Source organism: Aphanothece hegewaldii CCALA 016, assembly GCF_003007785.1.
Taxonomy (GTDB): Bacteria; Cyanobacteriota; Cyanobacteriia; order Cyanobacteriales; family Microcystaceae; genus Chroococcus; species Chroococcus hegewaldii.
Genome location: NZ_PXOH01000023.1, coordinates 1 through 57,671, shown reverse-complemented (window position 1 = coordinate 57,671; position 57,671 = coordinate 1). Strand labels below are relative to the sequence as shown.

At 39.1% G+C, this 57,671-nt stretch carries 47 protein-coding genes, 2 tRNA genes and 2 pseudogenes (1 of these 51 running past the window's edge); 21 read left to right on the top strand and 30 right to left on the bottom strand.

Annotated features, from left to right (window positions below):
• The 3 genes in view from murJ to C7H19_RS17940 are tightly spaced (at most 38 nt apart) and all read right to left on the bottom strand, a layout consistent with a single transcriptional unit that may run on beyond the window.
• On the bottom strand, positions 1–1,502 hold the 5' portion of the coding sequence (murJ, locus tag C7H19_RS17950) for a murein biosynthesis integral membrane protein MurJ (protein ID WP_106458299.1). Its footprint begins 148 nt before the window's first position; only the first 1,502 of its 1,650 coding nucleotides appear in the window; it begins with the start codon at positions 1,500–1,502; the stop codon falls past the left edge of the window.
• Positions 1,503–1,540: 38 nt separating this feature from the next.
• Entirely contained in the window at positions 1,541–3,235 is a 1,695-nt protein-coding gene (locus tag C7H19_RS17945) for an ABC transporter ATP-binding protein/permease (RefSeq protein ID WP_106458298.1), read from the bottom strand.
• 2 nt (positions 3,236–3,237) lie between these two features.
• Positions 3,238–4,929: an ABC transporter ATP-binding protein/permease gene (locus C7H19_RS17940; RefSeq protein WP_106458297.1), complete on the bottom strand. Its 1,692-nt coding sequence runs from the start codon at positions 4,927–4,929 to the stop codon at positions 3,238–3,240.
• Positions 4,930–5,081: 152 nt separating this feature from the next.
• Between C7H19_RS17940 and C7H19_RS17935 the strand changes: the two genes are divergently transcribed.
• Together C7H19_RS17935 and C7H19_RS17930 are read left to right on the top strand one after the other, a co-directional pair.
• Complete coding sequence (locus tag C7H19_RS17935) at positions 5,082–6,044, top strand: DUF3102 domain-containing protein (protein WP_106458296.1); 963 nt, start codon at positions 5,082–5,084, stop codon at positions 6,042–6,044.
• 13 nt (positions 6,045–6,057) lie between these two features.
• The gene (locus C7H19_RS17930; protein ID WP_106458295.1) at positions 6,058–7,131 is read left to right on the top strand and encodes a ferredoxin family protein; all 1,074 of its coding nucleotides are present in this window, start codon (positions 6,058–6,060) and stop codon (positions 7,129–7,131) included.
• On the opposite strand, the gene C7H19_RS17925 is transcribed toward C7H19_RS17930, so the two are convergent.
• Both C7H19_RS17925 and C7H19_RS17920 read right to left on the bottom strand, forming a co-directional pair.
• On the bottom strand, positions 7,132–7,536 hold the full coding sequence (locus C7H19_RS17925) for an ExbD/TolR family protein (protein WP_106458294.1): 405 nt from the start codon (positions 7,534–7,536) through the stop codon (positions 7,132–7,134).
• Positions 7,523–8,170, bottom strand: a complete 648-nt coding sequence (locus C7H19_RS17920; protein ID WP_106458293.1) for a MotA/TolQ/ExbB proton channel family protein — start codon at positions 8,168–8,170, stop codon at positions 7,523–7,525. The genes C7H19_RS17925 and C7H19_RS17920 overlap by 14 nt, the downstream gene beginning before the upstream one ends.
• A 322-nt stretch (positions 8,171–8,492) precedes the next feature.
• Here C7H19_RS17920 and C7H19_RS17915 point away from each other — a divergent pair, with 322 nt between their 5' ends.
• Positions 8,493–9,734 carry an energy transducer TonB family protein gene (locus C7H19_RS17915; RefSeq protein ID WP_106458292.1) on the top strand — a complete coding sequence of 414 codons (1,242 nt, stop codon included), beginning with the start codon at positions 8,493–8,495 and terminating at the stop codon, positions 9,732–9,734.
• 62 nt (positions 9,735–9,796) lie between these two features.
• Here C7H19_RS17915 and C7H19_RS17910 read toward each other — a convergent pair whose 3' ends face one another.
• From C7H19_RS17910 to C7H19_RS17850, 13 genes are all read right to left on the bottom strand, one after another.
• Positions 9,797–10,543, bottom strand: coding sequence for a thioesterase II family protein (locus C7H19_RS17910; RefSeq protein WP_219907679.1), 747 nt, complete (start codon positions 10,541–10,543; stop codon positions 9,797–9,799).
• Positions 10,544–10,555: 12 nt separating this feature from the next.
• Positions 10,556–11,788: a tyrosinase family protein gene (locus C7H19_RS17905; protein WP_106458290.1), complete on the bottom strand. Its 1,233-nt coding sequence runs from the start codon at positions 11,786–11,788 to the stop codon at positions 10,556–10,558.
• Positions 11,785–12,348 carry a siderophore biosynthesis protein gene (locus C7H19_RS17900; RefSeq protein ID WP_106458289.1) on the bottom strand — a complete coding sequence of 188 codons (564 nt, stop codon included), beginning with the start codon at positions 12,346–12,348 and terminating at the stop codon, positions 11,785–11,787. The genes C7H19_RS17905 and C7H19_RS17900 overlap by 4 nt, the downstream gene beginning before the upstream one ends.
• Entirely contained in the window at positions 12,341–12,820 is a 480-nt protein-coding gene (locus C7H19_RS17895; RefSeq protein ID WP_106458288.1) for a hypothetical protein, read from the bottom strand. The genes C7H19_RS17900 and C7H19_RS17895 overlap by 8 nt, the downstream gene beginning before the upstream one ends.
• A 36-nt stretch (positions 12,821–12,856) precedes the next feature.
• Positions 12,857–13,075: an MbtH family protein gene (locus C7H19_RS17890; RefSeq protein WP_106458287.1), complete on the bottom strand. Its 219-nt coding sequence runs from the start codon at positions 13,073–13,075 to the stop codon at positions 12,857–12,859.
• Positions 13,076–13,142: 67 nt separating this feature from the next.
• Positions 13,143–14,618 carry an aspartate aminotransferase family protein gene (locus C7H19_RS17885; RefSeq protein WP_106458286.1) on the bottom strand — a complete coding sequence of 492 codons (1,476 nt, stop codon included), beginning with the start codon at positions 14,616–14,618 and terminating at the stop codon, positions 13,143–13,145.
• A gap of 5 nt (positions 14,619–14,623) precedes the next feature.
• Entirely contained in the window at positions 14,624–15,505 is an 882-nt protein-coding gene (locus C7H19_RS17880; RefSeq protein WP_181280656.1) for a class I SAM-dependent methyltransferase, read from the bottom strand.
• 3 nt (positions 15,506–15,508) lie between these two features.
• A complete protein-coding gene (locus tag C7H19_RS17875) occupies positions 15,509–18,493 on the bottom strand; it encodes a thioester reductase domain-containing protein (protein ID WP_106458285.1) in 2,985 nt (994 codons plus the stop codon).
• 40 nt (positions 18,494–18,533) lie between these two features.
• Positions 18,534–18,911, bottom strand: a complete 378-nt coding sequence (locus C7H19_RS17870; protein WP_106458284.1) for a clan AA aspartic protease — start codon at positions 18,909–18,911, stop codon at positions 18,534–18,536.
• The gene (locus tag C7H19_RS17865) at positions 18,911–19,183 is read right to left on the bottom strand and encodes a hypothetical protein (RefSeq protein ID WP_106458283.1); all 273 of its coding nucleotides are present in this window, start codon (positions 19,181–19,183) and stop codon (positions 18,911–18,913) included. The genes C7H19_RS17870 and C7H19_RS17865 overlap by 1 nt, the downstream gene beginning before the upstream one ends.
• Positions 19,184–19,266: 83 nt before the next feature.
• On the bottom strand, positions 19,267–20,091 hold the full coding sequence (locus C7H19_RS17860; protein ID WP_106458282.1) for a DUF6745 domain-containing protein: 825 nt from the start codon (positions 20,089–20,091) through the stop codon (positions 19,267–19,269).
• 137 nt (positions 20,092–20,228) lie between these two features.
• Complete coding sequence (locus C7H19_RS17855; RefSeq protein WP_106458281.1) at positions 20,229–20,459, bottom strand: hypothetical protein; 231 nt, start codon at positions 20,457–20,459, stop codon at positions 20,229–20,231.
• An 86-nt stretch (positions 20,460–20,545) separates the two neighbouring features.
• The gene (locus tag C7H19_RS17850; RefSeq protein WP_106458280.1) at positions 20,546–23,932 is read right to left on the bottom strand and encodes a non-ribosomal peptide synthetase; all 3,387 of its coding nucleotides are present in this window, start codon (positions 23,930–23,932) and stop codon (positions 20,546–20,548) included.
• Between the two features lie 318 nt (positions 23,933–24,250).
• Between C7H19_RS17850 and C7H19_RS27235 the strand changes: the two genes are divergently transcribed.
• The 3 genes and pseudogenes from C7H19_RS27235 (at position 24,251) to C7H19_RS17845 (ending at position 26,552) form a co-directional block, all read left to right on the top strand.
• A complete protein-coding gene (locus C7H19_RS27235) occupies positions 24,251–24,340 on the top strand; it encodes an IS1/IS1595 family N-terminal zinc-binding domain-containing protein (protein WP_425428917.1) in 90 nt (29 codons plus the stop codon).
• A 734-nt stretch (positions 24,341–25,074) separates the two neighbouring features.
• Positions 25,075–25,182 (top strand): annotated as a pseudogene (locus C7H19_RS27230) (hypothetical protein); the annotation flags it as partial.
• A 296-nt stretch (positions 25,183–25,478) separates the two neighbouring features.
• Positions 25,479–26,552, top strand: coding sequence for an AI-2E family transporter (locus tag C7H19_RS17845; RefSeq protein WP_106458279.1), 1,074 nt, complete (start codon positions 25,479–25,481; stop codon positions 26,550–26,552).
• Between the two features lie 46 nt (positions 26,553–26,598).
• Here the strand turns inward: C7H19_RS17845 and C7H19_RS17840 are convergent, their stop codons facing one another.
• The 4 genes from C7H19_RS17840 to C7H19_RS17825 all read right to left on the bottom strand — a co-directional run bounded on the left by C7H19_RS17840 (position 26,599) and on the right by C7H19_RS17825 (position 31,253).
• A complete protein-coding gene (locus C7H19_RS17840) occupies positions 26,599–27,573 on the bottom strand; it encodes a DUF6515 family protein (RefSeq protein ID WP_106458278.1) in 975 nt (324 codons plus the stop codon).
• A gap of 52 nt (positions 27,574–27,625) precedes the next feature.
• Positions 27,626–28,399: a DUF2092 domain-containing protein gene (locus tag C7H19_RS17835; protein WP_181280655.1), complete on the bottom strand. Its 774-nt coding sequence runs from the start codon at positions 28,397–28,399 to the stop codon at positions 27,626–27,628.
• Between the two features lie 57 nt (positions 28,400–28,456).
• Positions 28,457–30,154 (bottom strand): alpha/beta hydrolase, encoded by a 1,698-nt coding sequence (locus tag C7H19_RS17830; protein ID WP_425428916.1) that lies wholly within the window; start codon positions 30,152–30,154, stop codon positions 28,457–28,459.
• Between the two features lie 439 nt (positions 30,155–30,593).
• Positions 30,594–31,253 (bottom strand): potassium channel family protein, encoded by a 660-nt coding sequence (locus C7H19_RS17825; RefSeq protein WP_106458277.1) that lies wholly within the window; start codon positions 31,251–31,253, stop codon positions 30,594–30,596.
• 416 nt (positions 31,254–31,669) lie between these two features.
• Here C7H19_RS17825 and C7H19_RS17820 point away from each other — a divergent pair, with 416 nt between their 5' ends.
• Positions 31,670–32,632, top strand: a complete 963-nt coding sequence (locus tag C7H19_RS17820; RefSeq protein ID WP_106458276.1) for a helix-turn-helix domain-containing protein — start codon at positions 31,670–31,672, stop codon at positions 32,630–32,632.
• An 83-nt stretch (positions 32,633–32,715) separates the two neighbouring features.
• Here C7H19_RS17820 and C7H19_RS17815 read toward each other — a convergent pair whose 3' ends face one another.
• Together C7H19_RS17815 and adhE are read right to left on the bottom strand one after the other, a co-directional pair.
• Positions 32,716–33,180 carry a DUF1269 domain-containing protein gene (locus C7H19_RS17815; RefSeq protein ID WP_106458275.1) on the bottom strand — a complete coding sequence of 155 codons (465 nt, stop codon included), beginning with the start codon at positions 33,178–33,180 and terminating at the stop codon, positions 32,716–32,718.
• A 419-nt stretch (positions 33,181–33,599) separates the two neighbouring features.
• Positions 33,600–36,272, bottom strand: coding sequence for a bifunctional acetaldehyde-CoA/alcohol dehydrogenase (gene adhE / locus C7H19_RS17805; protein ID WP_181280660.1), 2,673 nt, complete (start codon positions 36,270–36,272; stop codon positions 33,600–33,602).
• A gap of 336 nt (positions 36,273–36,608) precedes the next feature.
• Between adhE and C7H19_RS17800 the strand changes: the two genes are divergently transcribed.
• From C7H19_RS17800 to C7H19_RS17780, 5 genes are all read left to right on the top strand, one after another.
• The gene (locus tag C7H19_RS17800) at positions 36,609–36,848 is read left to right on the top strand and encodes a tellurite resistance TerB family protein (protein ID WP_106458272.1); all 240 of its coding nucleotides are present in this window, start codon (positions 36,609–36,611) and stop codon (positions 36,846–36,848) included.
• 400 nt (positions 36,849–37,248) lie between these two features.
• Positions 37,249–37,653: a hypothetical protein gene (locus tag C7H19_RS17795; protein WP_245927613.1), complete on the top strand. Its 405-nt coding sequence runs from the start codon at positions 37,249–37,251 to the stop codon at positions 37,651–37,653.
• A 40-nt stretch (positions 37,654–37,693) separates the two neighbouring features.
• Positions 37,694–40,891, top strand: coding sequence for an efflux RND transporter permease subunit (locus C7H19_RS17790; RefSeq protein ID WP_106458270.1), 3,198 nt, complete (start codon positions 37,694–37,696; stop codon positions 40,889–40,891).
• Positions 40,892–40,926: 35 nt separating this feature from the next.
• The gene (locus C7H19_RS17785) at positions 40,927–41,169 is read left to right on the top strand and encodes a hypothetical protein (protein WP_106458269.1); all 243 of its coding nucleotides are present in this window, start codon (positions 40,927–40,929) and stop codon (positions 41,167–41,169) included.
• A gap of 161 nt (positions 41,170–41,330) precedes the next feature.
• On the top strand, positions 41,331–43,037 hold the full coding sequence (locus tag C7H19_RS17780; protein WP_106458268.1) for an SLC26/SulP family anion transporter: 1,707 nt from the start codon (positions 41,331–41,333) through the stop codon (positions 43,035–43,037).
• Between the two features lie 279 nt (positions 43,038–43,316).
• On the opposite strand, the gene C7H19_RS17775 is transcribed toward C7H19_RS17780, so the two are convergent.
• A complete protein-coding gene (locus C7H19_RS17775) occupies positions 43,317–43,781 on the bottom strand; it encodes a Spy/CpxP family protein refolding chaperone (protein ID WP_106458267.1) in 465 nt (154 codons plus the stop codon).
• 233 nt (positions 43,782–44,014) lie between these two features.
• Between C7H19_RS17775 and C7H19_RS17770 the strand changes: the two genes are divergently transcribed.
• Positions 44,015–45,184, top strand: a complete 1,170-nt coding sequence (locus C7H19_RS17770; RefSeq protein ID WP_106458266.1) for an MFS transporter — start codon at positions 44,015–44,017, stop codon at positions 45,182–45,184.
• Positions 45,185–45,436: 252 nt separating this feature from the next.
• Here C7H19_RS17770 and C7H19_RS17765 read toward each other — a convergent pair whose 3' ends face one another.
• Positions 45,437–46,129 (bottom strand): lipid-binding SYLF domain-containing protein, encoded by a 693-nt coding sequence (locus C7H19_RS17765; RefSeq protein ID WP_106458265.1) that lies wholly within the window; start codon positions 46,127–46,129, stop codon positions 45,437–45,439.
• A 1,047-nt stretch (positions 46,130–47,176) separates the two neighbouring features.
• On the opposite strand from C7H19_RS17765, the gene C7H19_RS26535 reads away from it, so the two are divergent.
• The 3 genes and pseudogenes from C7H19_RS26535 to C7H19_RS27225 all read left to right on the top strand — a co-directional run bounded on the left by C7H19_RS26535 (position 47,177) and on the right by C7H19_RS27225 (position 47,979).
• Positions 47,177–47,485, top strand: coding sequence for an IS1-like element transposase (locus C7H19_RS26535; RefSeq protein WP_219907678.1), 309 nt, complete (start codon positions 47,177–47,179; stop codon positions 47,483–47,485).
• Between the two features lie 26 nt (positions 47,486–47,511).
• Entirely contained in the window at positions 47,512–47,646 is a 135-nt protein-coding gene (locus tag C7H19_RS27050; protein ID WP_281261730.1) for a hypothetical protein, read from the top strand.
• A 6-nt stretch (positions 47,647–47,652) separates the two neighbouring features.
• Positions 47,653–47,979, top strand: a pseudogene (locus C7H19_RS27225) (IS1 family transposase).
• Between the two features lie 77 nt (positions 47,980–48,056).
• Here C7H19_RS27225 and C7H19_RS17755 read toward each other — a convergent pair.
• The 3 genes from C7H19_RS17755 to C7H19_RS17745 all read right to left on the bottom strand — a co-directional run bounded on the left by C7H19_RS17755 (position 48,057) and on the right by C7H19_RS17745 (position 49,097).
• Positions 48,057–48,128 (bottom strand) — tRNA-Thr (locus tag C7H19_RS17755).
• 19 nt (positions 48,129–48,147) lie between these two features.
• Positions 48,148–48,232: transfer RNA gene (locus C7H19_RS17750), tRNA-Tyr, on the bottom strand.
• A 73-nt stretch (positions 48,233–48,305) separates the two neighbouring features.
• Positions 48,306–49,097, bottom strand: coding sequence for a cyclic nucleotide-binding domain-containing protein (locus C7H19_RS17745; RefSeq protein ID WP_106458264.1), 792 nt, complete (start codon positions 49,095–49,097; stop codon positions 48,306–48,308).
• Between the two features lie 179 nt (positions 49,098–49,276).
• Here C7H19_RS17745 and C7H19_RS17740 point away from each other — a divergent pair, with 179 nt between their 5' ends.
• From C7H19_RS17740 to C7H19_RS17720, 5 genes are read left to right on the top strand one after another with little or no spacing between them, the layout of a single operon-like run.
• Complete coding sequence (locus C7H19_RS17740; protein WP_106458263.1) at positions 49,277–50,350, top strand: sulfate ABC transporter substrate-binding protein; 1,074 nt, start codon at positions 49,277–49,279, stop codon at positions 50,348–50,350.
• 22 nt (positions 50,351–50,372) lie between these two features.
• Positions 50,373–50,705: an NIL domain-containing protein gene (locus C7H19_RS17735; RefSeq protein ID WP_106458262.1), complete on the top strand. Its 333-nt coding sequence runs from the start codon at positions 50,373–50,375 to the stop codon at positions 50,703–50,705.
• A gap of 18 nt (positions 50,706–50,723) precedes the next feature.
• On the top strand, positions 50,724–51,584 hold the full coding sequence (cysT, locus tag C7H19_RS17730; RefSeq protein WP_106458261.1) for a sulfate ABC transporter permease subunit CysT: 861 nt from the start codon (positions 50,724–50,726) through the stop codon (positions 51,582–51,584).
• Positions 51,574–52,386: a sulfate ABC transporter permease subunit CysW gene (gene cysW / locus C7H19_RS17725; RefSeq protein ID WP_106458260.1), complete on the top strand. Its 813-nt coding sequence runs from the start codon at positions 51,574–51,576 to the stop codon at positions 52,384–52,386. Before cysT ends, cysW begins: the two co-directional genes overlap by 11 nt.
• Positions 52,387–52,415: 29 nt before the next feature.
• Positions 52,416–53,489: a sulfate/molybdate ABC transporter ATP-binding protein gene (locus C7H19_RS17720; protein ID WP_106458259.1), complete on the top strand. Its 1,074-nt coding sequence runs from the start codon at positions 52,416–52,418 to the stop codon at positions 53,487–53,489.
• Between the two features lie 220 nt (positions 53,490–53,709).
• On the opposite strand, the gene C7H19_RS26850 is transcribed toward C7H19_RS17720, so the two are convergent.
• A partial coding sequence (locus C7H19_RS26850) for a beta strand repeat-containing protein (protein WP_146136542.1) occupies positions 53,710–57,671 on the bottom strand: 3,962 nt, incomplete at its 5' end.

The following is a 57,671-nucleotide window of genomic DNA, read 5'->3' as shown; positions in this document are numbered from 1 at the left end:
AGACTTTTTTCCCATAACCAACTAAACCACCAACTTACCGAACCAGAAATAATACCAATTCCAGTTAATGCGAGTAGAATAACACCCCATTCAACTAAAGGTAAACCGCGTAACCGACGATGTAAAATCCACACAAACGCAAGCATCGAAGTAACATTAACAATAATTGTCGCAAAAACTAAACCCGGTGTCCCAAAAGGTTTATAAAATAGAAAATCTAATACCCCATTGAGAAAAATATTGATAATACTCACTTTAAATGGCGTTTCTCCATCACCTAACGCATAAAAAACCCTCACTAAAACATCTCTAGCTAAATAGAAAAACATTCCCAAACCATAAGCCATCATAACTGGAACAACTTCCTTGGATGCGGCTAAATTAAAGGCTCCTCGTTCATAAACGACTTGTACAATGGGAAATGCTAATGCTATAAATATAGCCGTTAGGGGAATCATTGTCAGTGCAGTTAATAATAAACCTTGACGAATTCTAACTTTTAATTCTATCCAGTTTTCGGGTGCTGCTAAACGCGAAAATACAGGAAATAGCGGCACTAAAATCATATTAGAAATAATGCCAAGAGGTGTTAAAACAACAAAATTTGCATAACGCATCGAGGCGGCGGCATTAGGAATAAAAGACGCAAAAAATAAAGCCGTATAAGTATTAATTTGCAACATTCCAGATGAGAGAGTCGCAGGGATCATTACTTTCATTACATCAGAAACCCCAGGAATACGCCAATCAAACCGTAAGCGAAGTTTACCCATTCCCGCACTTGTTTGCGCTCCTAATTGGGCTAACCATTGTAAGATTGCTCCCATCAGGGTTGTTACTGCTAAAATCATGCCCCCAAACTGTAAGTATTGCGGTGCGTTGACTTGTTCTCCGAGTTGCCATGCGATCGCCCCAATGCCGATAATTACAGTAATACTCGAAAATAGTGGACTAATTCCGGGTAGCCAATATTGATCAGATGCGTTTAGTGTACCAAAACCTATACCAATTAGTCCCGATAAAAGGGCTAAAGGTGCCATAATTTGTAGTTGTTGAACGGCGATATCTCTAGAAATTTTGTCTAAACCTGGGGCAAGTAAATCGATACATGGAGCAGCTAGGATTACTAATAAAACGGTGACAACTAATAAAATAATGCTGACGAGTGTGGTAACAGTTTCGACTAACGGCGCGGCTTCGGATTTATCACGTTTGGCGAGTACACTAATTAAAGCACTGTGAAAAGGCCCGTTAATTCCTCCAAGTAGAATAAAGAGAAAACCTGGTATTACATAAGCATAAGCATAAGCGTTAACCACCGGGCCAATACCAAAAGCTGCCGCGACAACCTGTTCACGAATTAAACCAAATACTTTACTAATAAGGGTTGCAAGGGCAACGATACCAGCGATACCGACGAGAGAGCGAGATTTTTTAGAACTGTTAGACACACTAATAACGTCATTAAGGGTAGAAAGACCAAACCTTGATAGGTTAGACATATTTTATGATGATGTATAGTACCATTTCTCAATCGTCTCTAGTTTTTATCTCTGGTATGCTCAACAACTGAACTTAACTTCCATTCTCCATTCCCAGTTAGTTCCAAAACCTGTTGATGATACATGAATAATGAGGAACGATGACCCACACTTATATATGTAATGGAAGTCTCTTGTAAATGTTGGTAGAGTAAAGCTTCATTTTTGGCATCTAAAGCACTGGTCGATTCGTCTAAAATAGCGTATTTTGGTTGATTGATGAACAAACGAGCAAAGGCTAAACGTTGTTGTTCTCCTAAAGATAGTACATTTGTCCAATCGATAACAGCCTCTAAACCTCCAAACCGCGTCACTAAATCTGCTAGATTAACTTGTTGGAGAACCTTTAAAATTTGTTCATCTGACAGCTTTTTTTCGGAGCTAGGATAGAGTAATTGCTGACGTAGTGATCCCAAAATCATGTAGGGACGTTGGGGTAAAAATAGCATTTGTTCTCTTGAAGGTCGTTCAATAATTCCTGTCCCCGAAGTCCATAAACCCGCTAAAGCTCGCAATAGGGAACTTTTTCCCACTCCACTGGCTCCAATAATTAATAATCCTTGACCAGATACAATAGCAACCGATAAATCTTTAACCAAAATCGTTTGATAGTCTGGGGTTTGTAGCGTCAAATCTTTTAAAGCTAAATGAGAATCTTCAATGATTTCAATTCTTGTATTATTGAGATCAGGTTCCGTGATAAAGCGAGACATTGTATCTAAACGTGTGATACCAGCCGCAAAAGCACTTAATTCATCAAATTGAGTGATTAATAAGGCTAAAGCAATTAAAATACTTCTAAAAGCGACTCCGGCTTTAGAAAATTCTCCAATTTCTAATTCACCCGACAAAATACGCGGAGCGAGAATCAATCCTGGTAAAATAAAAGTAATATATTGATAGCCATTCTGAAATAGATTTAGGTTCAATTGCCAGCGTATCAGATGGTTAAAATTCTGAAAAACCCTGAAAAATCGCTGTTGAATTTGCTCTTGTTCTTGCCCTTGACCTTGATAAAAAGCGATCGCTTCAGCATTTTCCCGAATCCGAACTAAACCAAAGCGAAAATCTGCTTCACGTTTAAGTTGTTCTAAATTAATGCTAATAAAAATACGTCCAAAAACAATCATTGTTAAAACTGTACCCACCACTGCATAAATAATTAGAAAAATCATTAAAAGCTTAGAAATTGACCACAGTAACCCAGTAAATCCAATTAACTGTAAAACTGCATCCAATAAAATAATTACAAAATTTAAAGACTGCTGAGTAAAGGTTTTAACATCTTCTGCAATTCTTTGATCAGGATTATCAATTTCTTTCCTAAAACTCATCTGATAAAAAGACTGCCCACTGAGATAACTTGTGATAAAATAATCCGTTAACCAGCGTCGCCAATATAGACCTAAACTCGCTTGTAGATAAATTTTATAAGACAATAAAGGAACCCCAATCACAATCATTCCTAAGAAAACAAACACCGCTTGCATAAACCGTTCAGAGTCTTGAGCGGTTAGTGCTGAAGTCACTTCACCTAAAAAAATACTTAATAATAATAACAAAACTGTACTAATTAATGACAAGAAAATAAGTAGAATAAAAAGCCCGATCGCTTGCCATTTTTCCGAGGAAAACCAGTAGATTTTAGAAATTTTCCAATATTTTTGCCATAATTGAGGCTCAAATTGCTTCATTTTTAATTTTTACGATAATTAGTGGCTGAACTTAAAAACCAACGGTGATCCTCGGTTAGTTCTAACACTTGTTGATGATACTTTAAAAGTGTAGAACGATGACCAACACTAACAAAAGTTACGGTAGTTTCGAGCAGTTGTTGATACAGTAATGATTCATGATGAACATCTAAAGCACTTGTCGCTTCATCTAATATTGCATAGATTGGACTAGAGATCAAAAGTCTGATCATAGCTAATCTTTGTTGTTCTCCAAGTGAAAGAACTTTTGACCAATCTTCAACACAATCTAAGGTATCATAACGACTAACTAAATGAGCTAAATTAACTTGTTCTAGTTTTTGTAATAATTGTTGATCATCGATAACTAACTGATGATTAGGATATAATAATTGTTGACGTAATGAACCTAGAATCATGTAAGGTTTTTGTGGTAAAAATAACATTTTTTCTCTTGAGGGTCGCTCAATGATTCCAGTTCCCGAATTCCACAAACTCGCTATAGCTCTTAGTAAAGAACTTTTTCCAACTCCACTGGGACCAACAATTAAGAGCGATCGATTAACCGAAATAGTTAGAGATAATTCTTTAACTAAACTCCTTTGATGATCTGGGGTTTGTAAGGTGATATTTATTAAGTTTAATTCAGGTTTTTCTTTTAATTCAATAGTCGAATTATTAGAAATTGTAGCTGTTTTCATAGCTTGTGTAAGTATCCCCAAACGTCTAGCACTTGCTGTCATTAAACTGAGTTTATCAAATTGATTGATCACTAAACCAAGAGCAAAACCAATTCGCTCAAATGCTGCTTGAGACTGGGAGACGGCACCAATTTCTAATTCACCAGAAAAAATACGCGGAGCTAAAACAATAAACGGCAAAATAAAGTTAATATACTGATAGCCATTTTGAAATACATTAAGATTAAATTGCCAATTAATTAAGCGTTTAAAATTTCCGAAAACTTTCCTAAATTTATTTTTAACTTGATGAGTTTCTTCTATTTGTCCTTGATAAAATGCTATTGCTTCGGCATTTTCTCGCACTCTAATTAAACCAAAGCGGAAGTTTCCCTCTTTTTTAAACTGCTCATAATTAAGATGAGTTAGAACTTTGCCAAATACCAAAAAAGTCACCATTGAGCCGACTACAGCATAGACAATTAAAAAAAACATTAATGGTTTAGAAATGACCCAGAGAACCGCCATAAAACCAATTAACTGAAGCATTGAATCGAGGAAAATACCGAAAAAATAAAGTAATTGCTGAGTAAAAATCTTAATATCTTCGGCTAGACGTTGATCAGGATTATCAATTTCCGCTTTTTGACTAATTTGATAAAAAGTTTGTTGAGCAAAATATTGATTGAGAAAATAATCGGTTAGCCAACGTCGCCAATTAAGACTAAGCTTTCCTTGTATGTAACTATTAAATGAGAGCAAAGGAATACCCATCACAATTAAGCCAAAAAATAGCCAGATTGCCTCGATAAATCTTTGGGAATCTTTGGCGGCTAAAGATGAGATAATTTCGCCTCGTTGTATACTTTCGATGACTAAAAAGCTACTACTTCCCAAGGACAAAAGTAGTAATAGAAACAGAAGTCCTCTAGCTTGCCATTTTTCCTCTCTAAACCAATAAAGCCTGGCTACTTTCCATAAGTGTAGCCAAGAGCGATCGGAACGATTTAACATAAATGATTCTTGTATAAACGATTGTAATCGGGTTGATGTTCCAGAGTATAATTTATTGGACAATTCTGCCCGCTTTCAGCTATGTTAGAAGAGTGCGGCTCCGGAACGGAAACTCAGCAGCGTATTTTGTCAAACCGTTATTAACTTTCATTATGAATAGTTCCGAAAAAACAGTCAACTTAATAATTAGTTTTGACTACTTTAGCTTGGATGACGAACAAAGATTAATCATCCAACAACGCACAGGAGAAATTAGAGAGCGTTTGCGTCGCTCGGCGCAAGATATTTGGGAAATCGGACAAAAGTTAGCTGATGTACGTTCTCGCCTCAAACATGGTCAGTTTGATATCTGGTTAAAAGCTGAGTTTGGTTGGAGCCGTCGCACTGCCTACAATTTTATCAGTGTTTATGAAACTTTTGGAGAACGAGCAACTTTAGCTCAAGTTGATATTGCTACTTCTGCTCTTTATCTTTTAGCGGCTCCCTCTACTTCTCAAAAAGTCCGCGATGAATTTATAGAAAAAGCTAAAGTCGGTGAAAGTGTGACTCACAAAGAGTTACGCGAGATTATTCAAAAAGAAAAAATTCAGCCTTCTTCTCGGATTGAAGAAACTGCACCAGAGAAAAAAACAGAAATTGTGGCTATTATACCACAAAGCATCGAAAAATTAGCGATTGAGGACAAAATCGAGCCAGTTTATGCCATAGAAACACCAAAAACTGATCAATTACAACTAGGATGGTACCGGTTAGGTCAGCAGCATTTATTATTCTATGGTGATACGGCTTCCTCTCGTTTTGCTGAAAAAATTCCCTATGCTTCTCTGGCGATCGCAATTACAAACGACGACTGGGATCATGACTGGTTAGTCGAACGCGCTAAAACGGTGATTATTTTTCCTGAAGCTGATCTGAGCCTACGAAATATTGGACAATTACTCGATATGTTTTCTCATCCTAAAGACTCGGTTATTTTTCCCTGGTTGCCAAATGCAGAATTACTAATTGTTGCTGATCAGTTACAACGCAAAATTTATGCAGGTGATCCGAATATAGAGCGATGTCACCAAGCAGCGATTCAGTTAGGTCTACCCATAGAGCCACTTAAATTGTAAAGGATATTTAAAGATGAATTTAACCGATTGTCGTTTCTGCTCGGAGGTTTCTAAAAACAATGGTGAAGATCCGATCGGTACAGCAGGAACTTATGAGCATTGGCTGATTCTGGAGTTAAAACAGCCTTGGTCACCGATGATCTGGGTAGATGATCCCAGAGTCAAGTCTTTAGTTGATTTGATGAAAAAGTTGATTCTGTGGCGCGGTTTTAATATTAGAGTTTTGGCGATCGCTCCAGATCCAGAATACTCCATCACAGGTTATGCTCGTCTTTTTTATTATCGTCGTCCCTCTCGTTTTTTTAGTGAGTTTAACAAACAAGAATTTTTAGTCCCAGAGTCAAATTTAATTTCTCTGGCGACTGCCTTACTCAAAAATAATACAAAAGTACTAAATAATTTTGAGCAATATCGGCAAGACACTAATCATATTAGAGACATTCTCGTTTGTACTCACGCTAATGTAGATGTTGCTTGTGGTCGTTTTGGTTATCCGATCTATAAACAATTACGCTCTAAATATGCTGCTCATTCTAACGGACAACTCAGAGTATGGCGATGTAGTCACTTTGGGGGACATCAATTTGCACCCACCTTTATTGATTTACCTCAAGGACATTACTGGGGCCATGTCGAACCAGAAATACTAGATCTGATCATCCATCGTACAGGATCGGTGTCAGATCTCGGTCGATTTTATCGTGGATGGTCAGGTTTAAAACCATTAGAGCAAATTGTAGAACGGGAAATCTGGATTAAAGAAGGTTGGGACTGGCTAAAATATGCTAAATCTGGACGTATTTTAGAAATTAAAGGTAGGGGGATTATTAAACATCTTTATCCAGTTTTACAATCTATTCCGATTCAACCGTTACAAATTCTTTTTGAGCGATGGGCTAAGAACAATATTACTCAAGCTAAAATCCGTATTGAGTGTAAAACTTCAGATCAGCGAATTTTTAAAGCTTATGAAGCAATTGTTGAACGCCAAGAACCCGTAATAAGTGCGGCTCATTCGGCACAGGAAATACACTTAAAACCTGTGCAGCAATATCGAGTCAGCCATTTAACAAAAATCAACGGATGATTATTCTTGGGTTGCTGCGATCGCTAGTCTGGCTCCAGGAACTTGACGCAACAGATCCATTACTTTAACCACTTGACCATGCTCAACACTTTTATCAGCATTAATCACGACTAAGGATTCACTTCCAGGTTGAATTAAACTGCCTAAAGTACTTTTAAGATTGTCTAATTGAGTCGGCTGACGATCGACAAATAGATCTCCATCTGCTTCAACAGTGACACTAATTTGAGTTTCTTGTTTAACTTCTACCGTTTGGGCCGAGGGTAAATTGACAGGTAAACTCGCAGAACGGTTTAGATTTAATGAAGATATGATGAAAAAAGTCAAAATAGCGAAAATTACATCAATCATTGGCACAATATTAATTTCGCCAAGTTGCTCGCTTTCTTCTTCAGGGAGACGCATTAACTTTTACTCCTCTTTCATATAAACGACGATATAGTAGTTCTAACTGTCCACAATATTCTTGAATCAGAGCCAATTGACGAATGTAAAAGCCACGAAAAGCACTAGCAAAAAGTAGAGCCGCCAGAGCAACCACTATTCCCATCGCCGTAGAAACTAAAGCTTCACTGATCCCGGCTGTAACTCCTGTCGTGCTAGTTCCCCCTACATCTCCGATCTTTAATGATGAAAATGAGCGAATCAATCCTAAAACAGTTCCTAATAGACCGAGTAGGGGCGAAGCAGTAATAATCGTTTGGAAAAATGTATTAAAACGCTTTAATCCTGGTAATTCTGCTTGGGTTGCCGTTTCTAGGGCTAAACGAAATTCGGTAGGTGTCGGTTCTTCTAAAGCCAACGCTTCTAAAAAAATTCGAGCTACGGGTAAATCAGCATTTTGTTTAAGTTTTCTAATGGTGGCTATGATGTCTGAACGATACAATCTTAAAACTTCTGTGATTACTTGTTGCTGTCGAGACTGTATCTTAAGCCAAAACCAGATACGCTCAATAACTAAAGCAATTCCAATGACCGAAAAAGCCAATAGAGGCCAGGCGACGATTCCCGCCGTTTCAATTAACTTAGCAAGTGCCATGAATGATTCGCTAAACTTTTTTGCAACTATTCTCGTTCATATTCTACAATACATTGGTTACTTCATTGATATTGATTGTCAATAAAGTTTAAGAAGGGTTGAAAGATTCATTTTAATCTTAAATGTTATAATCACAATGAAAGCAATGTTTGACGATAATTCTAAAATATTTCTAAATATAGATTGTCAAATAAATATGGGCTAATGCTATTTGAAAGTTCAGGAAATTGCATTTAATCATCTGCTATGATTGACGATAACTGAAAGAATTTATCAATAGCTTGGCTTTGGTTGAGGATTTAGCGTGGGAGGGGAGTAAAAAATGTCCAATTCAAACTTTTGTAGCCAACAGCGTCAACAAGAAGAACACAAAAGTCGTAAATTATTGGCGATCGGTTTGTTTAGTTCAATTGTATTGCATGGTGCGATTAGCTCGGCAGCCATGCGGTTTAACGAAGAACCAAAAGAAACAAAAAAACCTATTGAATTAATCATCGTAGACGCGCCAAAGCCAGTACCAGAAGTCATCAAGCCAAAACCAGAACCTCAAAAACAGGTCAAAGTCATCCCACCACCGCCTATACCAGAACCTCAAAAGGTCAAAGTTACCCCACCACCGATCCCAGAACCCCAACCCACAAAAACTCAACCAGCCAAACCTAAAATAGAAAATAGACAAACTCCTGCGAGATCTGCTCAACCTCGTCGTGTCGCTAGAGTAGCTCCCAAACCTCAAGCAATCAAACCCCAAACAATCACACCGCCGAGTCCCGATGTTCAACCCAGTCCAGTACAGCCTTCTCGACCCTCAGTTAATCCTACACCAATCACCAATACACAACCTCAACAGCAGGTCTTAACGGGTTCTAATTCATCGGGTACTAAAGTTTCTGTTCCTGATACGCCGCCATCTGGGACAGGAAATAATGGCTCATTTAGTGGTAGCTCCCAGTCGATATCAGGTTTAGGGAGTTCGCAAGGTAGCAATTCACAAGGTACAGGGGATGGTACAGGAGGTTCTAATTCTGGCTCATCTACTCCTGTCGCGGCTCGTCCCACACCTAAACCCACTCCAAAAGCTAGACAAGCCCTTAAATGTGTACGCGGCTGTAAAGTAGCTTATCCTTCGGTACTCAATGGAGTAGAAGGAAGTGCCTCAGTAAAAGTTACAGTTGATAGTAGTGGTAATGTAGTTAATGCTGATCTAGCCAGAAGTCATAGTAACAGTCAAATTAATGAACAAGCGATTATCGCGGCTCAAAAAATGAAGTTTGCGCCTCGCTCAGGTGAGAGTACTGCATCTGTTAGAGTAACTATTAATTTTACGGTTGCAGGATCAGACTTTGAGCGACAAGCTAGAGAAAGACAACAACAAAACGAACGCCAACGCCAAGCTAGAGAACAACAGCAACAACAAGAACGCCAAGCCAGAGAACAACAAGAACGCCAGCAACAGCTAGAACGCCAAGCTAGAGAACGCCAGCAACAGCAAGCACAACCATCACCAGAACCAACTACAGAGGCAATACCGACACCGAGCGTTCCCGATACACCCGAATTGTAGAAAAACCCACTATATAATGTTGTTACAAAAAATAAATTTACACTTTAGTTAAAGAAATTGATTCAAAAGCTTAAATGAGTTGTTATTGAAGTCAGTAAAAACGATCGCATTGACTCGATAAAAAAGTGATCCCCTTCAAACATTTGTAGGGAAAAAGCTTGTAAGGTTTGTATTTGCCATGCTTGTAAATCCTCTGTTGTTACTTCAGTATCCTGTAAACCGCCGAAAACAGCGATCGGACAATCTAACGAACTAGCATCAGTATATTTGTACGTCTCCAACATCTCAAAATCGGCTCGGAGTGCGGGTAAAACTAATTCCATCAATTCTGCATTTTCTAAAACTGCTTCGGGTGTTCCATTGAGGCGACGTATTTCTGCGATAAATTCAGGTTCAGGTAAGTTATAAATCGGAGGATTTGGATCACGAAGTTGAGGCGCACGACAGCCAGATACTAACAAATGTACTGGTTTTATTTTATATTTTTGGCTTAAGTTACGGGTTAACTCAAAACTAATCATTGCTCCCATACTATGCCCAAAAAAAGCAAAAGGTCGATTCAGATGGGGTACGATCGCAGTTTCTAAAGTTTGAACTAAAGAATCTAAATTAGTAAAAGGCTTTTCTGTCCATCGTTTGCCCCTTCCGGGTAGTTCTAGGGGACAAAGTTCAATAAAACTGGGTAAATGATTTAACCAAGGACGAAAGACCCACGCAGATCCACCCGCATAAGGAAAACAAAATAACCTGAGTTTAGCGTTTGGATTAGGTTTAGGGCAAGTTACCCAAAGCTTTGTGTCTAACATCATTTTTATCTCATTTTAGCGGGTTGTATCAAAGGTATAACCCAACTTCCTAAAATCTAAAACATCTGCGGGAGTGACTACAAGTGCCGATGAGGGTTTAGGGAGTAAAGTAACAATATTATCAATTCCATAATTTCCAGGTTGAGACAGTCCACCATCCCAAGGCCACATCGGATCATGTAAATTGTGTCCCCAAGGCATTCCACTAGAGGGATAAAAAGTTTCTCCTGTATGTCCTTGATCTTGCCATTGCGCCCACAAGCGATCGACATTAGCATGATTTAACCAGAAAATCGGATCATAAGGAGAAGAGGGAATACTATCCATTGTGCCGAGAATCTTGGTTTGATGGGGCTGACCGTGTGAGGGATGAATGTCATCGACTAGACTACCACCTATCACGGAATGAGCATAGGCGTGCAGTGTCCAGCCTTCCTCCCATTGATTTTTCGCGTTCAAGATCATTGCTCCTTCAATTAGGGCGTTGAAAATTTCATAATTGTTATAGCGGAACAATTGTTCTACTTCAGCTTTGGGTAAAAAATAGCGATCGTGTGGTGGCAAACCAATAAATCGAATCAGTTTAGTACCCATTGAAGTCATTGTAATTGGATCAAAATGAATTTTGTCATTCAGTGTCCAATCAGCAAACAGTCCAGATGTGACCGTTCCCCCTGTAAAGCTTCCTGCTTCGAGAATATTGACCGTTTCTCCTTGACCTGATGGCCCTAAAAAGTCATCTTGAAGAATCATTTTAAGAGCGTTAGGCTCTGTCCAATCCCAATAGGGAACCGTTACACTCGGATCGATTTTTTGTAAAGCTTGTTCAAATTCGTATAAATATTGACGGTGCCAAGGTAAAAAAGCGGGTTGACTGTGGGCAGGGTTGCCTTGTGCGGGGCCTGTTGCGCCCAATTTTTTCCGAAAACCCATCGTTAATACGTGTTGTAGGACAAACAGATCATATTGACTAAGTTGACTGCCTTCGGGAATCGTATTTTTAAGGGTTTTTAAGGCGTTGACAAAAGCGGCTTTTTCTGGTGGGGTGAGATCGACAACATTTTTACGAATTTTGAGGTTAGCCTGAGTTACAGGTTGGGGATAGACGGGGCTAGGAACAGGGGCTTCTATTGACGGCAGATGATAGGATGTTGAATTAAATTGATCTTGGACTAAAAAAATGATTAAAATAACGAGTGCCATTAAAGGCAAAAATAAGAATTTTTTGAAGTTTTTAGGGAATTTCATTCGTGTCTAGAAAATGGACAACTTTTTAATTTTTGGTGATTTGGTTCAATTAACTGTAAACGACTGTTAGCAAATTTATCAAGAGTATCGATCGCTTTATTTTTCTCAAAACGTAAGCTTCCTTCATCATCGCCGCCAAATTTCTCACAGACGGAACGGTGAGCGTTCATCAAATCAAAATAAGCTGCGATAAACTGATGATGTTGGGGTTGTATTTCAATGGGTAACGACGCAAAAACAGGGCGTAATCTTTTCCAAAGTTGGATTAATGAAGCGTGTTCCCAACACATCAAACCACTGAAATTTGTTGATTGCACATAGGGTGGGGTCATCGTTTGACGGACATAATTATAGTCTTGTTTAGTAAAACTGCCCGCGAGTTCCATCGCCGCACTTGAAGCCAGCATCATCTCAGTAGCGGTTTTTAATTCGATTTGAGCTTGAGTGATATTATCTAAAGCAATATGAATTTCAAAACGGCGTAAACAAATAATCAGTCCTTGGATATTTATAAAAAATGACCAGTGAAAACCTTTCCAAATTTGTAACGGCTCAATCATTGTCTTCCTCTAAATGCAACTCGAAAACTCTAACCAGCAAATGAACATAACTCACAAAACCCTGTTTTTGTAGTTCGATTTGAGTCGGATCTAACCCATGATATTGAGCATTCAGGATGAGCAAAGTTTGATAGGCAACCAGGATACTTCTGACTAAACAAATAGCCGTATTTTCGGTTTGAATATGGCTAATTTCAAAATATTGATCAAAATCTTTGACTTCCCAAGTTTCGAGGGCTGTTTTAGTCGAAGTTGGCTCGACTGGGTATCCCTCTATTCTACCAAGTCTGTCTAATGTTTCCTCAATAATTTTAAGTGCCGTAGCAGGCGATGATTGTTTGAGGGCTGCCAATAACTGATTTAAGGATTGACTAATTATAATTTGGTCAGTTTCACTCAGTTTTTGCTCAATGGGTAAATCCCAAGGAACCAGCAACTCAAGATGAGGAGGGTTGGGATCATTTTCATTCATGTATAGTTAGTACAGATATATTAGCCAAAACTTCTATTATGAATTAGAAGATTCTGCCATTTTTTGACGTAGACTCAGGGGACGCATATCTGTCCAAACTTCTTTAATATAGTCAAGACAGTCTTGTTTTAAACCACTTTTGCCGACTTCTCGCCATCCTGGGGGAATTTCTCGATAATCTGGCCAGATGGAATATTGTTCTTCGTCATTGACAACAACTCGGTAGATAGTGGTGTCTTCTGTGTCATTGGGCATTTGGATTCGCCTCTTAAATTGCTATAGTTTTTATTTTAAGGGTATCTAGACGATCGCTCAAGTTCTTTTAGCGGATTATTCCTGCTGTTTGTAATTCTTGTGCGCTATCTCTAAAGGATTGGATAATATATTCGATATCTTCCTGACTATGGGCAGTTGATAAGAAACCTCCTTTATCACCGATGCGGAGATGAATACCGCGATTGAGTAGATGATATGATAAGAGCGTGAGAGCCATAGGAGAAACCTCACTTCTAGAGGCAGCAACGGCAAAAAATGAACCAAAATGAGTAAACTGTATGGGAATATTATCCTGTTCCATGTGATGATTTAACGCTTTAACCAGTTGTGCGGTGCGTTGGTTTAATTGTTCATAAAGGGTTACTCCTTGTTCTTTGATGTGTTGTAAAACCGCTTTGGCAGTGGCTAAAGATAAAGGATGTTTACAAAAAGTGCCAGCAAAAAAGGTAGTTTGGACTTGAGGAACAGACTGATCCCCAAAATTCCATAGACCTCCATCAATGCGATCCATATATTGACTTTGGCCAGCGATAATCGACATGGGCAAGCCACCACCCACAATCTTACTATAGGTGACAAGATCGGCTTGAATCTTAAACCATGCTTGCGCCCCACCTGAATGAATCCGAAACCCTGTGACCATTTCATCAAAAATCAGGACAATTCCGCATTTTTGGGTCATTTCTCTGATTTTTTGCAAAAATTCGGTCGGTTGTAATTCAGGGCAACGACTTTGTACGGGTTCCACTAAAACGGCGGCTATTTCGTTTCGATGTTGGTGAATAATGTTTAAAGATTGTGCGTTGTCATACTCTAATACTAAAACGTCTTGGGCCAGATGTGCAGGAATGCCTAATGCCGCAGGAACCGCACGAGGGTTAAGATTTGCGTTTAAGGTTGACTGGAGGGGACGAGTTAGACTTTTTAGCCAATTTTTGCGCTCAATGATTCGATTGACGGCTTTTTTAGCATATTCTGTCAGTGTAGCCCGCATTAAGGTTTGATCACTGTGACCGTGATAGGAATTCGTGAATATAACGATTTTATTACGGTTGGTGGCGGTTCGGGCAATCCGAATAGCGGTCATTATTGCTTCTGTCCCCGTATTACTAAAGGTGACTCGTTCCATTCCCGTTAGTTCGCTGATTAATTGTGCGACTTCTCCTGCTAACTGGTTTTGGGGGCCAATCTGAAATCCTTTTTCGAGTTGTTCTATAATTGCTTGTTGGATAAAGGGTGGATTGTGACCAAATAGATTGATCCCTAATCCCATTAAAATATCAATATATTCGTTGCCGTCAAGATCCCACAACCGAGAACCGTTAGAGCGTTCAATGACAACAGGATAGCAAATTTCTTTGATTTCTTTTGAAAAAGAAAAGCCTATAGAACTTTTATCGGCTAAGATGGGTCGATACTGTTGGGCATACTGTTTAGAACGTTGAGTCCGTTGGAGATAGCGTTCACTTAAAACAGCTAGATGTTCTTGCTGTAAGTCGCTTTTGTCTTGTTTGAGTTGCATAATGATTAATGAGAAGTTTTAGAGCGATCGGGTTTACGACAGATAAAATAGGCTGAATGATTATCATCAACATGGGAACTACCTTCTAAGGTGCGGATCTCAACGTCTGTAAATCCGACTGCTTCTAATGTTGATTGAATTTCAGAACATGAATAGCCTTTAATGTGATAAGTCATTTCTGTAGACGGCCAGTTTTTTTCCCATTGTGAAAACCTAGCTAATAATTTAAGGCGAAATCGGGTCAAAATTCTCAGGCTTAATAATTTATACAGTAATCCTCTAAAATAGCCAAAAACAGTCCGATGATTGTTGCTCTTACGGAACAGAATTACCTTAAAATATCCTGTGTTGTCTTGTTGATGATAATTAGAAACGATCGCCCAAGCATAATTTGATTCAATTTCTCCTTCTGCGATACTTCCTCTCCACCATTTCGCCATCTGCGTCGGGTGATTTAAGTCGAATAAAAATAGTCCATTTTCTTTTAAAGCGGTGTAAACTTGACCAAAAACCTGTTTAAGATCTTCTATACTCATCAAATGATTGAGGGATGCACTGGTAGAAATCACTGCATCAAAGTGATTAGATAGTTCAAATGTACGAGCATCACCCAGTATAAATTCAGCTTGGGGCGCATTGACAGACGCATAGGCTAACATTGCTTCTGAACCATCTAGTCCAGTAACGTGATATCCTTCGCAGATGAGCAGTTGGGTTAAATTCCCTGTTCCACAACAAAGATCGAGAATTTTCGCGCTTTGGGGAAGTTTGGGTAAAAGTAAGATTTCGAGAGGTTTTAGTTGTTGTTGACTATATTCTGGCCCCATAGTTTGGTTATATAACCAAGCCCAGGTATCATATTCTTGATAGCGATTGGTTTCTAGCATGATTTAGGGATGTGATAATAGAGGTGATGGAGCGTCTAATAATCCACTCCGAATCAGATAGGATAGATAAGTCTTGAATAAGGATCGTTCAATAGGAGGACAAGTAATGGCACTATTGATTAAACCTTTTTCAGTATTCTGACAATCAAATTTAAGCGTCAGTGATGGTTTAGTGGTTTCTGCTACAGTTTCAGGAGAAAAAAGAGAAACTAACGGATAAAGAGCGTGTTCTGGCTTGTCTTGGGCGATTTCTAGTAATTTAGCATACCATCGAGTGTAGGGGATTCGTTCGATTGTATAACCCCAGTCTCGAAGTTCTTCAAACAAGACATTAGAAGAGACAGGATAAGGGTGGATCAGATGAAAAGTTTGATTAAGATTAGATTGGGATAAATAAACGATCGCTTTACTAGCATAATCGACAGGAAGTATATCCAGCATTCTTTCGCCTTCTGGTGCGCTACATAACTGAACATAACCCATCATGAGACGATAAAGAAAGTCATTTTCATTAAATACCCCTGTTTGGCTATCTCCTGAAATGGGGCCAAGTCGATAGATACTAACGGGAATGCCTCGGTTTTTCGCTTGTCTGATTAATTGTTCGGCTACCCATTTACTTTTTGCATAACCGCCATAAGGGATCTGAGTTTCTTCAATGTTATCGCTTTCTGTAATGAGGTTTTTACTAGCATCTGCGGGAAAAACACTGACGGTAGAAATAAAGTGAACGGGTTTGAGATGAGTTTGACAAGCAAAGCGTAATATTTCTTGAGTCCCTAAGACGTTGGTTGCTTTGAGCAAAGAATAGGGCGTAGTATGATGTACCCACGCACCATTATGATAAATGAGATCGATTTTTTCTGAGAGTTCCTCAAAGTCTTTTTGAGATAATCCTAAAAGCGGTTTGGATAAATCCCCAATGAGGGGAATGATGCGATGTTTTAGGGAATTATTCCAGATTAGGTATGATTCTAGACTATTTTGGATTTTTTGCCATCCTGATTCGAGGCTTTCGGCACGAACTAAACAATAAATGCTTGCTGAGGTTTGTTTCAGGAGTTCGGAGAGTAAAAAAGCCCCTAGAAAGCCTGTCGCGCCTGTTAGCAGTATATTTATGGGAGGAGTGGAAGATTTAGAAGAGGATGGGGGTATAATTTTTGGGTCTAAGCTGGCATCGGCTTTCAAATTTTCTCGATTGCGTGAGTGATTCGTTTGATATTCTAAAAATTGAATGATTTCGGCTTTTCGTTCTTGAATTTGGGCTTTGAGTGCAGGAGTTAGTCGATTTTTGGGAGCATTACAGCGCAGTTTATCGCCTTCTACCCATAGTTTAATGTCGAGTTGACCCAGTTCGGATAAAAATTGAGTCATCGGTATCTTAAATTCTAGATTTGACATGACTTGGTTTAAGATAATTTCTTTTTGTCCGAAAAGTCTTTCACTGATTATATTTTGACTTCTACAATACTCTACCAATTGATTAGATTCAACGATCGCTTTAGAATCAGCCGTATATTGAATCGAAGTGATAAAAGATAACCAGGGTTCTTGTCCCATAGCATAAACATACACCTGTTTTGGCTGTAATTGTTGTACCAGTTGGATTGCTTTTTCGGCATTTGAACCATCGAGTCGCCTTGTTTGCGCCATTTTTCGGGGAACGGTTTCGGGTAATAATGCGCTATAGGCCCAGGTATAGGGTGCGCCCTCACATTCCATACCAATGAATAGTACATCTATATTGCCAAAAAGTTGATGTAAGCGATCGTATAGTTTTGGTTCAATATTATTAGAATCAGCAGCACAGACAATCGATTTTTCTTGTAATTGAATTAAATAGGCGGTTTTGGCCCCGATATTCAAGTCTCCGTGTTCTCCCAAAAACGGTAAACCGATAATCTGTCCTTCTGGAATTGTAATCGATTCGAGTTCATCAATTTCCCTGACATCAGAAAACCCGATTTGTTGCAAAATAAGTTTAAGAGATGGGTCAATCAGAGAACCTTTATTACTTTTAGGAACAATGACCTGTTTAATTTTATAGCGCAATTGCAGTAAGGTTTCTAACATCACATGATCTTGATGATTGTGGGTGATTAGGGCATAATCGATCGTCTCAGGTAAATTTGCATAGCTATAACGTGCCATACCTTCTGGATGTTCGTAACCAATTAAAGGATCACACAGAATGCTAACGGATTGGGTTTCAACTAAAATACAGGCATGACCAAAGTAACGAATTCTGATTTCATCTCCATGATATTTTGCTTCTCTGTGAGGCGGAATATCGGTAAAAAATGAGGCAAATAAGGATTTATCTTGAATTTCTAAAACTTGTTCAATTTCTGCAAAACTGCCCGCGTGTTCTCTCATTCTAAACAATTGATCGAAACGACGATCGCAGAATGGTCGGCAAATGTGCAAATTCTGCACGTTTGGCAGTCGAGGTGTACTCAGTACAAAAGAACGAGTATCCCCATCCCCAAGTGATAAAGCGATACTTTGTAGATTTGTTTTATAGTACAAGCTTTGATAGAAAAGTCCTTCGATGAGACGGAACGAGGGATAATGATTTAGATCATAAACTAATTCAACATATCCTTTTAAAGGTTCTGGAACTTTTGTATAAAATGGTTCAAGAGAATAGCCTGATGCTTCTTGAGTTAGTAATTGGTTGATTTCTTGTATCGCTTGAGCTAAAGTAATTAAATCTGCTTGTTCTTGCTTAGTTTTGTCTAATAAAAGCTTAATTTCGTCAACTTTACTCTCATCATAATTAATAAAAGGGCCGCCGAGCATCGCAGGATTTTTTAAAGTTGAAACGTGTACCTGTGGTGCAGCAATAAAGGATTCTAAGATTTTAAGATGAGAATGAGCCACATACATCGCTGCTGTTGCGGGTGAAATGAGATGCGGCCAAGCATACCACTGATTCCATAATGGTTCTACAATTACATTAGATTTAAGATAAACCTGATCAGACATAAGCGGATACTATAAGAGCATGGTTAATAGTTTAACAACGTTAGTTCCTATACCCCAATGCCTCAATTGTGACGATACCGCCTTCTATTGCCTGAATCCGCAAATCATAGCCTCGCAATAGCTGCATTCCAATTAGAGGGACTGTCTCCGACTCATTAATGTAAATCTCCCGATATTGCCCATCCCAAATCACAAACCCCATGTAAACCTCAAAAATGCAGAAAGTCCCATTGCCCAATGTCCCAACATCACGTCCTTGCCAAATAAGTCCCAATGTTGAGATCATATCAGACGGCAAGGTTAAAAACCCCGAAAACCCTGTATCAATTACAGCATCTACAGGAAGCGTTATCGTATTATTTCTAACAGCGATTAATAATGTCGCTTCACAACTCTGATTGACACGCCCTTGCATCATTACTTCGTTTTCAAGCTCCGTGCGCCAAAGTGATCGACTGCTGGATGTCCAATGCGAACAAACCAAGTCTGAGCATCTGGCGATCGCGCTGAGAGCAGTTTTGATGCCACAAGCAGATGATCAGCAACTTCAAAGTCTCCAGTTTCAATGTCGATCGCTACAATCTTACCATAATTACCCTCTTCAACTTGAAAGCGCACCTGATTTTCGTAGATTTCGTCACCACGTCGGGCAAATTCTTCTTTACTATATCGGGGTTGTCGCACTGTCATCGGATTGTCCTCGTTCTGGCTTTTCAATCTTAATTTTAACCTGATATTCCGAGCCTCTAAATCTTTTCAATATTCCAATATGTTCATAAGCTAGGATAACAAATTGAAGAAATTTCACCATGTCTAGCAGATAAACCAAAACCATCAATAAATTGGATCGCTGGTTCTTCATCTGAATGAAGTTGTCCTTGCTCATTAAACAACATTTTTATTGGGCGATCGCAAACTATATAATATTCAGGACTGGGGAGGAACCAGTAATTACACTCACTACACATAGCCTTATAAAGGTTCCATTGCTCTTCGTCACATCGATAACCTAGCTCATGAATACAAAAGTCGTATAAACCTGCATAATTAGCCCATTCTGAGTCAGAATTAATAAAATTATCGCAGAAACGAAGACAAGCTTTAGGAGTATCTTTCAACTCATCTTGAAGTCTATCACGAAGCCAATTCCACAACAAATCCCACACCTGCTTATAAATTCTACTACCCACTTCATCCACAAGGTTTGCCTCTAAAACTTCCCAAACCTCTAAACTCATTTGAGAATTCATCCACGAATGTAAATCCATAGATAAATCGAACCATAGATCAGTCCTAGCCTGTCCTTCACCTTGGAGAGTCATCAAGTTCGTAACCTCATTGATAATCCTATCACTACTCGCATCATTAAAGTTACCTGTCGTCACTCTTCTCAATTCAGCATTAAACGCAGCATAGGGGCTATTAAAAAAAATAACTTCGGGCATTGTAGGGCTTTCAGGATAGGCTTTAAATACATCCTCAAGTACATCTAATACTCGATTGCGCTCAATGGGTGCCGTTGATAAATAAACCGCCTTCCATGCCTGTTGATACGATACCATTAACTCTTCTTGTTGATGCGTAAGCTTTGTAATCATTACTTAAATATTTCAATTTTAGTAAATTTTCAACACACTGACCTCGATATTCAGACGTTCACTAGGGCTATTGGGCTACGGTAATGGTTCTCGCTGTAACAAAAAATCTAGAACAATGTTGGTATCAATTAAAACTCTCACTGAAGATACTTCTCTATCCGTCGTTCTTCCAACATCGTCACTACTTCTTCATCTGTCGGTGCAGGTTGGTCGGTTTTTAACAGTCCTCGCATCCGTCGAATTGCGCCCTCGCGGTCAGACCTAGAAACTGGCGTATCTTGCAATGACTCAATAATAGCAGTAACCAGCGCAAGGCGATCGCTAGTTGACAGCTTGAAGACTTGCTCTTTCAGTTCTTGTGGTAACATACACGACTCCTATACCCTCAAAGATCGCGCTAGTCTAAACATTATAACAATGATGTCATTCGTCTGATCGATGACAAAAAATAAGCTTAAAATTCTATTTCCTCGCGTTCTTCTTCATTTTCTAAACTTTCTCCCTGAATTTGTGTCAAAATCTGTCGTTTTTCGATTCTTTGGGCTAACTGGGCAACGGTCGGAGCTTCAAACAGATCGATTACTGATAATTCTACCTGAAAAGCTTGTAAGGACTGAGCAATTAATTGTGTTGCTAATAAGGAATGTCCCCCTAAATCAAAAAAATCATCGTGAATGCTGATTTGTTCTATTCCTAACACCTGCATAAAAATTCGTGTTAGTGTCTCCTCAAAAGGTGTACGAGGTGCCAGGTATTCGATCTCTGACGATCGTATTCTATCGGGTTCTGGTAAGGCACGATAATCGATTTTTCCATTCGGGGTTAGGGGTAATGTGTCTAATTCAACTAAGGCACTCGGTATCATATAAGCGGGTAGTTTATCTCGCAAAAAGCCCCGCAATTCATTAGCAGTAATATTAGATTCTGCTTCTATCACATAATAGCCAATTAAGCGAGAATCTTCACGAACTGTAACAATACTGGTTTGGACTTGGGGATGTTGATTTAATAATGCTTCTATTTCGCCGAGTTCGATGCGAAAACCCCGAATTTTAACTTGATTATCAATTCGGCTACACAGTTTAATCCGTCCATCAGGTAAATAATAAGCTAAATCGCCCGTTTTATACATTCTTCCTTCACCAAAAGGATTCGGAACAAAAGCAAGGGCTGTTTTTTCGCTCTGGTTATGATATCCTCTGGCTAGTCCCACACCCGCGATATAGAGTTCACCCAAAACCCCAACGGGTACGGGTTGTAAATAGGGATCGAGAATGTAAAGCTGTTTATTAGCACTGGGTCGAATGGTGGGTAAAATAGAATGACCATTGCCACATTGCACCATACTCGCATTTACTGTAACTTCAGTTGGGCCATAAGCGTTAATAAAAATTCTTTCTTTTGACCAATTATTGATCAATTCAGGGGATGGTGCTTCACCACCGACTAAAACCATTTTTAAGCTTGGGAGTTCTTCTACAGGTAAAATGGCTAAAGCTGATGGGGTGATCGTAATATGAGTTACAGCTTGTTCTCGTATGAGTTTGAGTAAGTTTGGCCCAGGTAAGATTTCTACTTTTGCTAAACATAATTTCCCACCGCTACCAAGTGCCATAATAATCTCTGGAATAGAAGCATCGAAACTAAATGAGAAAAACTGTAAGACACAGCTATCTCGATGAACATCACAAACACGAATTTTATCTTCGGTGAGGTTAACTAAACCTTCATGGGATATTAAAACGCCTTTTGGTATTCCAGTCGAGCCAGAGGTATAAATAAGATAAGCTAAGTTTTGCGTTGTACAGACGTGACCTGTCGCGTCTCTACTTGGGTTTTCTTCACTTTCAGAGGCTATTTGATTCCAATCACGATCTAAACAAATAATTTCCTTATCATAATCGGGTAATTCTGTCAATAATTTTTGAGAAGTAATCACAACCGAAGTATGAGCATCGGCTAACATCAGAGAAATACGATCGCTCTTATAAACTGGATCAAGGGGTACATATGCTCCACCTGCTTTCATAATCCCCAAAAGAGCTACAATCATCTCTATGGATCGTTCTAGATAGATACCAACTTTAATTTCAGGTTTTACGCCTAATTTTTGTAAATAATGTGCCAGTTGATTACTACGACGGTTTAACTCGTCATAGGTTAATTGTTGTTCTTCAAAAACTAGCGCAATGTTTAAAGGAGTTTTCTCGACTTGTTGTTCAAAGATTTGATGAAAACATAAATCTTGAGTATAGGGGGTTTTCGTCTGATTCCATTCAAACAAAATTTGCTCTTGTTCGGCAGATGTTAGTAATGATAACTCCCACAGTTCAGCATCAGGATTTTGTGTAATACTTTCAAGTAATGTACAATAATGCCCGATCATACGTCCAATTGTCTCAGGTGCAAATAAATCTTTGTTGTATTCAAATGCACCAACGATTCCAGATGGCGTATGATAGAGATCCAAACTCAGATCTAATTTAGCAGTCGAGTAGGTTTGTTGAAGGGGACTCAGGGTTAAACTCGGTAACTCGATCGCATCTGGGGCAGAATTTTCTAATCTAAATTTAACCTGAAATAAAGGACTATAACTTAAATCCCGTTCGGGTTGAAGTTCTTCTACTAACTTCTCAAACGGGACATCTTGATGATCATAAGCTTCTAAGATTGTCTCGCGGATCTGGTGCAATAAACCTTTAAACGTCAAGTTTCCTGATAGATGACTCCGCAACACAAGGGTATTGACAAAAAAACCAATTAACCATTCTGTTTCTTTTCGATGACGATTAGCAATGGGAGATCCCACGATAATATCGTCTTGTCCAGTATAACGGTAGAGTAAAACCTTAAAAGCGGCTAATAAAGTTGTAAAAAGAGTTGTATTCTCCCGTTGACTCAATATTTTAAGTTTTTGTGTTAAAGTTTCAGAGAGTGAGAAAGTTTGATGCTCTCCGCGAAAACTTTGGACTCTAGCGCGAGGATAGTCTGTCGGTAATTGAAGAACACTGAGCGTTCCTTGTAATTGTTTTTTCCAGTAAGCGAGTTGAGTTTGTAGTCTATTTCCCTGTAACCATTGACGCTGCCACACCGCAAAATCAGCGTATTGTATAGTTAATTCAGGAAGTGGTGAGGGTTGTTTTTTGGAAAATGCTTCGTATAATATCGCTAATTCCTTGATCAAAATTTCCATCGACCAACCATCAGCGATAATATGATGCAGGGTTAATAAAACAACGTGTTCTGTTTCATTGAGTTTTACAAGAGTAACTCTTATTAAAAGATCATGAGCTAAATCAAAGTTTTTTTGCGCTTCTTGGTTAGCTAAACGCTGTATTTCTTTTTCTTGCTCGTCTAAACTAAGTTTTACTAAATCAATGATCGGAAATTCTAAAGAAAATGTCTCAGAAATTACCTGAACGGGTTGACCCTCGACTAGAGTAAAATTAGTGCGTAAAGTTTCATGACGACGTACAATCTCATTAAAACATTGTTTTAGTAAAGCTAGATTGAGTGAGCCTTGCACTCGGTAGGCTGTAGGGATATTATAAATTGCACTACCTGTCTGTAATTGTTCTAGGAACCAAAGTCTCGCTTGAGCAAAGGAAAGGGGTAAAGGTTCTAAACGTGAAACAGGTTGTATTGCTTGGAAAGATTGCCCAAAAGCAAGTTGGGTTTGCTGGAAAAAGTCGAGAATTTCTGCTTTTCGTTCTTGCAGTTGTTGACTTAACTCTGGAGTTAAAACGTCTTCTGGCGCACTATAGCACAGTTGCTCGTCTTCGAGCCAGAGTTTGACATTTAGACGATAAAGAGAAGATAAAAATTCATCGATGGTTTTCATGAGGTTAGAGTTTACGCTTGTCATTTGATGGGGAGAAGGGACAAGCCTTTCTAATAGATTAACAGTAGTTGATACTTTTTCTCAAGTACTTGAGAGTTTATTCAACTCGCCAGGACTTAAGCCAATTGCACGAAAATGATATGGAGTAGTGCTAAACAAGTAGTGGCAGACTAAGAAAGCTAAGTTTTAAAATTGATTTACTTAGCTTTTCAAATAATTGACAAATGAGGATACTTTAGTAAATTATTAACAATGTGAAGGTCAAATTTTATAATTAATAAAGTAGCGGCTCTCTCAAAAAATCGCTTTTCTCAGAAGATGTCAAACTTCAAACCACCCTGTCCTCGCTGTCATTCATTAAATATTATTAAAAATGGCAGTACTGATCATAAAAAACAAAAATATTAATGTAAGGATTGTCGTAGACAATTTATTGATAATCCTCAGAAGGTCATAATTAGAGATGACAAAAAAGCCCAAATTGATCGGCTTTTGTTAGAAAAAATCTCTCTGGCTGGAATCGCCCGTTCGGTTTTATTTTCTCCAACAAAGAAATGGTGAAGCTTCCAACTCATAAGCTTCTCAACTGAGTACTAATGCTAAGAAAGGAAGAAAGAAAAACTTGGAAAAGCTCATTAAATAACTTACGTTTAATTCTACAGCCCTAGACTTTTTACCATTTGCTAGAACCTTGGTTAGATGTTTTTACAATTTCTAAGTTTAGGAGGTTTTTTCTAGAACTTATGGAAGAGATGAACCAATTTTTAGGTTTATCTACACTTTGTTCTTCTGGATTTTATCCTTTTTATTTTATGACAGGTTAATTGGGATTTTTACCCTCATATGACAGAAAAGGGAAAAAATGCAGCTTTGGTGTAAGTCGATATATCTGAATGCAACAAGAGACGCATCTTGACTTTTTGTTTCATTTCCATGATTTTCTTTATAGGTTATGGCTTTTTTAGCAAACTAAAAGTTACCTAACAAAACTGGCTAAATGAGAACTTTATTATTGAAACTATGTTTGTGATTCACCCATTAGACGAGCAAAAGAAACAATTTTTAGAACGGATTGAGCTTCCAGAAAAAACTAGAATTTTTTGCAAAATGGTTGAGGTAAGGGACTCCGTTTCTGGGATAATTATATGAAAGTCTACGAGGAGCTATTTAACAATACCAGTACCGATTTTGCTCTTTGGTATGTTATTCCTGCCGCTCACAGATGTTTAAACGTCTCGCTCTCGGGGTAGTTATTTACAATACTTTAGAATTACTGGGTCTATAATACCCTACCGTTACGGAAACACCGTCGAGCTTTGCTGAAGGCGAAAGAAATCTTGAAAAGCGAGGTACATTGTTGGGGAAATAATCTATTATTCGTTAGACGTTCAATTCTGTAGTGTAGAAAAGATGTTAAAAGTTTTATTAAAATTTTTTAACAAAATTTGTAATTACTATATTTATCAAGTAAATATTTTTATATAAACAATATCTTTAATTATACTACTAATATTTTTGTAGCAGAAATGCTTTCACTATCTATGCTATGCAAAGCGACTCTAAAATTATCGATCTGATCGTCAGGCTCTTCTTGCTTGGTCTGTTATTCTTTTCAGGATTCTCTCTTCTGAGTCCATTTCTGACGGTTATCCTCTGGGGAGCAATTCTATCGATCGCTTGTTATCCTTTATTCCGTTTGCTCAAGACTGTTCTAAAGGGGCGAGCTAAATTGACGACTGTTCTCCTCACTCTAAGCGGTATTGCAATTATCATCGGGCCAGTCAGTGCTATAGGGATTGTCCTTGGGGGTAACCTCCGAACACTTGCGGATTACCTTGCTACTGGTGCAGCAGCCGTACCACCACCACCCACAAACTTGACTGATTGGCCTTTCATCGGCGAGCGTCTGAGTGCTATTTGGACTCTTGCCTCGGCAAATATCGGGGAATTTTTGACTAGATTCGAGCCACAACTCAAGGCATTAGGAAAATTCTCGTTCTCACTTGCTACAGATATCGGCTTGCTCCTCTTTAAGTTTATCGTATCAATTATTATTGCAGGGGTATTCACCCTTCATGCAGAAGGACTTATTCATGGGCTGAACCAATTGTGCGAAAAAATTGCACCAGGGCGAGGGCCGGCTTTGGCGAAGCTTTCGGCCTCCACCGTACGAAATGTCAGTCGTGGCATCATCGGTATCGCAATTTTACAGAGTTTACTGATTGGGATCGGGTTAATTGTCGCTCATATTCCTGCGGCTGGTCTCTTAACACTTCTCTGCTTACTCCTCACAATTATCCAGATTGGCCCTGGTTTAATCGTCATCGGGACACTAATTTTTGCTTGGTCAACGATGAATTCTTCTGCAGCTTTATTACTAACGCTCTGGCTAATCCCTGCCACGCTGATCGATAATTTTTTAAAACCGATTCTGATGGCGCGGGGGCTACCCGTACCAATGGTGGTGATTATTGCTGGCGTTTTCGGAGGTGTGATTGTTTATGGAATTATCGGTCTGTTTGTCGGGCCTGTCCTACTAAGTCTTTGCTATGAGCTAGTGAAGGCTTGGATTAATGAAGACCTCGTAGCCAAAGCACTCCCCGACGATCGCTCGATATAGCGATCGAGAAGTTTGGCTCGCTAAGGCTGTAAAGCCTCAATTTCAATTAAAACTGAACGACTTTGTAAACCGTAGACCCATTCTGATAAAAAGTTTGATAATAGATGCCACTGCAATTGTAGTATTGAGTACTATTTTGCTCAATTACTGTGCATCCTTCTGGAAGGTAAGACACTACTGCACCAGTAGGCGGGGCGATAACTACATAAGAACTGCCCTGCGGTTGCATGAAAACACCATCTGAGTAAATGTAAGTTGTTGATCCTACATATACAGTATTGTAGTAGGGGGGAGGAGAACTAACAGTTGCTCCGATCACCACTCCAGTGACAAATCCTGCGGTAGCCGCCCAGGCACCCCAACCTGGAGGAGCATAGTAGCCACCACCGTACCAACCACCGCCATACCAACGCCCTCCATCATAATTGTCGTCAATAAAGTCTTGGCGATTTCCTTGGTTTTCTCGAATGGCATCTTGTCGATTTCCTTGGTTTTCTCGAATGGCATCTTGTCGATTTCCTTGGTTTTCTTGTCGGTTATTCTGACGGTTATCTTGGTTTTCTTGTCGATTTCCTTGGTTTTCTTGTCGGTTATTTTGACGGTTATCTTGATTAGTCTGGCGATTTTGTTGATACTGATCTCGATTCCCTTGACGGTTTTCTTGGTTTTCTTGTCGATTTTGTTGATACTGATCTCGATTCCCTTGACGATTTTGCTGGTATTGATCTCTGTTGACCTGACGATTCCCCTGATTGGTTTGACGATTTTGCTGAGTATTACCTTGGTATGATCGCCCTGAGCTATTAAAATTGCCGCGATTTTGTAAGTTGGTGCTACTATTCATTCGTGGAGATGCACCCCCGCGATAAGCACCGCCACTACCACGAGAAGCACCGCCGCCACCTCTACCGCCGCCTCTACCGCCGCCACGTTGGGCATAGACGGCATCAAAAGGAAATAAACTGATACACAATAATACAGTCAGGAAAGAAATTAAAGATTTGCGTAGTAATGGTTTCATTGGGTTAACTCCTTTTTCTATATCAACATTTTTCAGACATCAATATTTAGTCTTAGTCTGGGGGTAAAAACTCAATCTTTGAAGCGTCTTTAGGGGGAACGAAGATAAATGTGTTTTCAGGAATTAAGGGTTTAAAATTCCAATTGGAAAACAACGCTGTATATTGAGGAGAGCCAGGCAAATTTTTATAGGTAATGATTGCCTTGAGAAGTAAAGGTGGTTCATCTTTACTAATCCACACTTGTGCATCTCGTTCCTGTCCGATGAGCAAAAGATGGTAACCCTCCACTCGATTAACAAGGTCGTTTCCGATAAATAAAGGTTTTTGAAACTCAGATTCGATCGCAGAGCAAGGATCACTAATAACCAAGTTAGACATGGGAATTGTGAGTCCATAATTCTCATCTACATACCTAACCGCTTGATCGAGGCTAGAAGGAGCATTTCTGGTTGCGTAGACATTCAGAGGTGGAGTGAATAAGCTAAAAGTTTTACCATCATAGTAAAAACGGGTTTGTCGTTCATCTCCGATATAGTCTGAACGCAGGCGATCAGGTTTTTGTACCCAAACTTTCTGATAACCACTGTACTGAACTTTGGCCCCTGATTCGAGTACATTGTCATAGGTAACATCTATTTCAAAAGTAAAAGATTGTTGAGCCTTTAGAAAATTACAGAATTGGTTCAACAGTTCAGTTGTTGTTTTTAATCCTGCACTAGGTGGGGATATAGGTGTAGGGGAGTTCTGAGCTAATGTTGTCGTTACTGCCATGAATGAAGTAACAAAGCAAGTTAATAAAAGAAGAAATGCGCGAATACTTTTCATAGAAGAAAATTGGTTCATAAGATTATTAATTAAGAACAATTTATTATAATCAGAGCATTAGGGAGATAAAGCTCCTACTTTAGTTCTAAAATTCTCGATATCTTGTTTTAATGCTGACTCAGAAGCCGCACTAATCATGTAGATTTTGAAATTCTGCTTTTGACTGAGATAATCATAATAAGATGCGTTCAAATAAGGCCGATATTGAAGATTATTAGTTAGATAAACTTCAAAAAAGGAAAGGAACGTAGGATATAAATAGCTTTTGAGTAAGATTGGCTCAGGTAGCGTCATATTTGGCACAGAATCTAGCATTTGGGTCATACCAGCATCCAGTTTAGAGAAGTCAATATGTGCTTGTCCTTCGGCGAGAGCCAGATATTTGTTAGGCGTATTTAACCAGACAAAAGAACGTAGTTGTTCAAATACTGCAGGTGTGGCTGGATCATAGTTACCACTAATGAAGAAGATCGGAATTTGAATTTGGCTTAGTCCCTTCTGTCCAAAAATGGCACTATTGACGGGATTACCTGCTATTACTGCCTTTACCCTTGGATCTCGGAAGTTGTAAGTTTGACGAGGTAGACTCAACGCCCGGCATTGAAGGAGGAGAGAAGTATTAAGTCCTCCATACAGACGATCGCACGTCTTTTGCAAGTAGTCAAAATCTATAATGGCACCCGCAACCGCTAAAGCAGTATATCCGCCAAAGGAATGTCCAGCAACGCCCACATTTTCTAAGTCTAGTCGTCCACCAAACTCAACTTGATTGCGACGTTCCAGTTCATCAATCACAAAGCTAATATCTTTGGGGCGATTGATAAATTCTTGAACATCAAAAACTTCACTAGAATAGCCTTCTATAAAAGCTTTAGCTTGTTTAGTATCGCTATCTGGATGTTGAGGCAGAGCAACTACATAGCCGTAGGAGGCTAATTGTTGGGCAGCATCTTCAAAGCTTTCAGGGTTAGAGGCTAAACCATGAGAGATAATAACAACAGGGGTTTTACCAGTGCGCCACCGTTGAGGCTTATAGAGAATGACATAAAAGGAACGGTTACGGTTACTATCCGTTAAAGCCAGAATTTCTTTTTGGAACCCGTAATTCCCAGGTTGGCGGATGTCAGGAAGTTGGGTAAAATCGACTGGCGTTTCTGCCTCTTTTTCTTTGGCTGACAGATTAGCCATTGCTTCGCTATAAGCGATCGTTGCCTTAATCACCTTATCGATCTCTTGAGACAATCCAAGTAGCACTTCTCCTTGCAGTTCCATATCTGTTGGCAACTTACGCAGAATATTAAGCATTGTTAAGCCCTCTGGATCTAGAGCCGCTTGAACAATAGCTGCTCGTAGGGCATATTTGCCATTAAGATTGCCCTCAATTGTGATGCCTTTACCAATACGAGTTAAGATATCTTCTCCGATTTCGGTATTAAAAAATCGAGACAACATTACAGGATTAATATCCACTCGTTTGAGTAGTGCTTCGCGGAATTGTGCTTGCTGTTCTGGAGTAGTTCCTCTAAGATATGTCCTTAAATCCTGATTGATTGTGCCATCTTTAGCAAAGGTTTCTAAGGAGGCGATTTTAACTGACCAGTAAATCGGGCCATAAGTTAAATAAATTTGTTCAGCCGCCTTCACAGGTAAAGAAGGTGCTAAGGAGCAAAGAAGGCTAACAGTCAGTAGTCGAATTGAAAAATTAAGCCTTTTCAACAGCATAATTTTAGGATTTGAAGAAAAAAAGATAAGCATTTAAGGAAGTCCTTTAAGCCAATCAATTGAGAACTAATTTAGTCATCAGCGATAAAAAAAACTCAACTAATATTCCTGTAATTTTGCTAAAATCATCTATTTAATTTTAAAATATTAATTATAATTATATTAATATTCTAACAAAATTTTTATAAAATATAGATTTATTTAATATTTTTAATTAAAATTAACAAGAACTCTTTACTGCAAGCAAATAGTTTCTGTTTAAAATATTTTTAGGTTAACTTTAAACAGATATTATAAAATATATTTATATGACTCTAAAGCAAATTATAAACTATTTATCAAAAATAGTTGTTTAAGATTATTTGTAATAGTTCATTAATCAAACTAATAGTTAATATTTTTTTAATTTGTTACTAAAAATAGAATTTTAATCTATATATATTTTTAAATATAAAAGCTAATCAACTCTCAATTACTTTAAATTCGAGGAGCTATATAAAGAAACTAATCTCGCAATAATAATCGCTGGATAGAGTTGACCAATAATGGCTTCTAGATTAGCTAAACTCATGACTACTGGATTAATTGGAATAATATCACCATAGCCAACAGTTGTTAAAGTTACAAAACTAAAGTATAGTAATTGATGAGAAGTAACCAAACGAGAAAAAGCATCTGAGTCTACTGAATAAATCAAAGTATACATTTGATACCACATGATTCCTAGCATTAGATATACACTAATTCCTCCTCGTAAAGTATCACCTTTTATTTGATGTTCTTGAAAAATCTTTTTAACAATTAATAACACTGCAAAAAACATAAATAGAAAGTTAATTAACTGTCCAGACCATTGAAGAATTATAGAATATTTATTATCAGAATTTCCTGAAAAAGTATTTAAAACGAAAGCTAAAATAGCTATAAATATAAAAGCAATTCTATCTCGTTTAGATATTTTAAAGGTAGCTATAATAGAAAAAACTATAATCAAAAAAACGGTTTTTAAAATAAGTGAATATAGTAAACTATTAAGATTGATACAAGGAGAAAATATCAATAAAGCAAGCAATGAATAAAGCAAGTATTGATAAGGATTATTTAAGAATTTTTGCCACCAGATACCTTTCATTAGAGCTACTTATTTGAAATTCCCAAAATACCCTTTATGTAAAGTTTAAAGAAGTCAAGCATTCAAGGATCGCTAAAAGTTCAGAGCTTGCCGTTTCGAGCCGTCAAAGCTTTTGTCTGCTCTTACTTTTAAAGATTATCTTCTAGCCATGAATGATTATTCTAGAACCTAAATCAGAGTCATTCCTATCAAAAAAACGCAAAATTTGTTTACATAAAGATTAAGAAATTATAAAAAGTGCAAACTGAACCCTTAAAAAAGCTATAAATATGATGTGAAGACTACAAAAACTTTAATTTTTTCGACAGGTCAGAAGCTCTCAATACTTGAATAGGTATGAGTTTTCTCAAATATCAAATTCATTAAAAATTTTATTTAACCTCATAACAGTAAAATTAGTTTTAGAAAAGTTAAAAATGGAAATTGAATTACCGCCTCTTATAAAATCTTTATCTTTTCATGATATCGATGAACCAGCAGATCGGATGAAGAGATTTAACTGGAGTATGGAGCACCGACAGCTTGAAGGGGGAGCTTTCGAGGGAGAGTTGATTGTCGCCCAGTTTTCGGGTATGCAATTCGCCCGAATGACCTATAATCGAGGGATTCGTTCTGGTGGCAATTCCCCAGATGGGATGATCGGTATAGCAGTCCCTCTTTCCGTACCCCAATCGTTATACTGGCATGGCTATTCGCTTTCTATGAATGAAGCACTCTTGCAGAAACGCTCTCAGGGTGTTGATTTTCTGAGAAGGGGAACGTTTTCACTTGGTCTGGTCACTATTGATGTTGACTCTTTGCTGCAGGTTGCTGAACTAACCGAGCGAACTAAAGTTGAGTCTTTAGTTACAGGCAAGACTCATCTCGTTCAACCTGACCCAATAGCACTTAAGCGATTTAGTCTCCATCTCCAGAATCTATTCACAATGATTCAACTGCAACCCCAACAAGTTTTAAAGCCAGAGACACAAATCTTAATACGACAAGCTTTTATTCTACTGATGTTAGATCTTCTTGATTCTAATCAAAATCGTCTTGCGCTACGTCCTTCTAGCCGTTATCAGTTGATCAAACAAGCGGAGGGAATTCTAATGGAAAATCTTAAGTGTCCTATCACAGTTTACGATCTCTGTACCAAGCTTCATGTCAGTGAACGCACTCTCTGGTATGGCTTCCAAGAATGTTTCGGTATGCCTCCTATGGCTTATCTTAAAACCCAACGCCTCAATAAGATACGACAACAACTGAAAGCCTCTACAGCCAGTCAAACAACGGTTACTGATGTCGCTACACAATGGGGCTTTTGGCATATGGGGCAATTTGCCAAAGATTACAAGAAGATGTTCGGGGAGTCTCCTTCGGAAACCTTGCGAAATTAAAAACTATTCTAACTTTGTTGATGAACTGAATCAGTCAACTAAATCATTGAAACTAAGTTTATGATTTACGCAATATAAAGCTTTTAATTAGCTTCATTTTTCTGATTTATCGCGTTTAAAAGTTCTTGATCTGTTTCTTGGTTTAACGATAAATATAATACTTTTCCTTCATATTTTTTAATTCTTTCGATGAGGCTTTCCGTATTAAATTTTTGACGTAACACAAAAATGGCCGAACTATCAGGTTCTAGCATTTCCTGAAGCTTAGAAACGTCTTCACGTGTAATTCCAATTTTTTCGTAATTTTCATTGTCAAAATTAGTTAGTAGAGTTGAGATTAAAGTTCCCCAAAATTCACTTTTAACTTCTCTATGATCGGCAAGTATGTCATAGTAAGGTTTAACGCGGATTTTTCCAGCTTCATCCTTAGTAAGGACTACAGCATCTTCCACTCCTTCTAGAGTTGCTTTATCCTGTTTTAGAGATTCTAGAACGACTTCATCAGCTTTATGGATTTTGCTGAATGCGACAACTATTAGTTCACTCATAAGTTTAAATTTTAATTAGAAACAATAAGATTAGAATCGTTAAAGGTGAAATTGTAGATTTAGTGAGTAAGCCAAACAGAGCAATGATTAAAGTATTATAAACAGATCTACGTTTCTTGAGTTTACGCCTATTTTTTTGCTCTTTGAGTACTTCTAATAAATCATCATCAAAGTCACTAAACAATATAGAATTTCTGACAATGGCAAAACTCATTATTATTCGTTGTCGTAATTCTGAATGACCTGAGCAGAATCTAGAAAATAGATTACTCTAGTAGAAGCTTTCATGTCAAGCTATAAATTTTAGTATAGTAAAAGACATTGGATGAAATTTGAGGCCACTAAGACATCGATCAAAAAATTTTCATAACGAGAAAAAATGCCATTACTAAATACACATACTATAATTTAACGATTAGCTAAATTATTAATGATTGTGGCTCATCTTTGATTCCTACTGAGGTAATTTTCCCCCTTCCATTGCCATTCGTTAGGATTTTAAAAGGGAGATTGCCTTCATAGGCTTGTAAGAGTAATTCTTTTAAATCATTAATTAGTGGATATCGAGGATTAGCAGCCGTACACTGATCGTCAAAGGCTTGGTCGGCTAATTGATCCAACTTAGCATAGAATTCTGAACCTTTGTCAGGTAGGACTTCTTTGATACTTGCAGGAATATCAACTTGATGTTTAAGATCTTCTATTGCTAAAACTAACCGTTCAACCTGTTCATCTTCGTTTTTCCCGCCCAAACCTAGATAATTGGCAATACGAGCATAACGCCATTTTGCATTAGGATATTTGTACTGGGAGAAAGTGGCTTGTTTGAAGGGAGCATCAGTAGCATTGTACAGAATAACATGAGGAATGATCAGAGCATTGGCTAATCCATGAGGAATGTGGAAAACACCACCTAGTTGATGTGCTATTGAGTGACAGATTCCCAAAAAACTATTAGCGAAAGCCATTCCTGCCATCGTAGCTGCATAATGAACCTTTTCTCGTGCTTTGGGATCATTTGCACCATTATGATAGGCACTGGGTAGATATTTAAACAGAAGTCGAATAGCTTCTAAAGCTAATCCGTTGGTGTACTCAGAAGCTAGTACGGAGACATAAGCTTCTAAAGCATGGGTTAAGGCATCGATTCCCCCATAAGCTGTTAATGTTTTAGGCATTTCCAGAACCAATTCAGGATCGATAATCGCCATTGTTGGGGTTAAGGTATAGTCTGCTAGAGGATACTTAATATTCTTGTTGCGATCGGTCACTACGGCGAAAGGAGTTACTTCCGATCCTGTTCCCGAAGTTGTTGGGACGGCGACTAAAATCGCTTTTTCACCCAAAGGTGGTAGCTCGTACACACGCTTACGAATATCCATGAAACGCATCGCTAACCCTTCAAATTCGATTTCGGGGTGTTCATACAGCAACCACATGATTTTAGCTGCGTCCATTGGGGAACCTCCTCCCAGGGCAATAATCACATCGGGATTGAAGGAGCGCATTAGGGCTAAACCTCGATTGACGTTATCTAATGAGGGATCGGGTTCGACGTCATAAAAGATATCGTATTTAAGACCAATATCTTTGAGGATTTCTTCTAAGCTACTCGTCATTCCCAATTCAAAAATCGGTTTGTCGGTGACGATGAATGCCCGTTTTTTACCTGTCAATTCTCGAATGGCGATTGGCAATGAACCATATTTGAAGTAGATCTTTGAGGGTACACGAAACCAGAGCATATTTTCCCGCCGTTCAGCAACGGTTTTCACGTTGAGGAGGTGATGAGGTTCGACGTTTTCACTAACGGAATTTCCGCCCCAAGTCCCACAACCCAATGTCAGGGAGGGATCGAGACGAAAATTATACAAATCACCGATCGCACCTTGAGAGGAAGGTGTATTAATTAAGACTCTAGCCGTTTCGATGTTATCTTCAAACTGTTTGATATGCTCTCGATTATTAGGGGAAGTATATAGAACAGCAGTATGACCTCGACCAGCGAATTGTACTAGGTTTTCGGCTTTTTTCACGCCATCATCAAAGTTAATCGCCCGATACATAGCTAGGATAGGAGATAGCTTCTCAAAGGAAAAGGGTTCTTCTAGTCCAATATCTTGAACTTCAGCAATTAAGACTCTCGTTCCTTCGGGAATGCTCAAATCGGCCATTTCTGCTAATTTAGTGACCGATTGCCCGACAATAGCAGGATTGATGTGACCGTTTTTGAGAAGCATCTGTGCGACTTTTTCCCGTTCTTGAAGGTTGAGAAAATAAGCCCCACGCTCAATAAATTCTTCTTTAACCTCATCATAGATAATATCTTCTACAATTACCGATTGTTCGCTGGCGCAGATCATCCCATTATCGAAAGTCTTACTTAAGATAATTGAAGAAACTGCCATTTTAATATGGGCTGACGCATCGATTAAGGCGGGAGTATTTCCCGCGCCCACTCCTAAGGACGGGTGGCCTGATGAATAGGCAGCTTTGACCATGCCAGGGCCGCCCGTCGCCAGAATCAAATTGATGGCGGGACTCTGCATCAGGGCTTGAGATAGAGCAACGGAAGGTTCATCGATCCAACCGATAATATCAGGGGGGGCACCCGCTTCGACTGCTGATTCTAAAATGGTTCGGGCGGCCGCGATCGTACAGCTTTTAGCCCGTGGATGTGGCGAGAAGATAATAGCGTTACGGGTTTTGAGCGCAATCAGGGATTTGAAAATAGTGGTGGATGTAGGGTTAGTGGTGGGAACAATTCCAGCCAGAATCCCGACAGGTTCGGCGATTTTTTGAATGCCGAATGATTTATCCTCTTCAATAATTCCACAAGTCTTTTCATTCTTATATTTGTTATAGATAATTTCTGAGGCAAAATGATTCTTGATAACTTTATCTTCAATCACTCCCATCCCTGTCTCTTCTACTGCCATTTTTGCTAAAGGAATACGGGCAGCATTTGCAGCTAAGGCGGCTTTTTTAAAAATCGCATCAACTTGTTCTTGAGTGTAAAGCGCAAACTTCTGTTGGGCAGCTTTCACTCGACTGATGAGTGCTTCAAGCTCCTGATCTGTTGTGACTGAAATCATAATCACCTCGCAGCTAGGATAAAACAAATTTTCTATCTCAAGTTATAAGGTCAGTCTGACTAAAGTTGTGTAAAGTATTATTTTTTTTTAATAAGAGTAATGCAGTTCGGATAAAAGCGATACAAAGCAGAAGAATGAATGATGAAAATGAATTGAGTAAGTTCAAAATTTGCGGAATTTTGATAGTGGGTTTTGTTGACCATATGTTAGATATAGTGATGGTGAACGTTTTAACACATTAGTTTTTCAAGCATCCACCTATGCTTGCTCATCAACATAAGATTGCTCAAGTTTCGTGTAGCACTCGTATCGCTGACATCTGGAGGAACTATTATGAATACATCGCGCTCTCATCAACGGGAACTGACACTTGAAGAACAGCAAGAACTCGAAAAACTCAGAGCGATCATCGAACAGGCAATTGCTGACGGCATCATTACTAAAGGTGAACGCGATCGGATCTCCGCCACCATGCGAGCCGATGGTAAGGTAATGGCTGAAGAATTGGAATTAGTTAGAACGTTGATTAATGAAAAGGTTTCAAAAGGAGAACTAACGCTTGACTATATTTAAGACTTGTTTGATCGAGCTATTCATTTCATTAAAGAAATAGACAATAACAAAAGAAGTAAGCTGCCCATCACAAGCGATTCATAACAACACTTTGATTGTGATTAATCTACAATCAAAAACTTTGATTTATCTATATCTATTATTTCACAAGTGAGCGCAAAGCATTGATTTAAATTCAAAGCTGACTTTAATACTAATCACTTGTTAGAGCAATAAATTGCTTTTTAAGTTAAATGAAAAAATAAATTTTGTAAAAAATTAAGTTTACAATTTTAATCTAATTATTAATTACGTTAGGATTAATTTAATGACATAAATCGTCTCAAATTTTAAAATTATGCCAACACAAAATTTTAGAAACTTATCAATTGGTTTGTTAATAGGTTTTGGTTTGAGTTCAATGACTGTTGTAGCTCAAACGAATCAACAATCGGAGCAAATTCCTAAAAATTGCCAAGAACTAAAAGAAATTACAACTAATCAAACACACATTCGCAAGAAAATTGATTCAGTAGGACGCAAAAACTATAATGCGGATTTTGCAGTTCCAGCAGGTGAAAAGTTTACATCTTTTAAGGCAGTAATGTTACCAGAAAATGATGCTACTTACGGGGTTACTATTAATCTCAAATATGGCGATCAATCGGTTAGTACCGCTTTACAAAAAAATGTCCAGATGAAAAGAGGAGAAACCTATACTCTACCTTTTCAATCTTCCACAGAAAAACAACCTTATCAAGTGAATTTCAATATCTCTGGAGCAAATAATAACGCTTATACAATCTCTCTCATGGCTTGCAAATAGGAATACATTTAACTAAGCTCTCCAGATAGGTAGTAGATCTATGAGTGTTTCCGACAAATTTATTCGTAGTCCAGTTCTTACAACGGTCTGCTCTTTATTCATTCTACTCCTTGGGGGAATTGCGTTACCTTTGTTACCCCTAGAAAAACTCCCCCAACTTGCACCGACCCAGATTCAGGTCACATCCACCAATATTGGTGCGGATGCGAGAACTACTGTCGATACGGTGACTGACGTTCTGGAGTCTGAAATTAATGGCGTAGAGGACATGAAATATATGACCTCTAATACGGCTTCAGATGGGATATCTAACATCACCGTGTCGTTTCCAGTTGCCGTTAATCGCAACATTGCACAAGTTAACGTGCAGAATCGGGTTAATCAGGCCTTACCCAATCTACCTGATGTAGTCAAACAAACAGGTGTCACGACAGAAGCCGCATCCCCCAGTTTATTGTTAGCCTACGGGTTTTATTCCGAAAAAAACGAGGAGGGAAATTATCTTTACGATACGCAGTTTATTAGTAACTACCTTGACTTGTTCGTGGTCGATGAGCTAAAGCGTATCCCTGGTATCGGTAGCCTTGTGATCATTGGAGAACGCAAATACGCCATGCGAATCTGGCTCGATCCAGCTAAACTGGCAAGCCGCAATCTGACACCATCGGATGTAGAAAGGGCCTTACGAGAACAGAATATTCAAACTGGAGCAGGTCGCATCGGTCAAGAACCCACTAATTCCAACCAGTCCTTCTCGATTCCGTTGAAAGCCGAAAGCCGCTTTACCACTGTTGAAGATGGAGAAAACTTGGTCATTCAAGCTCAAGACAATGGTCAATTAACCAAAGTTAAAGATGTCGGCTGGGTGGAGTTGGGAGCGGAAAACTATGATGTAACGGCGAACATAAGCGGTAAGCCAACAGCAGGCATCGCTTTATATCAGCTACCAGGTGCTAACGCTCTCGATACAGGCAATCGGATCAAAGCAAAGATCGAGGAGTTGTCAGCGAATTTTCCTCCTGGACTCAAATATGAGATTCCCTATGATTCTACTTTGTTTGTAGTAACTTCCCTGCGAGATGTAACCTCCAACTTGCTACAGGCGATCGTGATGGCGATCCTGACGATCTTGCTGTTTCTTCAAGACTGGCGATCAACCATTGTACCCGCCTTAGCGATGCCCGTCGCTATGATCGGTGCCATGTCTGTACTACTGGGCTTCGGTTTTAGCATCAACCAGTTGACTATGTTCGGGATCATCCTCGCTATCGGTACAGTGACTGATGATGCGGTGGTGATCGTAGAGGCGATTAAAAGTAAGATGAATCAAGGAATGCGTCCGCGACAAGCGGCTGTGGATGCCATGAATGAATTGGCGACCCCCTCGATTACTGCCGCCCTAGTACAGTTAGCCGTGTTTATTCCAGTATGCTTCTTCCCGGGTACGACAGGGATTGTCTATCGGCAATTCGCCATTACCCTATCAGCAGCGATCGTCTTTTCCACCTTCAATGCTTTAACTTTTTCCCCCACTATCGCGGCTCTATTCTTGAAACCCGCAGGAGCCGAACCTGGGTTGATCGATCAGCTTGTTAACTTTCTATTTGGTTGGCTGTTTAATTTGTTCAATCGAGGATTTGGCTGGATAGTTCGCCAGTATAGTCATCTGATTGAAGTATTAGTCAAAATGCGCTACTTAGTGCTGGGCTTTTTTGTTGCTGGTCTGATCGCCACGATTTTGATGTTAAAAATTGTCCCCACTGGATTTATTCCCGAAGAAGATCAAGGACTGATGATCTTACTTGGGGAGGCTCCCGCAAGCGTTTCCCTCAATTACTCCGAAGAGCAAGTTGCCCTGGTCAGCAAAATTTTAGATGAGTATCCCGAAATCGAAAGTTATCTAGGAGCAGCAGGGTTTGGACTGGAGGGGAACGCTTACAACAAATATCTATTCTTCATCCGTCTGAAATCGTGGGCCGACAGAACCTCAGAAGAACAGTCGGTGTTCGGTTTGCTCAATACCCTAAACCAGCGATTGCGAAATGAAATTACTGGCTCTAAGGCTTTTCTGACCAATGTTCCTCCAGTTGATGGCGTTGGGGCTACGGGAGGATTTGAATTTCAACTGCAAAATCGTGCTGGTCTGCCTTCGGACGTATTGTTACAAAACGTTAATGCGATGATTGCCGCCGCTAACCAACGGCCTGAACTCCAGCGAGTAACCACTACTTTTACCCCAGGTGTGTCGCAGATGGCGATTCGGCTCAATCGTGAAATAGCTAAGGCAATGAATGTGGATATTAATGAAGCGTTCGGAACCTTACAGTCTTACTTGGGTGGACGCTATGTTAATGATTTCATTCTGAATAATAAGCAATATCGGGTTTACGTTCAGGCCGATGGAGCTTTCCGAGATAACCCTGAGAAAATTAAGTCTTTTTACGTTCGCTCCAAGACGGGAAGCTTGGTGCAGTTAAACAACTTGATTGAAATTGAAGAGTTTGACTCGCCCCCAATTATCACTCGCTACAACGTCTACGAAGCTGTTAAGATTCAAGGTACTCCAGCACCAGGCTATAGTTCAGGACAGGCGATCGCCGCTATGGAGGAAGTTGCTGCCCAAGTCTTAAATCCAGGTTTCGGTTATGAATGGACGGGACTCTCTCTAGAGGAAAAATCAGCAGGTGGAGCAACAGGGGCGATCTTTGCTCTAGCCTTTATCTTGGTATTTCTGATCATGGCGGCTCAATACGGTAGCTACATCGATCCGACGATTATTTTGCTGACCGTTCCCCTAGCTGCTTTGGGGGCGATGGTAGCGATTTGGTTTCGAGCTAATTTGCTGCAGGTGGGTAGTATCTGGCCAGTGATCAATAACGATATCTACGCCCAAGTGGGACTGCTTATGCTAATCGGAATGGCTAGTAAAAACGCAATCTTGATCGTGGAACAGGCTAACGAATTTCTACGCCAAGGCATGAGCCTAAGTAAAGCGGCGATCGCATCTGCAAAATCTCGTTTTTTACCGATCGTGATGACCGCGTCATCAGGGTTGGTGGGTTACATTCCTCTAATGACTGCTGCTGGGGCGGGGGCGATCAGTCGCTGGTCGATTGGTACGGTAAGCTTTGGCGGTTATCTTGTCGCTACCATTCTCAGTTTAGGAGTTGCGCCCGTGCTATATATCGTGGTTAAAAGTCTGGAGCGACAAATAATCTCAGGAAAGCGTGAAGTTTAAGGAATAAATTTTGTTTTAAATGGAGACTACATGACATGAACTATTTAGTAATTACCTATGCAGGTATCATGACTGCTCTAATCGGTGGGCTTTTCGGTTGGGCAATATCCTACATCGGTCAGCCCGACTTGAATCGCACGCGCTTTGAGAGCAAATTCTATCAGAATTTATATCGGAGCTATCCCTTGATTGGAGCAGGAATCGGATTTGTCGTTGGCTCTGGATTTGCCGTAATTAAACAAACCCAGAAGCAAAATAAAAATGACTCTGATTTTTAAACTTAAAATCCTCCCTTAATTAATCGAGCTAGGATAAAATTGCCGATTTTCAGCCCGTAGGGAGTTATCCACCATGAAAAAGGGAGAAATCCCTTTGGAGATAATAGACTAGCTGTCGTCTTAATATTTTAATTTTTTTACTCGCAATTTGAGGGGTTAAGATGTTTTCTCAATTAAAATTTTTTACTAACCGCTTCTCTCTACCAGGGTTGAACCGCTTACGTTTGTATCGAAGCTCTTGGTTACGGGGAGATATGTTAGCAGGAATCACAGTAGCCGCTTATCTTGTTCCTCAGTGCATGGCCTATGCGGAACTGGCAGGAGTACAACCGATCGCAGGATTATGGGCGATCCTACCACCAATGTTGATCTATACTCTGCTCGGCTCTTCTCCACAACTCTCCGTCGGGCCAGAATCTACCACCGCCGTAATGACCGCAGCCGCCATCGCGCCGCTTGTCGCTGGGGATATTAGTAAGTACGCAAGTCTGTGCAGCTTACTAGCCTTATTAGTGGGGATAGTCTGTTGTGTGGGAGCCTTCGCTCGATTAGGCTTTCTCGCCGATTTACTGTCTAAACCGATTCTTGTGGGTTATATGGCAGGGGTCGCCGTAATCATGATTATTGGACAGTTGGGTAAAATTAGTGGTCTGTCACTAGAAGCAGAATCGCTTTTTGGAGAAGTTCGAGAATTCTTGGCTCGTTTAAATGAGATTCACCCCCCGACGTTGCTTCTGGCAATTTGTGTTCTAAGTTTTCTGCTTGTCGTACAGCGTCGATTTCCAAATGCCCCAGGCCCCTTGCTGGCAGTTCTATTAGCCACATCGGCCGTTTATCTATTCGATCTAGATCAGCGTGGCATTGCTGTGATCGGTGAAATTCCTGCGGGTTTACCAAGTTTAGCTTTACCCAGTGGCTTCTCACTACAGCAAATTACCTATTTAATTTCTACGGCGATCGGTATTTCTCTAGTTGGGTATTCTGACAATGTGTTGACTGCGCGAGCGTTCGCTGCTAAAAATGGCTATCGCATTGATGCTAACCAAGAATTGCTAGCTCTAGGAACGGTTAATATTGGCAATGGAGTGATGCAAGGATTTCCAGTCAGTAGCAGTGGTAGTCGCACCGCAATCGGCGATTCTTTGGGCAGTCGATCGCAGGTATTCTCTCTAGTAGCTTTTGTCATCGTTATCTTAGTACTTTTGTTTTTAAGACCAATCCTTGCTCTATTTCCGAAAGCGGCTTTAGGAGCGATCGTCATCTATGCGGCTTTACGTTTGATCGAGATCTCAGAGTTCAAGCGATTACGTCGCTTTAAAAAAAGCGAATTCCGACTAGCAATGATTACCCTGATCGGTGTACTAGCAACTGATATTCTAGTGGGTGTTGGCATTGCTGTAGCCCTATCCGTGATCGATTTATTTGCGCGTCTGATGCGACCGCACGATGCCGTTTTAGGAGAAGTGCCAAACTTAGCAGGACTACACGATATCGAAGATTGGGAAGGAGCGAAAACAATTCCAGGGTTAGTGATCTATCGCTACGACGCACCACTTTGCTTTGCTAACGCGGAAAACTTTAGACGACGGGCAATAGACGCAATCAACGCGGAGACTACCCCAGTAGAATGGTTTTTACTGAACGCGGAGGCGATTCTTGAAATCGATATAACGGCTGTTGATATGTTAAAAGAATTACATCAAGAATTAACTGAGCGACATATCATCTTTGTCATAGCGTGCGTGAAACAAGATTTATATTTCCAATTTAAAAAAGCGGGTTTAGTCAATTTGATCGCTCAAGAGCGAATTTATCCAACTCTACCCACAGCAATCCAAGATTTTCAGACTCGTCATGGATTGATTTGAGCTTTTGGCATGAAGCCTTTTTCATCTAGTCTTTAGTTTGGTGTATCACGTTGTTGACTCCACGTATAAAATTTGCAGAATTTCGATAGACCGCTACTTTAGCTGCGTGTTAAATAATGAACATTCTCGCAGCAAGCTACGGGATATTACTTCACTGTGGTCAGGCTACAGGATTCTACACCATTGAAGAGAAGAGATTGAATCTTGACGTTATCTCTTTCTAGAAAAAGATAAGATATTAATCGCAATATTGGTAACGATGGATGTGAATCACACAAATTATTGCGTATCAAGTAAGCGACGTATATCTTTAGATAAAGAAGCTTGTTGCTCTGGAGTTAAGATTCCTCGAACTTCTATCAAGCTCTCGATAAGCAAATCTGTCAGTTCACCTCTATCCTCTTTAACTTGATTATATTTGCTCCGTATTACCTCATCTGAAGGATTAGTTCCAATAATCGCTTCTAATTCCTGCATACTTTTTCTATATTTATTAGCGGCAGCTTGAATCAAGGGTTGATACTTAGCGTCAATCACTTTCGCTTTGGCCTTCTGTTCCGATGTTAACGGTGGCTTAATTGTTAATTGCGTTGTTGTGTTATTTGTGTTTGTTTGAGCTAAGAGTGGTTCAGTTGATTGTGAAGAAGTTTCAAAAGGAGTAACGGCGGAAACACCAGCAATACTAAAAACAGAAAAGGAGAGAACGACGGAAAATAATCGAATAGAATTGTTAAGAATCTTCATTTCTTATTTATGTCTATAAATCGAATTTATTGTAAGAGCAAATGCTGGTCTTGTAAATATTTAATTTACAAATTTTAATTATAAAAAATAAAATGTCTTTTTTAACCATTATGAACACATGAGCATTCATCAATTATTTTTCTTCATCCTTCAATCGTTCAATATAATAAGTGGAGATTTAAGGACAGTACATAATAATTAAAACTAATGTACAATTCATCATCTAATACATTATGAGTCATTCAAATTACAATTCTTGGCTAACGAAAGTGACACTTTTACTGGTTAGTACACTAAGCGTGATGGCAGCAGCGATCGCACCTTGCCTACCAGCAATGCAGGAATACTTTAATGAAGTCAGCAATGCAACACTTTGGATTAAGTTAGTACTAACTTTACCCGCCTTGTTTATCGTTATTGGCTCATTGATTGCAGGGATTTTGGTTGATTATTTTGGACGCAAACTGCTTTTAGTGACTTCGGTAGCTTTGTATGGATTAGCTGGTACGTCTGGTTTTGTCCTTAACTCATTGTTTGATATTTTAATAGGTCGGGCATTTTTAGGTTTAGCGGTGGCAGGCATTATTATCACTAGCACTACATTGATCGCAGACTATTATAAGGGACAAGCTAGAGGATCGTTTCTTGGCTTGCAAGTATCATTTATGGGATTTGGCGGCGTACTCTTTCTTAGTCTTAGTGGCTTTCTGGCTGATCAAAACTGGCGTTATCCGTTTTTAATCTATTTTTTAGCCTGGCTGCTGTTGCCTCTAATCCTATGGACAATTACCGAGCCAGAATCTACAATTACTTCAAATAATGAAGAGAATATATCGAATACAGCGTTTCCTATCAAATTATTAGCATTTCTCTACGGCGTAGCTTTATTAACTCAAATGATTTTTTACCTGATTCCTGTTCAGTTGCCTTTTTACCTTAAAGATTTAGTTAAGGCTAACGCAAGTAGAAGTGGTTTAGCACTTGCCTTGACTACTCTGTTTGGTGCTTTGTCATCCTTATTCTACGGCACAATTAAGAAGCGTTTAGATTTTTTTAGCATTCTGATACTGGTATTTGGCTTGCAGGGATTAGGCTATATCTTTGTTGCCCTAGCCCATCAATATGAATTAGTACTGGTTGGACTGTCGCTTACGGGTGTAGGTTTAGGATTACTTAGACCCAATCTAAATTTATGGATTGTTTCTGAAGTTTCTGATGCAGTTAGAGGACGAGCTTTAGGAGGCTCGACAATGTTCTTGTATTTAGGACAATTTCTCTCACCTTTAGTCACTCAGCCTGTAAGTCAAGCGGTTGGGCTAGGCATAACTTACGCTCTTGCTGGAGGACTAATGCTGATTTGTGGATTAATTCTAATGAGCTTACGACGAGCAATTTACCAGTGAATCCCTACTTGCTCAGAGTCGGAGCCATTCTAAAAACATATTAGCTGGTTCAGACCAACGAACAACTCAAAACGCGACTGGAAAAGAGTCACGTTAGCTCGTCGATTACTGCTTTATTCGAGCCATGTTGTCAGGGATTGAATAGGCAGGAAGGAAATAGACTCGACGCTTGGCTTGACTTCCCATACCATTTAATGGTTAAAGTCGAGCCTGGGCATCTAGAGCCATCCATCTTCTGTTTCAAGAGACTTATTATCGTGGCGCATAAAGGTTTAAGGTCTGCCTCATATTTGCTGCTGACTCGGGGGTACCGACGAGCGAGCCTGCGAAAATTTGCTGGGCTGTAATATCAGGTTTTCCATAAAATTCAGCATTGCGACTGTTATCCATTTCCAATTTAGTTCCTTCTAGAGAAACCCCACCAAACAATCCTTCCCGATTGCGAACATAGGTGTAGACATCAGAAAGCGTCGAGGTTCCAGTTACTGGGGACGCTCCTGTCGGGCCTGCCGTTCCAGTCACACTTCCTCCCAACTGAAAATCTTGAGCTAGGGCTTTCTCAAGACTCTTTTTGGTATTAAAAACAATAATGACATCGCTCGATTGCGCCCCAACTTGTAAGCCAACACTTCCCCCCGTCAAAGTGACAAAAGCAGGATTACTCCACTCTCCTTTATTATTTCTAACGACCAAGATTCCCGCACCACGAGTTCCGCCTAAGATAAATCCAGCTTTAACTACATCTGGAATAATGGCGATCGCTACGGCTTTTTGCAGCACCGATTGAGGAATTTGATGCTGGGGTTCAGCTTTTTCATTGGTCAGCACTTGTCTTGCTGATTCGACACTTTTAATCGCATCCTGTTGACTGGCTAGGGCGGCAGGAATTGAGATAGTTACGACTGTGGCTGTTAAAGCTAAGGCCAAAGTTTTTTGCAAGTTCATAAAACCTCTTTTGTTAGTTTTCACATTCTTTTCAGTTTTAATATTTTAACATTTATCTATTAGTCAGAATATTCTTAACAAAAAAAAACAGTAGATAAATTTTTCAGAGCTTTCAATAGTCAATTTATTACAAAAAGTAAATTAAAAATTTTATCAAAACACATTAATTAAATAGTATAATGTTATCTATTAAATAATAATAATAATTTGACGAGCATTAAAAATAATCATCTTTAACATACTTTTTTATAAAATCGTCTTATGCAATTTGTGTAGTTTTTTATTATTAGATTAGTATTGACAGAATTTATTGATTGTTCTTTAATTTCATACTTAAATTAGCTCGACATGAATGCTTTAATACTCGTCAAAAAGCTTGTATAATACAGCTTAAAAATTGCCTTCTATTTTTAGCTTTACTACTATGACATCAAGTTTGTCTCATCACGACCAGTTGCCAACCAGAACAAAACTAGCCCAAATTGAAGGGTGACTTCCAGGTGTAGCAATTTGATTAGATCTCCTGCAAAAGTTTTAGGTACTCTCATATTTTTGTGCAAAAAAAAGTTCATAATTGTAAACACCAGCAATCAAAATAAATCTTAGACTAAACCGTTTTTTTCTGTTTCTATATCGGGATGATAGAATTCTAAATATTTTTAGCATAAGATGAATATTTTCAATAACAATTCTTTCTATCGCTAATTTTCGATTGAACTGCTATTGCTCTAAATTTAAGTTTTAATTTCGCTTTTTTTTGTGAGCAATTATACTATTTTTATAAATATTTTGAATTCCTTGATATCTTTTATAGGCTAAACATTCTATCTGGTTAACAATTTTTTTTTTGCTGTTTTTCTAAATTTGAAAATCATGATTTCTTCCCTTTCCATATGCAGTACAGAGAATTTCTATTGTTTTTACATCCGCTACAACTTGCGATTTTAATGTATGACATTACTGAAAAGGGTGATGTTGCAGATTTGTTAATTGAGCCAAATAGAGCTATAATTAAAGGATGATCAATTATCCAGTTTTTTAGAAATTATGCCAGTTTTCCTACCTGTCGAATGTCCTTACTGCCACAGCACTGATATCGCCAAACATGGACGCTCTTCCTACAATGGCAAAACCCGTTACCGATGCTGTAATTTTGAATGCCCACATCTGACCTTCAGCCTGAAACTAGACTACCCTGGAAGAAATCCCGAAGTCAAGAAACAGATTTTAGAGATGACTTTTAATGGGAGTGGAGTAAGAGATATTTCACGAACTTTGGGAGTTAGTACCTCAACGGTGATTAAAGAATTAAAAAAAAATCCTCAACCGTTGAAGCCGTCAATCAAAAACTCTTAAATCAGCTAGAGTGTGAAGAAGTGGAGGTGGAAGTTAGGCGGATAGAAAAGGCTGAAGAAGTGAGAGAAGAAAAAGCAAATCAAGGCGCAGGAATTGAAGAATCGGAACTCGATGAAATGTGGAGTTTTGTCGGGAGTAAAAAGAATCAGATATGGTTGTGACACGCCATTGACCGAGTAACAGGAAAGGTATTAGCTTATGTATTTGGACGCAGAAAGGATGAAGTGTTCTTGAAATTGAAGAAATTATTAGAGCCATTTGGCATCAAAAAATATTGTACAGATGGCTGGGGTGCTTACTAGAGAAATCTACCAGCAGAGCAACATGAAATTGACAAAAGAAAGACACAAAAGATAGAAGAAAAACACATCAGACTAAGAACAATAATTAAGAGTAAGACACGCAAGGCAATCGGTTTTTATCGCTCAGAAGAGATGCACGATCTGGTAATAGGGTTGTTTATCAATCGCTATGAATTTGGCATCAATGTTTAGAAGCTTAATAACAAATCTACAACATCACCAGATTTCCTATCTTGTAAAAACCCGCTCTCTAACCAGGTTCTAGGATAAGCCCGTGATGAGGATTGAACTCATGACCTCACCCTTACCAAGGGTGTGCTCTACCACTGAGCTACACGGGCATAAAAATTAATTTAATTTTGGTGGGCCGAGCTGGATTTGAACCAGCGTAGGCGTAGCCAGTGGATTTACAGTCCACCCCCATTAACCACTCGGGCATCGACCCATTGATGTCACAATTAATAATATTAGCATAGCTGCCCAGAAAGTCAAAGCTTTTTTGAATATTTTTTTTTTGACTAACGCAATGGCCACCAAGAAACCTTATCACGAGTGGAGCTATAGACTTCTTTTAAGCGATCGGGATCAATTACTTGAACTAGATCGGTTGATGAGTCATTGCTTTTGTTAGACTCAATTAAACCGACTTGCTGCATTCCCTTTAAAACTTGTTCTACAGTTCGTTGATTGAGTTGACAGGCACGAGCAATCACATCTACTGGTAAATCAAAAGTATATATATTAGACTCATTGGGTTGATTACCGAGTTCTCGTTCTTGATAAATTAAAGCTCTCAGTAAGGTGGCGACAGCTTGCGGCGGATAAGTACTACAGTTGAGTAGATGATAGTGGAATTTTTGTTCTAGTTCAAAGAGTAATCGGTAACGTTCCTGAAAAACCTCACTTGAAGAATAAATTTGCTCAATGGCTACTAAAGGGACTTTGATGACATGAGTTGTCTTATAAGACTCGACGAGACAAGGAAAAGCTCGACTAGCCAACCCATAACTAAAAGGTAAGCTACTCATGCCAAAACATCCCCCAGGATAAGCGATCGCAATAATCCGATCCAGGGGAGTACTCCGCACGATCACTAACCCCTCATCCAAAATGACATACAACACATCTAAATTTTCGTCTGGCAAAAAAGCCGTGTATACAGGACGGTTAGAAAAGAGGGTTTCAATTTTCAGGGTTTCGGGGGGTAAATAGCCCGATAACCAACCACTATCTAGTCCTCTAAATAAAAAACTGTGCTGAGTCAACTGCTCTACTGGGCTTAGTTTTTGCTTCTTGCTGGCTTTGGCCATAATTATGTGTCTATGCGGTCTTCTCTTCAATCTTCCCACAAGTTTTTTACTCTTCGAGATTGAATCAAAGTTAAATTACGAATGTATTGTAATTTTTATTAACTTCGTTTAGTATTAAAACACAAATGTAAAATAAGCTACTTGAAAACGGATCACAACACGAAAGGAGATTGCTAGATATGACGAAACCCTCATCTATGGTCAGTGTGGTACTGATGAGTTCTCTGTTGGGGGGAATGTTAATCTCCTGTAGTTCCCCAAATACAAGTACTCCAAATGCAGGGACGAGTCAGAGTGCAACGAATACCAGTTCTACTAAACCTGTTACTCTAACCTTGGTATCCTATGCGGTGACACAGAGTGCTTACGAAAAAATCATCCCAAAATTTGTCGAACAATGGAAAGCCAAAACAGGACAAGATGTCGTTTTTGAGCAAAGTTACGGAGGTTCAGGTTCTCAAACTAGGGCTGTCATAGATGGACTTGAAGCGGATGTGGTGGCTCTAGCTTTAGCCTTAGATACCAAAAAAATTGAAAAAGCAGGACTCATTCAACCGGGTTGGGAAAAAGAATTACCCAATGATTCGATCGTACATCGTTCCGTCGCTGCTTTGGTCGAACGAGATGGCAAATTAAACGTTAAAAAATGGTCAGATTTAGCAAGAGATGATATCAAAGTGATTACCGCAAACCCGAAAACTTCTGGGGGGGCGAGATGGAATTTCTTAGCTTTATGGGGTTCGGTTACACAAGCTGGAGGCACACCTCAACAAGCCACTACTTTTATTGAAAAAGTCTTAAAAAATGCGCCAGTTTTACCAAAAGATGCTAGAGAAGCAAGCGATGTTTTTTATAAACAAGGACAAGGAAATGTCTTAATTAACTACGAAAATGAAGTTCTTTTAGCCGAGCAGAAAGGAGAAAAAGTTCCTTATGTTGTGCCGACAGATTATAACATTTCGATCGATAATCCAGTAACGGTTGTTGATGCAAATGTCGATAAACATGGCACTCGTCAAGTAGCCGAAGCTTTTACGCAATTTCTTTATACTCCTGAAGCACAAAGAGAATTCGCTCAAGTAGGTTTCCGTCCCGTTGATACAGAAGTTACAAAAGAATTCGCCAGCAAATATCCCACAGTCAAAAACTTATTTACAGTCAAAGATTTAGGGGGATGGAGCAAAATTCAACAAGAATTTTTTGAAGATGATGCAACTTTTGACAAAATCATGAACAAACTAAATAAATCTTAAATATTAATGAGGATAATCTATCATGAGTCTTTCTCCAGATTGGAAACACGTTAATAATAATCTTTTGGATTTAGAGTTAGATCAGTCTGATAAAAATCGCAAGACTGAACGACGGATTAAAATCCGAATTCCCCAACAATACACCCAAGAACCTCTCATCTCTCGCTTAATCTCTGAGTATAATATAGAAGTCAGTATTGTGGCTGCTTTATTAGGTTCAAATAAACCAAATGATGGTTGGTTTGATCTAAAACTTCAGGGAACTTCTCAAGATATTGATAGTGCCTTAACCTATCTAACTGATCTTGAAGTTGAGATTTGGTATGAAGAAAATACTTTAGCTGATGGTTGGTAAGGAGAGCCTAAAAAACAAATGGAATCTGTTTCGCAAATTCAGTCATTTTTAACTAAATCACCAGTGGGTAAACCGAAAAATAACAATCTTCCTTGGCCGTTTTTACTTAGTATTTTCTATCTCATTATTATTCTCTTTTTACCGGCTACTGCATTAATCACTAAATCTCTATCATTAGGACCCTCAGAATTTTGGCGAATTGCTACCAGTCCTGTTGCTCTTTCTGCTTATAATGTTACTTTTGTTACAGCACTTTTGGCAGCCGCAATTAATGGTATTTTAGGTACATTGGTTGCCTGGGTATTGGTTCGTTACGATTTTCCTTTAAAAAAAGCGATCGATGCTTTAGTCGATTTACCTTTTGCTTTGCCCACTTCTGTAGCAGGTTTAGTCCTAGCAACAGTTTATAGTGAAAAAGGTTGGATCGGTCAACTTTTTGCCCCATTTGGCATCAAAATTGCTTTCACTCGTTTAGGGGTATTTGTGGCAATGCTTTTTATTTCTTTGCCTTTTATTGTAAGAACATTACAACCCGTTTTACAAGAAATAGAAATAGAAGTTGAAGAGGCAGCATGGTCATTAGGAGCAACTGAATCTCAAACTTTTTGGCGAGTCGTTTTACCCCCTTTAATTCCACCGATTTTAACAGGAATTTCTCTCGGTTTTGCTAGAGCAGTTGGGGAATATGGCTCAGTGGTGATTATTTCTTCGGGTATTCCTTTTAAAGATTTAATTGCACCCGTTTTAATTTTCCAAAGATTAGAACAATATGACTATGCGGGAGCAACTGTTATCGGAACATTTCTTTTAATCGTCTCACTCGTACTGCTTTTAGTAATTAATCTTCTACAACAGTGGGGAAGACGTTATGCAGTCTAGTAAAAATAAGCTGTCATCAACTATTCTGATTACCATCGCAATATTATATTTATGTCTGGTTTTATTTATTCCCGCGATCGCTGTTTTTTACGAAGCTTTTCATAAAGGGTTTGGTGCTTTTATTGAAGCGGTTAAAAATAGAGACTTTATTGAAGCAGTAAAACTAACTTTAATAATTACTGCTATTACCATTCCATTAAATACCGTTTTTGGTTTAATTATTGCTTGGTTTTTGGCTCGCAATAAATTTCGAGGACGTGCTTTGCTCATGAGTATTATTGATTTACCTTTCTCCATTTCTCCAGTGGTTGCAGGGTTAATGATTGTTTTACTTTATGGGCGCAATGGTTGGTTTGGAGGATGGTTAGAAGCAACAGGAACTAAAATTATTTTTGCTCTACCCGGAATGGTTATCGCTACTATTTTTGTAACTTTACCTTTTGTTGCTCGTGAAGTTCTACCGGTTTTAGAAGAAATTGGCACCGAACAAGAAGAAGCAGCAAGAATATTAGGAGCGAATGACTGGCAAGTTTTTTGGCGCGTTGTTTTGCCGAATATTCGCTGGGGTTTGTTGTATGGTATTCTCTTAACGAATGCGCGGGCAATGGGCGAATTTGGTGCGGTTTCCGTTGTTTCTGGCAGTATTTTAGGTCGGACGGCAACATTACCCATTTTTGTTGAACAAGCTTATAAAAACTATCAAACAGAAGCCGCTTTTAGTGCTGCCGTAATTCTGGCTTTACTAGCTGCTGTTACTCTCGTTTTACAAGACATTCTCAAACGTAATACAAAACATTCGTAAAGTTAAACATTTTTTAGGAAGTTAAAATCATGAGTATTTCAATTCAACAAGTATCGAAAAACTTTGGCTCTTTTCAAGCTTTGGGCAATATTAATCTAACTATTCCCGATGGTAAATTAGTCGCCTTACTAGGGCCTTCTGGCTCAGGAAAATCAACTTTACTCAGAACGATCGCTGGTTTAGAAAAGCCCGATATGGGAAGAATTATTATTAATGGCCAAGATACGACTAATTTAGATATCAGAAGACGTAACATTGGCTTTGTTTTCCAACACTACGCCCTATTTAAACATCTAACCGTCCGTCAAAATATTGCTTTTGGTTTAGATATTCGCAAACATCCCGCTAAACAAATTAAAAATAAAGTAGAGGAATTACTCGGACTCATTCAATTACAAGGTTTAGGCGATCGCTATCCTTCTCAATTATCAGGAGGACAACGCCAAAGAGTCGCTCTAGCACGTGCTTTAGCCGTTGAACCCCAAGTTTTACTCTTAGATGAACCTTTCGGCGCTCTTGATGCAAAAGTCCGTAAAGAACTCCGTAGCTGGTTACGACGCTTACACGATGAAGTCCATATTACCAGTGTTTTTGTGACCCACGATCAAGAGGAAGCGATGGAGGTTGCTGATGAAATTGTTGTGATGAATCATGGCAAAATTGAACAAGTAGGCTCACCCCAAGAAGTGTATGATCATCCCGCTACCTCATTTGTGATGGAGTTTGTTGGTGAAGTTAATATTCTCCCAGGTACAGTCGGTTTATTAGATGCTTCGGCTAAACATGATACTATTCTTCCTAATGTTCATCCGTCGCAAACTCAAGTATTTATCCGTCCCCACGATCTCGAAATTCATTGCGAAAGTGATGCTCAAAACAAACCTGCGATCGTTAAACGGATCATTCATTTAGGTTGGGAAATTCTCGTCGAATTAGAATTACCTGACGGGCGTGAAATTTTAGCTAATATAAGTCGAGAAAAATTTGCTCACTTACCGGTTGAACTCGGACAAGTTGTCTATATTAAACCGCGTCATGCTCGCTATTTTGTTGATCCAAAAAGCAATGCTTATACCAGTGAACCATTAACGGTTAATGGTTAGTTGTAAGGATTTGGTCTTTTTGCTCCAAATAATCTCAAATTAGCCTGTAGAGACGCGATATCCTGTAGAGACGCGATATATCGCGTCTTTACAAGTAATGTCTCCAAACCCAGTAAAAATGAGGGTAAAATAGACCAAACCTTTTCAGTAATCAGTCATCAGTATGAAAGTTTTTTTGATTGATTACTGTTTACTGTACCAAACCCCTACAATTAATGAATTAAACGGTGACAAAAATCTGAGCGCTCGTCATGGCTAAACCTGTACTCAGTGTAGCAATTTGAGTCACGCCACCAGAAACATTACCATTAGCATCAAAGAACAATGCACCTGTACTGGAATCGTAAACAAAGCGTTGGTCGGCCGTGGTTGTAGCCGTACCTATGGTAAACTGATTCGCATTCAACGCAGTATTAGCAATTAAACCCGAACCAAAACCCGCCGCCGATACATATATCTTATCATTTGTCAAGGAGAAATCTGTAATTAAGTCGATGCCTTCGGTGGGTGCATTGAAAACAAAGAAGTCTTGTCCAGCGTTACCAGTTAGACTATCATTTCCAGTTCCTCCAACAAGAATATCATTTCCAGTTCCACCGATTAGGGTATCATTTCCGTTATTTCCCGTTAGGGTATCATTGCCAACACCGCCATTAAGCAGATTATTGCCATTATTTCCCGTAATTACGTTATTTAGGGCGTTTCCTGTACCGTTGAGGTTTTTATTGGTAGTGAGCGTCAGATTTTCAATGTTGGTTAGTGCAGCTAGACTAAAGATAATACTCGCACTAATGGTATCGGTTCCAGAGTTGGCATTTTCGGTGATAGTGTCGGTTGTGGTATCGACAATGTAAGTATCATTTCCAGTACCACCAATTAGGGTATCAATTCCAGTACCACCATCAAGAATATTATTCCCAGTATTTCCCGTAATAAGGTTATTTACTGCGTTTCCTGTACCGTTGATGTTGTCTGTACCTGTTAGGGTTAGGTTTTCGATGTTGGTCAGTGCAGCTAAACTAAAGGTAATATTTGTACTAATGGTATCGGTTCCTTCGTTAGCATTTTCGGTGATAGTATCGGTTGTGGTATCGACAATGTAAGTATCATCTCCCGTACCACCTATTAGGGTATCTATTCCATCTCCACCATCAAGGGTATTATTACCGCTATTTCCTGTAATAAGGTTATTGAGGGCGTTTCCTGTAGCATTAATGTTGTCTGTACCTGTTAGAGTTAGGTTTTCAACATTTGCGATCGCTGCTAGACTAAAGGTTATATTTGTACTAATTGTATCAGTTCCCTCGTTAGCGTTTTCGGTGATGGTATCGGTTGTGGTATCGACGATGTAAGTATCATCTCCAGTACCACCTATTAGAGTATCTATTCCACCACCACCATCAAGGGTATCGTTACCATCTCCACCAGATAGAGTATTATTACCGCTATTTCCTGTAATAACATTATTGAGGGTATTTCCTGTACCGTTGATATTATCTGTACCAGTTAAGGTTAGGTTTTCGATATTGGTCAGTGCAGCTAAACTAAAGGTAATACTCGCACTAATTGTATCAGTTCCTTCGTTAGCGTTTTCGGTGATAGTATCGGTTGTTGTATCGACGATGTAAGTATCATCTCCAGTACCACCTAATAAAGTATCTATTCCACCACCACCATCGAGGATATTATTACCGCTATTTCCTGTAATAAGGTTATTGAGGGTGTTTCCTGTAGCATTAATGTTATCTGTACCAGTTAGAGTTAGGTTTTCAACATTTGCGATCGCTGCTAGACTAAAGGTAATACTCGCATTAATTGTATCAATTCCCTCGTTAGCGTTTTCAGTGATAGTGTCAGTTGTGGTATCTACAATGTAAATATCATTTCCAGTGCCACCGATGAGGGTATCAATTCCAGTATCACCATCAAGGGTATTATTACCAGTATTTCCTGTAATAACATTATTGAGAGTGTTTCCTGTACCATTTAGATTTGCTGCACCAGTTAAGGTCAGGTTTTCGATATTTGTGTAACCAACAAGGCTTAGACTAAGATTAGCTCTGATGGTGTCAGTTCCCTCGTTAGCATTTTCGGTGATGGTATCGGTTGTTGTATCAATTACATAAGTATCATTTCCAGAGCCACCTAATAAAGTATCTATTCCATTTCCACCAGATAGGGTATTATTACCGCTATTTCCAACAATTACATTATTGTTATTGTTGCCTGTACCATTGATGTTACCTGCACCAGTTAGAGTTAGGTTTTCGATGTTGGTCAGTGCAGCTAAACTAAAGGTTATATTGGCATTAATTGTATCGGTTCCAGAGTTAGCATTTTCGGTAATAGTATCGGTTGTGGTATCGACGATGTAAGTATCATCTCCCGTGCCGCCGATGAGCGTATCTATTCCAGCGCCACCATCAAGAATATTATTGCCAGTATTTCCCGTAATAACGTTATTCAGTGCGTTTCCTGTACCGTTGATGTTGTCTGTACCCGTTAAGGTTAAGTTTTCAACATTTGCGATCGCTGCTAGACTAAATGTTATATTGGCACTGATAGTATCATTTCCCTCGTTAGCATTTTCGGTGATGATATCGGTTGTGGTATCGACGATGTAAATATCATCTCCAGTGCCACCTAATAAAGTATCTATTCCTGTACTACCATCAAGGGTATCGTTACCATCTCCACCAGATAGAGTATTATTACCGCTATTTCCAGTGAGTAGGTTATTGAGGGTGTTTCCTGTACCGTTGATGTTGTCTGTACCTGTTAGAGTTAGGTTTTCAACATTTGCGATCGCTGCTAGACTAAATGTTATATTTGTACTAATGGTATCAGTTCCCTCGTTAGCATTTTCGGTGATGATATCGGTTGTGGTATCGACGATGTAAATATCATCTCCCGTACCACCTAATAAAGTATCTATTCCTGTACTACCATTAAGGGTATCGTTACCATCTCCACCATCAAGGATATTATTACCGCTATTTCCTGTAATAAGGTTATTGAGGGTATTTCCTGTACCGTTGATGTTGTCTGTACCTGTTAGAGTTAGGTTTTCAACATTTGCGATCGCTGCTAGACTAAATGTAATAGTAGATTCGACGGTATCATTACCATTATTCGGCGATTCTGTCAAGATATCTGTAGTAGTATCGACCACATAAATATCATTGCCATCACCACCTATTAAAGTATCAATGCCCGCACCGCCATCAAGTCGATTATTGCCACTATTTCCAGTAATTACGTTATTGTTAGTATTGCCTGTAGCATTAATGTTATCTGTACCCGTTAAGGTGAGGTTTTCGATGTTGGCGAGTGTAGCTATACTAAAGGTAATACTGGCATTAATAGTATCTATTCCTGCGTTAGCCGCTTCGGTGATGGTGTCGGTTGTGGTATCAACAATATAAGTATCATTTCCAGCGCCACCTATTAGAGTATCAATTCCTAAACCGCCATCAATAGTATCGTTCCCATTTTCGCCCTCAATTCTGTCGTTGCCATCTCCTCCAGTAATGTTGTCGTTGCCATCACCTCCAGCAATGGTATCGTTACCATCTCCACCAACTAAGCTGTCATTACCTGCACCGCCATCAATGTTATCATTACCCGCACCGCCATCAATAGTATCGTTGTTTAACCCCGAAGTGAGGGTATCATTTTTGCTAGTGCCTGTCACCTGTAAGCGGTTGATGCCATTGAAGGAAATATAATCGAGATTACTGGTATTATTGCTGTTTTGGCGATAGGCTTGCCCACTATAAGAACCTTCTGTACTGTTGCTGGTAGACAGATACATTCCTTTCCCTGTATCACCGACTGAGTAGTCTATGATGAGTAGGTCATCTCCTGCACCACCAGAAACATTATCATCGCCTAAACCTGCATTTAATGTATCGTTGCCTGCACCACCATTAATAGTATCATTGGCTCGATAAACTGCACTATTAATCAATCCTGATTGAATAATACTATCGTTGCCACTTCCTGATGTAATATTGTAGCTTTCGATATTACTAACATTAGTGATACCACTTAAGACAAATCCTGTATTTAGGGTTAGGTTAATGTCATTACTCTCAGCCGAAAAGTTTAAAATTAATCGGTCGTTGCCCACACCACCATCAATGGTATCATTGCCTGTTCCTGCATTAATTGTGTCGTCTC

Excerpts from the sequence above, each read along its gene's own strand:
- C7H19_RS17885 (WP_106458286.1), bottom strand. The coding sequence starts at position 14,618 with ATGCAACTCAAACAAGACAAAAGCGACTTACAGCAAGAACATCTAGCT.
- C7H19_RS17735 (WP_106458262.1), top strand. The coding sequence starts at position 50,373 with ATGAGTCTTTCTCCAGATTGGAAACACGTTAATAATAATCTTTTGGAT.
- C7H19_RS17855 (WP_106458281.1), bottom strand. The coding sequence starts at position 20,459 with ATGTTACCACAAGAACTGAAAGAGCAAGTCTTCAAGCTGTCAACTAGC.
- C7H19_RS17835 (WP_181280655.1), bottom strand. The coding sequence starts at position 28,399 with ATGAAAAGTATTCGCGCATTTCTTCTTTTATTAACTTGCTTTGTTACT.
- C7H19_RS17865 (WP_106458283.1), bottom strand. The coding sequence starts at position 19,183 with ATGACAGTGCGACAACCCCGATATAGTAAAGAAGAATTTGCCCGACGT.
- C7H19_RS17875 (WP_106458285.1), bottom strand. The coding sequence starts at position 18,493 with ATGTCTGATCAGGTTTATCTTAAATCTAATGTAATTGTAGAACCATTA.
- C7H19_RS17850 (WP_106458280.1), bottom strand. The coding sequence starts at position 23,932 with ATGAAAACCATCGATGAATTTTTATCTTCTCTTTATCGTCTAAATGTC.
- C7H19_RS17825 (WP_106458277.1), bottom strand. The coding sequence starts at position 31,253 with ATGAAAGGTATCTGGTGGCAAAAATTCTTAAATAATCCTTATCAATAC.
- C7H19_RS17905 (WP_106458290.1), bottom strand. The coding sequence starts at position 11,788 with ATGAAATTCCCTAAAAACTTCAAAAAATTCTTATTTTTGCCTTTAATG.
- C7H19_RS17765 (WP_106458265.1), bottom strand. The coding sequence starts at position 46,129 with ATGAACTTGCAAAAAACTTTGGCCTTAGCTTTAACAGCCACAGTCGTA.
- C7H19_RS17720 (WP_106458259.1), top strand. The coding sequence starts at position 52,416 with ATGAGTATTTCAATTCAACAAGTATCGAAAAACTTTGGCTCTTTTCAA.
- C7H19_RS17745 (WP_106458264.1), bottom strand. The coding sequence starts at position 49,097 with ATGGCCAAAGCCAGCAAGAAGCAAAAACTAAGCCCAGTAGAGCAGTTG.
- C7H19_RS17740 (WP_106458263.1), top strand. The coding sequence starts at position 49,277 with ATGACGAAACCCTCATCTATGGTCAGTGTGGTACTGATGAGTTCTCTG.
- C7H19_RS26535 (WP_219907678.1), top strand. The coding sequence starts at position 47,177 with ATGCCAGTTTTCCTACCTGTCGAATGTCCTTACTGCCACAGCACTGAT.
- C7H19_RS17920 (WP_106458293.1), bottom strand. The coding sequence starts at position 8,170 with ATGGCACTTGCTAAGTTAATTGAAACGGCGGGAATCGTCGCCTGGCCT.
- C7H19_RS17780 (WP_106458268.1), top strand. The coding sequence starts at position 41,331 with ATGTTTTCTCAATTAAAATTTTTTACTAACCGCTTCTCTCTACCAGGG.
- C7H19_RS17945 (WP_106458298.1), bottom strand. The coding sequence starts at position 3,235 with ATGAAGCAATTTGAGCCTCAATTATGGCAAAAATATTGGAAAATTTCT.
- C7H19_RS17840 (WP_106458278.1), bottom strand. The coding sequence starts at position 27,573 with ATGAAACCATTACTACGCAAATCTTTAATTTCTTTCCTGACTGTATTA.
- C7H19_RS17845 (WP_106458279.1), top strand. The coding sequence starts at position 25,479 with ATGCAAAGCGACTCTAAAATTATCGATCTGATCGTCAGGCTCTTCTTG.
- C7H19_RS17880 (WP_181280656.1), bottom strand. The coding sequence starts at position 15,505 with ATGCTAGAAACCAATCGCTATCAAGAATATGATACCTGGGCTTGGTTA.
- C7H19_RS27235 (WP_425428917.1), top strand. The coding sequence starts at position 24,251 with ATGTCAAACTTCAAACCACCCTGTCCTCGCTGTCATTCATTAAATATT.
- C7H19_RS17935 (WP_106458296.1), top strand. The coding sequence starts at position 5,082 with ATGAATAGTTCCGAAAAAACAGTCAACTTAATAATTAGTTTTGACTAC.
- C7H19_RS17940 (WP_106458297.1), bottom strand. The coding sequence starts at position 4,929 with ATGTTAAATCGTTCCGATCGCTCTTGGCTACACTTATGGAAAGTAGCC.
- C7H19_RS17900 (WP_106458289.1), bottom strand. The coding sequence starts at position 12,348 with ATGATTGAGCCGTTACAAATTTGGAAAGGTTTTCACTGGTCATTTTTT.
- C7H19_RS17770 (WP_106458266.1), top strand. The coding sequence starts at position 44,015 with ATGAGTCATTCAAATTACAATTCTTGGCTAACGAAAGTGACACTTTTA.
- C7H19_RS17820 (WP_106458276.1), top strand. The coding sequence starts at position 31,670 with ATGGAAATTGAATTACCGCCTCTTATAAAATCTTTATCTTTTCATGAT.
- C7H19_RS17815 (WP_106458275.1), bottom strand. The coding sequence starts at position 33,180 with ATGAGTGAACTAATAGTTGTCGCATTCAGCAAAATCCATAAAGCTGAT.
- C7H19_RS17785 (WP_106458269.1), top strand. The coding sequence starts at position 40,927 with ATGAACTATTTAGTAATTACCTATGCAGGTATCATGACTGCTCTAATC.
- C7H19_RS17795 (WP_245927613.1), top strand. The coding sequence starts at position 37,249 with ATGACTGTTGTAGCTCAAACGAATCAACAATCGGAGCAAATTCCTAAA.
- C7H19_RS17895 (WP_106458288.1), bottom strand. The coding sequence starts at position 12,820 with ATGAATGAAAATGATCCCAACCCTCCTCATCTTGAGTTGCTGGTTCCT.
- C7H19_RS17800 (WP_106458272.1), top strand. The coding sequence starts at position 36,609 with ATGAATACATCGCGCTCTCATCAACGGGAACTGACACTTGAAGAACAG.
- C7H19_RS17830 (WP_425428916.1), bottom strand. The coding sequence starts at position 30,154 with ATGCTTATCTTTTTTTCTTCAAATCCTAAAATTATGCTGTTGAAAAGG.
- C7H19_RS17870 (WP_106458284.1), bottom strand. The coding sequence starts at position 18,911 with ATGATGCAAGGGCGTGTCAATCAGAGTTGTGAAGCGACATTATTAATC.
- C7H19_RS17775 (WP_106458267.1), bottom strand. The coding sequence starts at position 43,781 with ATGAAGATTCTTAACAATTCTATTCGATTATTTTCCGTCGTTCTCTCC.
- C7H19_RS17890 (WP_106458287.1), bottom strand. The coding sequence starts at position 13,075 with ATGCCCAATGACACAGAAGACACCACTATCTACCGAGTTGTTGTCAAT.
- C7H19_RS17860 (WP_106458282.1), bottom strand. The coding sequence starts at position 20,091 with ATGATTACAAAGCTTACGCATCAACAAGAAGAGTTAATGGTATCGTAT.
- C7H19_RS17930 (WP_106458295.1), top strand. The coding sequence starts at position 6,058 with ATGAATTTAACCGATTGTCGTTTCTGCTCGGAGGTTTCTAAAAACAAT.
- C7H19_RS17790 (WP_106458270.1), top strand. The coding sequence starts at position 37,694 with ATGAGTGTTTCCGACAAATTTATTCGTAGTCCAGTTCTTACAACGGTC.
- cysW (WP_106458260.1), top strand. The coding sequence starts at position 51,574 with ATGCAGTCTAGTAAAAATAAGCTGTCATCAACTATTCTGATTACCATC.
- C7H19_RS17915 (WP_106458292.1), top strand. The coding sequence starts at position 8,493 with ATGTCCAATTCAAACTTTTGTAGCCAACAGCGTCAACAAGAAGAACAC.
- C7H19_RS17910 (WP_219907679.1), bottom strand. The coding sequence starts at position 10,543 with ATGATGTTAGACACAAAGCTTTGGGTAACTTGCCCTAAACCTAATCCA.
- cysT (WP_106458261.1), top strand. The coding sequence starts at position 50,724 with ATGGAATCTGTTTCGCAAATTCAGTCATTTTTAACTAAATCACCAGTG.
- C7H19_RS17925 (WP_106458294.1), bottom strand. The coding sequence starts at position 7,536 with ATGCGTCTCCCTGAAGAAGAAAGCGAGCAACTTGGCGAAATTAATATT.